At 72.4% G+C, this 56938-nt stretch carries 46 protein-coding genes (1 of these 46 cut by a window edge); 32 read left to right on the top strand and 14 right to left on the bottom strand.

Features of this window, described 5'->3' with window-relative positions; genetic code table 11:
• Window positions 1–212: 212 nt before the first annotated feature.
• From WMF33_RS49690 to WMF33_RS49680, 3 genes are all read left to right on the top strand, one after another.
• On the top strand, window positions 213–3698 hold the full coding sequence (locus WMF33_RS49690; RefSeq protein WP_437335128.1) for a hypothetical protein: 3486 nt from the start codon (window positions 213–215) through the stop codon (window positions 3696–3698).
• 154 nt (window positions 3699–3852) lie between these two features.
• Window positions 3853–4995, top strand: a complete 1143-nt coding sequence (locus WMF33_RS49685; protein ID WP_437335127.1) for an acyl-CoA dehydrogenase family protein — start codon at window positions 3853–3855, stop codon at window positions 4993–4995.
• A 243-nt stretch (window positions 4996–5238) separates the two neighbouring features.
• Window positions 5239–6429, top strand: coding sequence for a glycosyltransferase (locus WMF33_RS49680; protein ID WP_437335126.1), 1191 nt, complete (start codon window positions 5239–5241; stop codon window positions 6427–6429).
• Between the two features lie 24 nt (window positions 6430–6453).
• On the opposite strand, the gene chrA is transcribed toward WMF33_RS49680, so the two are convergent.
• From chrA to WMF33_RS49665, 3 genes are all read right to left on the bottom strand, one after another.
• Complete coding sequence (gene chrA, locus WMF33_RS49675; protein WP_437335125.1) at window positions 6454–7641, bottom strand: chromate efflux transporter; 1188 nt, start codon at window positions 7639–7641, stop codon at window positions 6454–6456.
• Window positions 7642–7765: 124 nt separating this feature from the next.
• Window positions 7766–9937 carry a VWA domain-containing protein gene (locus WMF33_RS49670; RefSeq protein WP_437335124.1) on the bottom strand — a complete coding sequence of 724 codons (2172 nt, stop codon included), beginning with the start codon at window positions 9935–9937 and terminating at the stop codon, window positions 7766–7768.
• 234 nt (window positions 9938–10171) lie between these two features.
• Window positions 10172–10366, bottom strand: a complete 195-nt coding sequence (locus WMF33_RS49665) for a DUF5522 domain-containing protein (RefSeq protein ID WP_080682678.1) — start codon at window positions 10364–10366, stop codon at window positions 10172–10174.
• Between the two features lie 140 nt (window positions 10367–10506).
• Between WMF33_RS49665 and WMF33_RS49660 the strand changes: the two genes are divergently transcribed.
• Window positions 10507–12453, top strand: coding sequence for a hypothetical protein (locus tag WMF33_RS49660; RefSeq protein ID WP_437335123.1), 1947 nt, complete (start codon window positions 10507–10509; stop codon window positions 12451–12453).
• Between the two features lie 58 nt (window positions 12454–12511).
• Here the strand turns inward: WMF33_RS49660 and efp are convergent, their stop codons facing one another.
• Window positions 12512–13075, bottom strand: a complete 564-nt coding sequence (gene efp / locus WMF33_RS49655; RefSeq protein ID WP_020742258.1) for an elongation factor P — start codon at window positions 13073–13075, stop codon at window positions 12512–12514.
• Window positions 13076–13260: 185 nt separating this feature from the next.
• On the opposite strand from efp, the gene WMF33_RS49650 reads away from it, so the two are divergent.
• Window positions 13261–14121, top strand: a complete 861-nt coding sequence (locus tag WMF33_RS49650) for a tetratricopeptide repeat protein (RefSeq protein WP_020742257.1) — start codon at window positions 13261–13263, stop codon at window positions 14119–14121.
• 57 nt (window positions 14122–14178) lie between these two features.
• Here the strand turns inward: WMF33_RS49650 and WMF33_RS49645 are convergent, their stop codons facing one another.
• Window positions 14179–15201 (bottom strand): hypothetical protein, encoded by a 1023-nt coding sequence (locus WMF33_RS49645; protein WP_437335122.1) that lies wholly within the window; start codon window positions 15199–15201, stop codon window positions 14179–14181.
• A 78-nt stretch (window positions 15202–15279) separates the two neighbouring features.
• Complete coding sequence (gene htpG, locus WMF33_RS49640; RefSeq protein ID WP_437335121.1) at window positions 15280–17277, bottom strand: molecular chaperone HtpG; 1998 nt, start codon at window positions 17275–17277, stop codon at window positions 15280–15282.
• A 417-nt stretch (window positions 17278–17694) separates the two neighbouring features.
• Here htpG and WMF33_RS49635 point away from each other — a divergent pair, with 417 nt between their 5' ends.
• From WMF33_RS49635 to WMF33_RS49615, 5 genes are all read left to right on the top strand, one after another.
• Complete coding sequence (locus WMF33_RS49635) at window positions 17695–18774, top strand: hypothetical protein (RefSeq protein ID WP_437335120.1); 1080 nt, start codon at window positions 17695–17697, stop codon at window positions 18772–18774.
• A 244-nt stretch (window positions 18775–19018) separates the two neighbouring features.
• Window positions 19019–19813 carry a hypothetical protein gene (locus WMF33_RS49630; protein ID WP_437335119.1) on the top strand — a complete coding sequence of 265 codons (795 nt, stop codon included), beginning with the start codon at window positions 19019–19021 and terminating at the stop codon, window positions 19811–19813.
• Between the two features lie 541 nt (window positions 19814–20354).
• The gene (locus WMF33_RS49625; protein WP_437335118.1) at window positions 20355–21809 is read left to right on the top strand and encodes a hypothetical protein; all 1455 of its coding nucleotides are present in this window, start codon (window positions 20355–20357) and stop codon (window positions 21807–21809) included.
• The gene (locus WMF33_RS49620; protein WP_437335117.1) at window positions 21806–24019 is read left to right on the top strand and encodes a hypothetical protein; all 2214 of its coding nucleotides are present in this window, start codon (window positions 21806–21808) and stop codon (window positions 24017–24019) included. Before WMF33_RS49625 ends, WMF33_RS49620 begins: the two co-directional genes overlap by 4 nt.
• Complete coding sequence (locus tag WMF33_RS49615) at window positions 24016–25065, top strand: hypothetical protein (protein ID WP_437335116.1); 1050 nt, start codon at window positions 24016–24018, stop codon at window positions 25063–25065. The genes WMF33_RS49620 and WMF33_RS49615 overlap by 4 nt, the downstream gene beginning before the upstream one ends.
• A gap of 246 nt (window positions 25066–25311) precedes the next feature.
• Here the strand turns inward: WMF33_RS49615 and WMF33_RS49610 are convergent, their stop codons facing one another.
• The gene (locus WMF33_RS49610; RefSeq protein ID WP_437335115.1) at window positions 25312–26313 is read right to left on the bottom strand and encodes an AraC family transcriptional regulator ligand-binding domain-containing protein; all 1002 of its coding nucleotides are present in this window, start codon (window positions 26311–26313) and stop codon (window positions 25312–25314) included.
• 126 nt (window positions 26314–26439) lie between these two features.
• Here WMF33_RS49610 and WMF33_RS49605 point away from each other — a divergent pair, with 126 nt between their 5' ends.
• Together WMF33_RS49605 and hisN are read left to right on the top strand one after the other, a co-directional pair.
• Complete coding sequence (locus WMF33_RS49605; RefSeq protein ID WP_437335114.1) at window positions 26440–27468, top strand: alpha/beta hydrolase; 1029 nt, start codon at window positions 26440–26442, stop codon at window positions 27466–27468.
• Window positions 27469–27564: 96 nt separating this feature from the next.
• Window positions 27565–28362 carry a histidinol-phosphatase gene (gene hisN / locus WMF33_RS49600; RefSeq protein WP_437335113.1) on the top strand — a complete coding sequence of 266 codons (798 nt, stop codon included), beginning with the start codon at window positions 27565–27567 and terminating at the stop codon, window positions 28360–28362.
• 63 nt (window positions 28363–28425) lie between these two features.
• Here hisN and WMF33_RS49595 read toward each other — a convergent pair whose 3' ends face one another.
• A complete protein-coding gene (locus tag WMF33_RS49595) occupies window positions 28426–29127 on the bottom strand; it encodes a TetR/AcrR family transcriptional regulator (protein WP_437335112.1) in 702 nt (233 codons plus the stop codon).
• Between the two features lie 115 nt (window positions 29128–29242).
• Here WMF33_RS49595 and WMF33_RS49590 point away from each other — a divergent pair, with 115 nt between their 5' ends.
• Entirely contained in the window at window positions 29243–29866 is a 624-nt protein-coding gene (locus WMF33_RS49590) for a hypothetical protein (RefSeq protein WP_437335111.1), read from the top strand.
• Between the two features lie 21 nt (window positions 29867–29887).
• Here the strand turns inward: WMF33_RS49590 and WMF33_RS49585 are convergent, their stop codons facing one another.
• The 6 genes from WMF33_RS49585 to WMF33_RS49560 all read right to left on the bottom strand — a co-directional run bounded on the left by WMF33_RS49585 (window position 29888) and on the right by WMF33_RS49560 (window position 38588).
• Window positions 29888–31945 (bottom strand): type VI secretion system Vgr family protein, encoded by a 2058-nt coding sequence (locus WMF33_RS49585; RefSeq protein WP_437335110.1) that lies wholly within the window; start codon window positions 31943–31945, stop codon window positions 29888–29890.
• A gap of 4 nt (window positions 31946–31949) precedes the next feature.
• Window positions 31950–32879: a DUF4123 domain-containing protein gene (locus tag WMF33_RS49580; RefSeq protein WP_437335109.1), complete on the bottom strand. Its 930-nt coding sequence runs from the start codon at window positions 32877–32879 to the stop codon at window positions 31950–31952.
• A complete protein-coding gene (locus tag WMF33_RS49575) occupies window positions 32879–33268 on the bottom strand; it encodes a PAAR domain-containing protein (protein WP_437335108.1) in 390 nt (129 codons plus the stop codon). Before WMF33_RS49575 ends, WMF33_RS49580 begins: the two co-directional genes overlap by 1 nt.
• A 56-nt stretch (window positions 33269–33324) precedes the next feature.
• Complete coding sequence (locus WMF33_RS49570) at window positions 33325–35403, bottom strand: type VI secretion system Vgr family protein (protein ID WP_437335107.1); 2079 nt, start codon at window positions 35401–35403, stop codon at window positions 33325–33327.
• Window positions 35404–35536: 133 nt separating this feature from the next.
• Window positions 35537–36148: a hypothetical protein gene (locus WMF33_RS49565; protein WP_437335106.1), complete on the bottom strand. Its 612-nt coding sequence runs from the start codon at window positions 36146–36148 to the stop codon at window positions 35537–35539.
• 37 nt (window positions 36149–36185) lie between these two features.
• Window positions 36186–38588 carry a DUF2169 family type VI secretion system accessory protein gene (locus WMF33_RS49560; protein ID WP_437335105.1) on the bottom strand — a complete coding sequence of 801 codons (2403 nt, stop codon included), beginning with the start codon at window positions 38586–38588 and terminating at the stop codon, window positions 36186–36188.
• 147 nt (window positions 38589–38735) lie between these two features.
• Between WMF33_RS49560 and WMF33_RS49555 the strand changes: the two genes are divergently transcribed.
• The 19 genes from WMF33_RS49555 to WMF33_RS49465 form a co-directional block, all read left to right on the top strand.
• Window positions 38736–39116 carry a (2Fe-2S) ferredoxin domain-containing protein gene (locus tag WMF33_RS49555; protein WP_437317088.1) on the top strand — a complete coding sequence of 127 codons (381 nt, stop codon included), beginning with the start codon at window positions 38736–38738 and terminating at the stop codon, window positions 39114–39116.
• Window positions 39116–39559, top strand: coding sequence for a hypothetical protein (locus WMF33_RS49550; RefSeq protein WP_020742227.1), 444 nt, complete (start codon window positions 39116–39118; stop codon window positions 39557–39559). Before WMF33_RS49555 ends, WMF33_RS49550 begins: the two co-directional genes overlap by 1 nt.
• A gap of 2 nt (window positions 39560–39561) precedes the next feature.
• The gene (locus WMF33_RS49545) at window positions 39562–40119 is read left to right on the top strand and encodes an isochorismatase family protein (RefSeq protein WP_437335104.1); all 558 of its coding nucleotides are present in this window, start codon (window positions 39562–39564) and stop codon (window positions 40117–40119) included.
• A gap of 127 nt (window positions 40120–40246) precedes the next feature.
• The gene (locus WMF33_RS49540) at window positions 40247–41659 is read left to right on the top strand and encodes a sigma-54-dependent transcriptional regulator (RefSeq protein WP_129580924.1); all 1413 of its coding nucleotides are present in this window, start codon (window positions 40247–40249) and stop codon (window positions 41657–41659) included.
• Window positions 41660–41867: 208 nt separating this feature from the next.
• Entirely contained in the window at window positions 41868–42842 is a 975-nt protein-coding gene (gene gspC, locus WMF33_RS49535) for a type II secretion system protein GspC (RefSeq protein WP_437335103.1), read from the top strand.
• A 96-nt stretch (window positions 42843–42938) separates the two neighbouring features.
• Window positions 42939–43184 (top strand): hypothetical protein, encoded by a 246-nt coding sequence (locus WMF33_RS49530; RefSeq protein WP_061625808.1) that lies wholly within the window; start codon window positions 42939–42941, stop codon window positions 43182–43184.
• A gap of 469 nt (window positions 43185–43653) precedes the next feature.
• Window positions 43654–45876 (top strand): type II secretion system secretin GspD, encoded by a 2223-nt coding sequence (gene gspD / locus WMF33_RS49525; protein WP_437335102.1) that lies wholly within the window; start codon window positions 43654–43656, stop codon window positions 45874–45876.
• Entirely contained in the window at window positions 45873–47651 is a 1779-nt protein-coding gene (gene gspE / locus WMF33_RS49520) for a type II secretion system ATPase GspE (RefSeq protein ID WP_437335101.1), read from the top strand. The genes gspD and gspE overlap by 4 nt, the downstream gene beginning before the upstream one ends.
• Before the next feature lie 8 nt (window positions 47652–47659).
• Window positions 47660–48886: a type II secretion system inner membrane protein GspF gene (gene gspF / locus WMF33_RS49515; protein ID WP_020742220.1), complete on the top strand. Its 1227-nt coding sequence runs from the start codon at window positions 47660–47662 to the stop codon at window positions 48884–48886.
• Between the two features lie 8 nt (window positions 48887–48894).
• Window positions 48895–49308, top strand: coding sequence for a type II secretion system protein GspG (locus WMF33_RS49510; RefSeq protein WP_061622493.1), 414 nt, complete (start codon window positions 48895–48897; stop codon window positions 49306–49308).
• Window positions 49309–49313: 5 nt separating this feature from the next.
• The gene (locus WMF33_RS49505; RefSeq protein WP_437335100.1) at window positions 49314–49760 is read left to right on the top strand and encodes a prepilin-type N-terminal cleavage/methylation domain-containing protein; all 447 of its coding nucleotides are present in this window, start codon (window positions 49314–49316) and stop codon (window positions 49758–49760) included.
• A gap of 22 nt (window positions 49761–49782) precedes the next feature.
• Complete coding sequence (locus WMF33_RS49500) at window positions 49783–50484, top strand: pilus assembly FimT family protein (protein ID WP_437335099.1); 702 nt, start codon at window positions 49783–49785, stop codon at window positions 50482–50484.
• On the top strand, window positions 50484–51161 hold the full coding sequence (locus tag WMF33_RS49495) for a type IV pilus modification PilV family protein (protein ID WP_437335098.1): 678 nt from the start codon (window positions 50484–50486) through the stop codon (window positions 51159–51161). The genes WMF33_RS49500 and WMF33_RS49495 overlap by 1 nt, the downstream gene beginning before the upstream one ends.
• On the top strand, window positions 51158–51877 hold the full coding sequence (locus WMF33_RS49490) for a type II secretion system protein GspJ (protein ID WP_437335097.1): 720 nt from the start codon (window positions 51158–51160) through the stop codon (window positions 51875–51877). The genes WMF33_RS49495 and WMF33_RS49490 overlap by 4 nt, the downstream gene beginning before the upstream one ends.
• 3 nt (window positions 51878–51880) lie before the next feature.
• The gene (locus WMF33_RS49485) at window positions 51881–53377 is read left to right on the top strand and encodes a general secretion pathway protein GspK (RefSeq protein WP_437335096.1); all 1497 of its coding nucleotides are present in this window, start codon (window positions 51881–51883) and stop codon (window positions 53375–53377) included.
• A gap of 27 nt (window positions 53378–53404) precedes the next feature.
• Window positions 53405–54919 carry a type IV pilus biogenesis protein PilM gene (pilM, locus tag WMF33_RS49480; protein ID WP_437335095.1) on the top strand — a complete coding sequence of 505 codons (1515 nt, stop codon included), beginning with the start codon at window positions 53405–53407 and terminating at the stop codon, window positions 54917–54919.
• Window positions 54916–55518 carry a type II secretion system protein GspM gene (gspM, locus tag WMF33_RS49475; protein WP_437335094.1) on the top strand — a complete coding sequence of 201 codons (603 nt, stop codon included), beginning with the start codon at window positions 54916–54918 and terminating at the stop codon, window positions 55516–55518. Before pilM ends, gspM begins: the two co-directional genes overlap by 4 nt.
• Window positions 55515–56813, top strand: coding sequence for a type II secretion system protein GspN (gene gspN, locus WMF33_RS49470; RefSeq protein WP_437335093.1), 1299 nt, complete (start codon window positions 55515–55517; stop codon window positions 56811–56813). The genes gspM and gspN overlap by 4 nt, the downstream gene beginning before the upstream one ends.
• 92 nt (window positions 56814–56905) lie before the next feature.
• Window positions 56906–56938: the beginning of an STAS domain-containing protein gene (locus WMF33_RS49465; protein WP_437335092.1), read on the top strand. Its footprint extends 1812 nt past the window's final position; the window shows 33 of its 1845 coding nt (coding positions 1–33); the start codon lies at window positions 56906–56908; the stop codon falls past the right edge of the window.

Genomic DNA, 56938 nt, shown 5'->3' with positions numbered 1-56938 from the left:
CGCCCTGCCGGGCTGCAGCCGCCGTGCCCGCGGGCGCGCGCCCCGCGACGATCGCGGCCCGTACAGAGCGGCACCGCGGTGCACGCTCCGGCGTGCGCGCAGCCCACGGCGCGCGGCGCGTGCGCCCTGGCGACGATCGCCGGCCCATCTGCGCTAGGCTCGGCCGCCGCCCCCTCCCGGCCGCGCCGCGAGCGGGGCCGAGCGCGCGAAGCATGCGACGTCCCCGATCGCCCCTCTCCCTCCTCGCTGCCCTGCTCGTGCCGTTCGCCTGCGGCGCGGGCGCTTGCTCCGGCCGCCCGATGACGGCGGCGCCCGCGCCCGCCGGCACGGCGGCGCGCGCCCCCGCCCGCGGGCCGGCCGCCGCCCCGGCGCCGCTGGCCGACGCCGCGGAGGCGGCCGACGCCGCGGCGCAACCCGGGCGCACCCCGCTCGGCGCGCCGCAGCTCGAGCCGCTCGCGTTCACCGTCGAGCCGTCGCTCGACGGCCGCTCGGTGGTGTTCCTCTCCAAGACGTCGTCGGACCGGTTCGGCTGGGTCAGGCGGCTCGACGCCGCGACCGGCGAGCTCGGGCCGCCGCTCCTGCTCGTCGACGAGGACCTCGCCGGCGCCCTCTCCTCGCCCAGCGGGAGCACGACGCTGCTCACCTCGCAGGACGGCGAGATCTGCGCGACGGCGTTCCTCCCCGGCGAGGCCTCGGCCGCGTCCCGCGCGTGCGCGAGGGGCCGCGCGCACGCGGCGGCGGCCGTGGGCGAGCGCATCGCGCTGCTCGAGCTCGAGATCGCCGATCCCGCGAAGCGCGACGTGGCCGCGAAGGCGCAGCGCGCGGCGCGCGAGCGCGCCGCCGCGGCGAAGCCCGCCCGCAAGGCGCCCGCCCGCAAGGCGCCCGCGGCGAGGCGGCCCGACAAGGCGTCCGGCGGCCGCGGCGCCCCGGCCGACAAGAAGAAGCGCGGCGCGGATCGCGGGCGCGAAGGCCGCCCGAGGAAGGCCCCGCGCGCGGCGCCCCAGCCGAAGCGGCCGGATCCGCTGCCCGAGGTCGAGGTGCGGATCCGCTGGTTCTCGCCGGCCGAGGGGATCGCGACCGCGTCGTCCCCCACCGGGCTGCGGTTCCGGCCGCCCCTCGACGGCATGGGGCTCATCGACGCCGCCGGGAGGCCCGGCGCGATCGACCTCCTCTATTACGCGGCGAGCGCGAAGAAGACGAGCACGTCATGGCTCGGGAGCGCGCAGATCGCCTTCGCGTCGCTCGGCGAGGACGGCAAGCTCGACGCGAGCCGGCGCGCGGTCGTGGCCGAGGGGGATCTCGACTACGGCGCGCTGCGCGGCCACCTGGATCCGCGCCTCGCGACGGCGAGCGCGGGCGCGGTGGCCGTCGACGTCACCGGCCGCAACGGGGCCTGCCAGGCGACGCGCGTCGCGCCCTCGCTCCAGCGGCTCCCGGCCGGCGCCGCTCCCAGGGCGGTCTGCGCCGTGGATCCGGCGCGCCTCGCGGACCCGACGCCGCTCGCGCCGGCCGAGATCGGCGCGCTCGAGCGCATCGCCGCGAGCGGCGCCCGCCGCGCCGCGGGGCAGCCGGCGTACGATCCGGGGCTCGCCGTGTGGGCGGGGGATCGCGCCTACTTCCAGACGGTCGCCGGCGAGCTCTTCTCGGCCTCGCGCGCCGACGGGCAGCCGCGCCGCGAGCCGGACCCGTTCCCGGCGCGGCGCGCGCGCCTCGCGTGGGGCGCGTTCGCGGCGGACGGCGAGGGGCTCGCCTTCGCCGCGGGGCAGCTCCACCGGCTCGACGCGCGCGGCCTGATCTCCGCGTCGGCCGCGCCAGCGGGCCTCGGCGCCGCGCCGCCCGGGGGCGCGCCGGGCGCGCCGATCGACGAGCCGGAGCGCCCCGCCGACCGGCGGCGCGCCGCGCGCATCGGGGCGTCCTGGTGGCTCGCGAGGACCGACGTGGTGCGGCTCGCGCCCGAGCCGCTCGTGGTGCCCGCGCTGCGGGGGCGCGCCCACGAGGGCGGCGCGGCGCTCGTCGGCGGCAGCGAGCGGGGGCTCTTCCTCGAGGTGCTCGGCGATCGGCTCCAGATCACCGGGGTCGACGCCTCGGGCGCGCTCACCGCGCCGGGCGCGCAGGCCGCGCTCACGCCGGCGCCGCCCAACGCGGCCGCGGCGGCGCCCGCCGTGGCGATCGCGTCGCCGGTGCGCGCGGGCTTCGACGCGTGCGAGCGCCGGGGCGGCGGGGCCCTCGTCGCCGGCGTGAGCGCCGGCGATCCGCGCAAGGTCGTGGCGCTCTCGATCGACGCGCTCGGCCGGCCCGGCCCCGCGCGCGAGACGTCGCTGCCGCTCGCCGAGGGCGACCTCACGGTGCGGCTCGTCGCCCTGCCCGAGGGAGGCGCGCTGCTCAGCGACGCGGCCCGGAGCCACGTGGTCTGGCTGGACGACGACGGCGCGGAGCTCGCGTCGCAGCCGTGGCCCACGGACGACACCGGCGCGCTCTGCGTCGACGGCCAGCCGGCGCGGCGCGCGGTCCCGGCGCCCTCGCCGGGAACCTTCGTGACCGTCCCGGAGCTCGCGGCCCCCGGCGCCTGCGTGGTGGGCGACGTCGTCTGGGCGGCCGACGGCAGCCTGCGGTGGTTCGGGAGCGCGGCGCGCGGGCTCGACGCGCAGGCCGAGGCGGGCGTCGCGCGCCCCGCGCTGCCGGCGACCGCGGTCGCGGCGGCGCGCCCGGCCGCGGGGGCGAAGGCGGAGGCGCCCGCCCCCGCGCTGCCGGCCGCGCCCGCGTGCCCCTCGGACATGGTCGCGATCGCGGGCGGCCGCTTCTGCATCGATCGCTTCGAGGGGATGCTCGTCGACGGCGCCACCGGGCAGGCGCTCTCGCCCGACTACCCGTCGACCCCGAACCTCCTCGAGATCACGCTCGCCGAGTGGTCGACCGGCCGGCGGCGGATCGGCGACGTCCACGCCCGCGCCTTCCCGCTGCCGCTGCTCCCTGGCTGGCAGCGCGGTCGGGCGACCGCCGCGCTGGCCCGCTCCAGGTTCGGGGTGCGGCCGAGCGGCTACGTGACCGGGCTCGTCGCCGAGAGCGCCTGCGCGGCCGCGGGCAAGCGGCTCTGCTCGGTCGACGAGTTCGTCACGGCGTGCCGCGGTGAGGACGACACCCTGTACCCGTACGGCGACACGTTCGAGGAGGGCGCGTGCAATGTCTTCCGGCCGGCGCACCCCGCCGCCCTGCTCCACGGCAACGCGTCGATGGGCCACCTGGATCCCCGGCTCAACCGCGTGCGCAGCGCCCGAGAGCCCCTGCTCCGCGAGACGGGCGGGAGCCCCCGGTGCCGGAGCCGCTGGGGCAGCGACGCGGTCTACGACCTCGTGGGCAACCTCGATGAGTGGGTGAACGAGCCGGGCGGCGCCTTCGCCGGCGGCTTCTACGCGCGCTCGACCCGGGCGGGCTGCGAGGCGCTCATCACGGCCCACCCGAGGAGCTACCTCGATTACTCGACCGGCGTCCGCTGCTGCCAGGACGGCCCCGCGGCGGCGGCGACAGAGACGGAGTCGCCCGAGGCGGCGCCCGCCGGCTCAGCGGTGGGGCCGAGCGGGCATCTGCCGGAGCATCCCGGTGACCGCGAAAGCGGCGGAGATCACGAGGAGCACGTTGAGCCAGCCGTCCTCGGGCAGCACGCCGAGCACGCCGAGCAGCCACATCAGCAGCGACACTAGCACCACGCTCCAGAGCACCACGTCGGTCCAGCGTTTCATACACGGCCCTTTCGAGACGGTCCGCCCGAGGACGAAGCGAATCGCGTGCCACGCCGTCGCGGTCGCGCGCTCCCGCGTGCTACGTTCGGCGGTGATGAGCGCGTCATCCTCCGCCATGGAAAGCGACCTGGAAAACCCGACGGAAGAGCACCGAATGCTGCGGCAGATGGTGCGGGATTTCGCCCGTGAGGTCGTCGAGCCGCAGGCCGACGAGCACGACCGGAGCGCCAGCCTCAACGTCCCCCTGATGCAGCGGCTGGGCGAGCTCGGCCTGCTCGGCGTGACCGTGCCCTCCGAGTACGGGGGCGCGGGCATGGACGCGGTCGCCGCCGTGATCGTCCACCACGAGCTCGCGAAGAGCGATCCCGGGTTCACGCTCGCGTATCTCGCCCACGCGATGCTGTTCGTGAACAACTTCTTCCACGCCGGGAGCGACGAGCAGCGCGCGCGGTACCTGCCGAAGGTGCTCTCCGGCGAGTGGATCGGCGCGATGGGCATGACCGAGCCCACGAGCGGGACAGACGTGCTCGGCATGAAGACGTTCGCCCGGCGCGACGGGGATCGGTACATCCTGAAGGGGCGCAAGGCGCTCATCACGAACGCCCCCGAGGCCCAGATCTTCCTGGTCTATGCGACCATCGAGGGCAGGATCACGACCTTCGTGGTGGAGCGCGGGTTCCCCGGGTTCTCGACCGACGAGAAGACGCCGAAGATGGGGATGCGCGCCAGCACGATGAGCGAGCTCATCTTCGACGACTGCGTCGTGCCCGCCCGGAACGTCCTCGGCCAGGAGGGCGGCGGGATCCGCAACATGATGAGGAACCTGGAGCTCGAGCGCCTCACCCTGGCTGCCATGAGCCTCGGAATCGCGGATCGCTGTCTGGACATCATGATCCAGTACGCCGGAGAGCGGAGGAGCTTCGGCAAGCCCATCGCCGAGCACGGGCAGATCCAGCGCTACATCGCGGAGAGCTACGCCAAGACCGAGGCGGCGCGCGCCCTCATCTACTCGGTGGCGCGCAGCGTCAGCCCCGACCGGAGAAACCGCCTCGGGACGGACGCGGCGAAGCTCTTCGCAGCGCCGGTGGGCAAGGAGGTGGCCGACAACGCCATGCAGGTGCTCGGCGGCTGGGGGTACTGCACCGAGTACAAGGTGGAGCGGTTCTTCCGGGACGCCAAGCTGCTCGAGATCGGCGGCGGCACGCTCGAGTCCCATCAAAAGAACATCACGCGAGAGCTGATCGGCCGCATCACCTGACGTCGCACGTCACACGTCGCACGCCGCGCGGCCCCGCTCGCCCGGCGCCGGCGCGCGTGCGTCGGAGGCGGATCCCCGGGCGAAGGGCGATGTCGCCGGTGGCGGTCGGGGCGTATCGTGCCGAGTCGCCGTCGGGCGGCGCGGGGGCGATGAGCTCCTGTCACGCCCTGGTCGCGAAAAGGCAGCGCTGGGTTTGCGGTCCGGCCATCGAGACGCCACGCGCCTCGTTCAGCATCGTCATCCATGGATTGGGGAGCACTGGCGACGGTCGCGCCGACGGCGCTGTCATCTACCATCTATGCGACGCTCCAGGCCTCGTTCCTCTTGAGGATCGCCCGGCACCGCCTCGAAGCGGCGCGCGGCGCGCCGCGGCCGCTCGCGGCGACCCCGGTCGTCAGCATCCTCAAGCCTGTCGCGGGCGTCGATGACGAGCTCGCCAGCAACCTCGACTCCTTCGCCCGCCTCGATTACCCCTGTTACGAGCTCGTCTTCGGCGTCGCCTCGCGCGAGGACCCGGCGGTGCCGGTGATCCAGGCCTTCATCGAGGCGCACCCCGAGGTGAAGGCGCGGCTCTGCGTGACGGACCCGGGCGAGGCGTTGAACCCGAAGGTGGCGCAGCTCCTCGAGCTCACGCGCAGGGCGGAGGGCAGCGTCCTCGTCATCTCGGACGCGAACGTGCGTGTTCGCCCGGACTACCTCCGCGCGCTCCTGTCGCGCTTGATGCGGCCCGGCGTGGGGCTCGTCTCGAGCCTCGTCGCGGGCACGGGGGAGCGCACGCTCGGCGCGGTGGTCGAGAACGCGCAGCTCGGGGCGTTCATCGCGCCCGGGATCGTCGCCGCCGCGGAGCTCGCGGGGCGGTCGATCAGCGTGGGCAAGTCGATGGCGATGCGGCGGGCCGATCTCGAGCGGGTCGGCGGGTTCGAGAGCGTGGCCAGCGTGCTGGCGGAGGACGACGTGCTCGGGCAGCGCTTCAGCGCGCGCGGGTTCGTGGTCGATCTCTGCCTGGATCCGATCGAGAACCGCAACACCAGCTGCTCGCTGATGCGCACGCTGGATCGGCACACCCGCTGGGCGAAGATGCGGCGCGCGCTCGTCCCGCGCTGCTTCGCGGTGGAGCCGTTCAACGCGCCGCTGCTCATCGCCTGGCTGACATTGCTGCTCAGCCCGACGCGCCTCGCCCTGGAGGTCTGGCTGTTCGCCTGGGCGCTGCAGAGCCTTGGGACGTTCCTGGCCCTGAGGGCGCTGCGGCCGGCGCGCTCCAACCTGGCGCTGGTCCTGGCGGAGCCGCTGCGGACGCTGTGCTGGTTCTTCTGCTGGCTGAACGCCTATTCCAACCGGCGGGTCGCCTGGCGGGGGAACGCGTTCTACATCGGGGCCGGGTCGGAGCTGGTGGCCGCAGAGGAGCCGGCTTCGATGCGATCGCCGGCCCGGTGAGGCGCGGAAGACACGCCAACCGCTCTAGAGGTGCACGGACAGAACGCCGATGGCGGCGCCGGCCACGATGAGCCATAGCGAGCTCACGCGGTACCGGACGAGGAGGAGCGCCGCGGCGAGGGCCAGGGCGCCGGTGAGCCAGTCGACCACGGCGGCGCGGGCGAGGCGGTAGGAGACGACCGCCATCAGCGCGAGCGACGCCGCGTTCACGCCGTCCAGGAAGGCCGAGGCCACGGCGGAGCGGCGGACGCGGGGGATCAGCGGGCCGCTCAGCGCGACGAAGAAGAACGCCGGGAGGAAGATGCCCAGCGTGGCGACCAGGGCGCCCGGGCCACCGCCCAGGAAATACCCGATGAACGTCGCCGTCGTGAAGACGGGGCCGGGCGTCACCTGGCCGACCGCCACCGCGTCGAGCAGCTGCGCCTCGGTCATCCAGCCGTATCGCTCGACGAGATCCGCGCGAAGAAACGCGAGGAGCACATAGCCGCTCCCGAAGAGGACCGAACCCACCTTGAGAAAGAACAGGAACAGCGGCAGGAGCCCGAACGGCACCCCCGCGGCCGCGGCCGTCGCGGCGCCGCCGGCGAGCGGGACGACGAGGCCCGCCACGCCGGGCGACGAGCCCCGAGGGCGCCCGGCCGCGAGCCGGAACGCCACCGCGAGCGCGCCGGCGCCGGCCAGGAGCGCGAGCTCGTGGACGCCGAGCAGGCTCGCGCCCGCGCAGAGCGCCGCGAGGCCCGCCGAGAGCTTCGAGCGCAGGCCGGCGCGGCCGAGACCCCAGAGCGCCTGGACCACCACCGCGATGATCACCGGCTTCACCCCGTAGAGGAGCGCCGACATCTCCGGCACGGCGCCGAACCGGACATACCCCCACGCAAAGCCGAGCGTGATGAGCGCCGCCGGAACGATGAAGCACGCCCCGGCCACGAGCAGCCCCGCCCACCCGGCCCGGCGGTGCCCGATGTGGATCGCGAGCTCGGTCGAGCTGGGTCCCGGGATCAGGTTCGTCGCACCGTAGAGATCGAGGAAGTCCTCGCGCGTCATCCAGCCGCGCCGGCGGACCACCTCGTCCTCCATCATCGCGACGTGGGCCGCAGGGCCGCCGAACGCCGTGGCGCCCAGCCGGAAGAAGAGCCGCGCGAGCTCCCAGAGCGCCGCGCCCCGGGCCTCGCCGGGCGCCGGGGCCCCCCCGCTGACCGAGCTTTCGCCCATGACCGTGCGGCCGTGTGTACCAGAAGCGGGCCCCGGAAGGGCTACCAAAGGCCTCGAGGGGCCGCCGCCAGGGCAGCCCCCCTCCGCGGCTCCGGGCGCCCGCCGGCGGGCGCCCGCTCGCCCTTCATTCGATGGGGAGCTCCGGGATCTCCGGCGGGACGAGGAAGAAGATCTTGCGGGTGCTCAGCGTGGTCACGCCGTCGCCGGTGACGACGATGTTCGCCGTGAAGACCTGCGGCTCCGTCGTCGGGGGCACCGAGACGTTGATCTTCGGGAGCACGTCGAAGCAGACCGTCGGCCCCGGGAACACGTTGGCGAACGTGTCCGCGACGCTGTCGCGGTTCTTGTCCACGACCCTGAGGCCGGAGGTGCAGGGCTCCGGCGCCAGGTTGTTCGCGATGATCCTGTCGATGAACGCGCTCACGGCGTCGACCGTGTCGGTCTCGTCGTCCTCCGCCGCCGCCGAGATGTCGAGCGTGACGTAGGTCGTGAGCACCTTGATCGCCTGCACGACGGCCAGGTTCAGGCCGGTGCCGCTGCTGGAGGTCTGGAACACGAGCGGGCACTTGCCGTTCGCCGCCGCCACGCCCCTGCCGTTCTCGCCGGTGCAGCACTGGCCGACCGCGCAGCTCGGCGGGCGCATGCCCTCAGGCCCCCACGCCGTCGGCGGAACCACCGAGCCCGTCGCCAGCGCGCCGGCCGTCAGATCGGCCTTCGCCTCGCTCCCGTCGGACGTCGCCACCATGCCGATGAGGCGGCCGCCCAAGCCGGTCACCGCGCTCAGCGCCTGCTGGTAGTTCGGGGACTCGATCCTCGAGTAGCCGTACCCCGGAATCGTCCCGTTGTGGCTCGGCACGTCGGTGATCATCACCACGATGGGCAGCGAGCCGGTGCGGAAGCCCACGCCGCCGATCGTGCCGACCGACTCGCCCGGCGGGATCTCGCCCGGCGGCGCGGTCGCCGCGTCGAACGCCGGCACGCTCGAGCGTCCCTCGTCCGTGCCCCGCCCGCTGGCGATCTGGAAGAGCGCCTCCCAGCCGCTCTCCGGCTCGTCGTTGCCGCCCGAGGCCGAGAGCTCGTCCACCGCTTCCTGCACCGACTCCCGCCCCTCCGGCGTGAGCACGCTCATCACCCGGTGCTCCAGGTAGAACGGCTGGTCGGCGGAGCCGCCGTACGGGTCGGTCGGGAAGTCCTTGTAGTGGGTCACCCCGATACCGATGCTCGGGATCTCCTCGGCGAGCACATCGATCATGTCCTGGAGCGCGCCCTGCAGGTTCCTGATGGAGCCGCTCATCGATCCCGTGGTGTCCATCGCGAACACCACGTCGGCCTGCGAGATGTTGGTCGAGAAGTCGAGCGTGTCCTGCGCCGGGCTCGGATCGTCCCGGTACGGCACGATGAACACGAAGTCCCCGTTGGCCTGCGGGTTGTCCAGGTCGTCGTTCGGGTTCGTGCCGGCGGACACCTCGATGAGGTCGCTCACGCCGTCCTCGTCCGTGTCCTCGCTCGCGGTGCTGGACTCGAGCGGATCGAGCACGCCGTCGCAGTTGACGTCCTCGAGCTTGTCGAGCAGCCCGTCGTTGTCGCTGTCCAGATCGAGGAAATCGCCCGCGCCGTCGTTGTCGCTGTCGATGGGCGGCTTCGTGATCTCGCCCTCGCCCCGCTCGGCCGCGTCGGGCCGGCAGTCGCCGTCCGAGTCGAGATCGCGGAACGCCGGGATCCTGTCGCTGTCGGCGTCGATCTCTCGCTCGAACCGATCGAGGATGCCGTCGTTGTCGGAGTCGGTGTCGCGGAAATCAGGCCACCTGTCGCCGTCGGTGTTCACCGGGTCGAGCGGGTCCGGCCCCAGCTCGTCCCTGTCGAAGAGGCCGTCGGCGTCGTCGTCGACGTCGGCGTAATCGGCCGTGCCGTCGTCGTCGCGGTCGCCGTCGCCCTCCTCTTCGTCGGGGATCCCGTTGCCGTCGGAGTCCTCGTCGCGGAAATCCGGCACGCCGTCGCCGTCGCTGTCGGGAAGCGCGGTTTGCCCCGTGGGGATGGCGCCCTCGAGCTTATCGGGCAGCCCGTCGCCGTCGGAGTCGGCGTCCTCGAAATCGGGCACGCCGTCGCTGTCCGTGTCGATCTCCTCGTCGCGCCCCTCGTCCGCGTCGCTGATGCCGTCCTTATCCGTGTCCTCGATCGCCGGCACCTCATCGACCGGCGGCTGCGGCTGCGGGGCTTTGTCGTTCGACGCCGCGGTGCATCCGACCGGCACGGAGAGCAAAAGGCAGTAGAGCAGAGGACGAAAACTACGACGCATAGAGACTCCTGCGCGAGTGGGTGCGAAAGCCTAGACGCTCCGCACAACCCGGACAACCGGCATTCCATCGCGCCATCGCGCGCGCGTGCTCCCGACCCCATCGACAGCCCAGGGGACTGCGGCGCACTGGCCACCGCGATCGGCGGCACAGCAGCGGCCGCCCGTCGCCTCATGCGCCGACAACGGAACGCCGCGGGCTCCTTCGCTGCCTTCCGCCGCGGGCGCTCGATCGCTTCAGGGAAGTTTCAGGCGAGGTACCGTGATGGTTACCGACTCCGCCGGCGCGCTCTCACGGTAAGGGCAATGACGACATTTCGAGTTGCAGCAGTATCCCCGCTTCAGGTGATACTCCGCTGTGAAAACCACCCGGCCGCCCTCGAGGTAATAGTCTTCGCCTTCGATGGCCTTAGGAGGTTTCGGCCCGCGCATCTGCCCTCGATCAAGCTACTCCGAAACGCGTACCGGCGCCATCCGCCCCCGGGGCGCGGCGGGGCCGCGACGCCCGGCCGCCGCCCGTGCTACGCCTGCCCCGCCCGCCGCGCGCCGGTGCTCGGGCGGGTCCGCTCGCGATGCCCGATCGATCCTGCCCGAAGCTCCTCCGCGCCCTGCTCCCGCTCCTCGCCGCGACCGGCTGCGACGGCTGCCCGAGCTCCAAGCCCTACACCCCCTACACGCTCGGCTCGGCGGCGCCCTCCGGCTCCCCGCCCCCGCTGAGCGCCGTCGCCCCCGCCGCGCCGGACGCGGGCCCCGACGCCGACGCTCCGGACGCCGCCGCGCCCCGGTTCGCGGCCGTGCCGAGCGTCCCGGCGCCCGAAGGCGGCAAGCGGTGGCCCCTCGACGGCGGCGCCGTGGCCGCCGCGCCGACCGGGCGCACCTTCGAGACCGGCCTCCTGCTCGACCTCGACGGCGACGGCGCGCGCGATCTCGTCGCCTGGGCGCGGGCGCCCGACGGCCTGCGCGGCGAGCTCCTGCTCGCGCCCGCCGCGCGGCCGCAGGCGCCGCGCACGCTCGCCGCCCTCCCCGGCGATCTCGCCGCGCAGGGGTGCACGCCGCGCGTGGGCCTCAGCCAGATCGGCCCCGCGACGCTCGCCCTCGATTTCGCGCCGCAGTGCCCCGATCAGCAGCGCGCCGCCGGCGCGGGCGCCACGCGCTGGATCGCCGTGATCCGCCTCCCCGGCCCCGCCGCGGGTGCGGGCGCGGCGCCGGAGCTCGCCCTGGAGCTCCGCCTCCGCACGCCGCCGCCCGACGAGGCGCTCTCCGCCTCCCTCGAGGTCGCCGACCGCGACGCCGACGGCCGCGACGACCTCGTCGTCTCCGTCGGCCTCGCCGGCGCGCTGCGCCCGTTCCCGGCGCCGGCGGGCGCCGCCGCCGCCGGCCTCGGCGCCCCACTGGTCTTCCTCGATCGCCCCGCGGGCCTGTCGCGCGACGCGGCCCAGCCCGGCGAGGCGCTGCGCGCGCTCGCCGCCGCCCTGCTCCGCGACGCGCGCGGCAAGGCCACCGCGCCGGCCGTGGCCGCCTCCGCCCAGCGGCTGCGCCGGCTCCACGCCGCCCTCTGCGCCGACGCCGCGGGCGGCGGCGGCGCGGTCGCCGGCCGCGACGCCACGCGCGCCGGCGAGGCCCTCGTCTGGACGGGCGCGGGCCCGGTGCGGTGCGGCGAGCCGGGGCTCGCGGCGGCGATCGATCACGCCGAGGCGGTCGCGGCGTCGACGCGCGGGGCGCCGCTCGCGGCCGTCGCGGCGCTCGACCGCGGCGGCGCCGAGGCGCGCGGCAAGGACGAGGGCAAGCTGCTCGCGAAGCTCGCGCCGCCGGCCACCGCGACCGCCGTGTACCGCACCGCCGCGGCCCCCCAGCCGACCCGGCCCGGCGCCTTCGGCCCGCTCGCGTTCGAGGCGAGCGGCGCCCTGCTCGTCCGCACCGCGCAGGGCGTCGTCCGCGTCGACCCCGCGGCGTCGACCGAGGCCGTGACGGACATCCCCCCCTGGCCCGCCGCCGTCCACGCCGGGCCCGCGGAGCTCGTCGCCGTCGAGCGGCGCTGCGACGCGCCCACGCTGCTCGCGCTCTTCCGCAGCTCGCCCGAGGCCGTCGGCGAGATGGAGGTCCCGCTCCCGCTGCTCCGCGGCCAGGGGCCCCGCGCACGGCCGGGCGCGGCCCCGCCCGAGCGCTGCGCCGGGACCGAGCGGCTGCCGTTCTCTCCGCTCGCCGCGTCCGAGGGCGGCTTCGACATCGCCCTCGGCGCCGCGCTCGTCTCGATCGACCTGCGCGCCGCGGCGCCGACCGCGTCCGCGCTGTCGTTCCCGCTCGCCACGCCCGCCCCGCGGGGCGCGGCGCGGTCGCCGGACGGCGCGACGCTCGCGGTCCCCGCCGCCGGCGGGCTGCTCGTGGCGACCGCCGGCGGCGCCGCGCGCCTCTGGTCGGGCGGCGACCTCGCGCAGGCGACGGCGTGCGCGCCGGCCAACGGGGGGGCGCGCGTCGCGTGCGTCGTCGGCGCGGCGGCGGTGATCTTCGAGGCGAGGTGACCCCCGCGGCCGAGGCCGGGGGTCACCCCCGCGGCCGAGGCCCGGGGTCAACCGGGGCTCAGCCCTTGTTGACGCGCTCCAGGTACTTGCCGTCGGTCGTGTCGATCTTGATCCACTCGCCCTCCTTCACGAAGAGCGGGACGTTGACGGTCGCGCCGGTCGACACCGTGGCGGGCTTCGTGGCGCCGCTCGCCGTGTCGCCCTTCACGCCCGGCTCGCTGCTCACGATCTGGAGCACCACGTGCGGGGGCATGCTGACGCCGATCGGCTGCCCGTTGAACAGGGTCACGTCGATCGACATCCCGTCGCTCAGCCACTGGGAATCGTCGCCGATCTTCTCGCCGGGGACCGTGAGCTGCTCGCCGGTCGCCGGGTCCATGAACACGTAGTCCGTGCCCTCGGGATAAATGTACTGGAGGCTGCGCTCTTCCACGTCCGCGGGCTCCAGCTTCTCGCCGGATTTGTACGTGCGCTCGAGCACCGCGCCGGTCGCCATGTTCCGGATCTTGACGCGGGTGAAGGCCTGCCCCTTTCCCGGCTTGACGAACTGGAAGTCGATGACCGAGTAGGGCTGGCCGTCGACCATCATCTTGAGGCCTTTTCGGATGTCGCTTGTGTCCATGGGCAGAGCTTCCTGGTAGCGTAAGGGCGGCCTGTCGGCGAGGCCGGGGATCCGCGTCAGCGTCCCCCTTGCGCGGCCCGCGAGTCCGCGTTAGCGGCCTCCCGGGCGCGGTTCGGGGGCCCGCGTCGCGGCCCCCTTAGCACGAGCGCGGCCTCCTGCACAGGGCGCGGTTTCAGGACTTGAAAATGCACGACTTCGACGACGAGCTCCGGGAGATCAAGCGTGAGATCGTGGAATCCCGTGGGCTCATCATCAAGACGAACAACCTCACGAACGCCCTCGCCGCGGACCTGAAGAGCATCTCCAAGCGCCAGATGGCGTACGAGCGGCGCGCCTTCTGGAACAGCGCGAGCGCGAACCTCCTCTTCGTGATCGTGGTCATCGGCGTCGTCAAGCTCGCCTGGGACGCGCGCGTCGACGCCGTCCAGGCCGAGACGAAGGGCGCCCGGGACCGCATCGCGAAGCACGAGGCGGATCTCAAGGAGATGCAGCAGCGGAGCGACGCGCGGGCCAAGGCCGAGAGCGACGCCGCGGCGTTCTACGAGCTCATCCGTGCCGAGCGGCGGCAGGAGGTGATCGAGGGGTTCGAGGCGCTGCGCAAGGCGCCGCTCACCCGCGCCGAGCTCGCCTTCTTCACCGACTCGGTCGACAAGGCGCGCTCGGAGCTGTCGATCAAATCGTACCAGACGGGCCTCGATCACATGCGGACGGGCCGCTGGCACGAGGCCGCGGTCGCCTTCGAGGACGCGATCCGCCAGAAGGAGACGGCGTCGCACACCCCGTCGGCCCGCCTCAACCTGGCGCGCGCCTACCGCAGGCTGAACCGCCAGCGCGACGCGATCCCGCTGCTCATGACGCTCTCCGAGGCGTCGCCCGACCGCGAGGTCATGGACGACGCGACCTTCCTCCTCGCCGAGTGCCTCCTCGACATCCAGGCCTGGAACGACGCGAAGACGACGCTGCGGTCGTTCATCCGCCGCTTCCCGGACAGCGCCTACATCAACGACGCGCGCCTCGCGCTGGCCGACGTCTCGCTCCGGCACTGACGCGCGCCGCCGCGCGTTGCCGCGCGGCAACGCGCGGCGCAGCGTGGGCCGCTCGCCTCAGGACGGGGGGCGCACGTCGATCTTCCGCGGCTCGTCCTTGTCCTCGAACCAGCTGGATCGGAGCGAGCGGCGGAGGCCCGACGCGAACAGGCAGTCGCGGAACGCGTTCTGCTGGAAGGTCACCGCGCTGTGCGCGAGCGGGGCCTCAATGAAGATCGCGCGGCCGTCCACGAGCTGCTTGCGCGTGAGCTCGCCCGGGCGGCGCTCGTGGAGGCAGGCGACGCCCTTCGCCTCGAGGGCGCGCTCGAGCTCGAGGTTGAGCCGCCGCGGGTCGCCCGCGACGAAGTGGCTGATGAGCTTGTGCCGGTCCCGCCCCGACCTGTCCTTCCGCTCGAGCACCCAGTCGCGGAACGCGTCGACCTCCCCGTAGAGGGCGTCGAACAGGTACACCTCGCTCACCTCGCAGCCGCCGTGGCGGAGGCACGCGGCCGCGACGCGGTAGCCGCCCGAGTGCGCCGACAGGCAGAGCCTCCCGAGCTTCGCCTTCCGCGGGGCGGCGCGGTCGCCGAGCGCCCGCCGCGCCGCGGGGCCCGCGAGCACCGCCGCGAGCTCGCCGCACAGCCGCCGGAGCCCGCCCTGCTGCCCCAGCTGGCCCGGGGGCGACTCGGCGGCGTTCACCGCGCCCTGCGGCACGACGAGCACCGCGTTCTGCTTGCTCTCGTGGAGCTGCTCGCGGAGCTTGTGCGCCGCGATGGCCCGCTCCGCGGTCGTGACGTGACCGTGGAAGTGGATCACGAGGTCGAGCTCGCCGCTCTCCGGCGCGCGGTAATGGTCCGGCACGAAGACCAGCACCGTCGCGTCCCGGTACGGGGCGCCGGCGCAGGGGAACGGCGCGTGCGACAGCTCGAGCTTCAGCGTCACGCCGATGTCCGAGTCGTCGACGCGCCTGACCTTCGAGGCGCCCCCGGCGAGCGCCGGCGCCGGCCGGAAGAGCCCCGGCGCGGCGACGGCGCCGCCCGCGGCGCCGAGCGCATGGAGAAAGGTCCGACGGCTGAGCGGGGGTGCTGCGAAGCGGGACATCCTGGCGACCTCGTCCGATGCCGCCTCCGCGCGTATCCCAGCCGCCCGATCCGGGCCAAGAAACCGCCGCGCGGCCGATCAGGCCTGGTTGCTGACCGCGGCGGAGCTGACTTGCGCGAGCAGGTCCTGGATGCGCCGGACGAGCTGCGCCGGCTCCTGCACCACGCCCTCGACGAGGAGGGCCTGGTCGAGGAGGAGCTCGGACCACTGCTTCACCCGCTCCGAGCCGGGCTCGCGCCCCGCGAGGATGTTGAGGTTCTTCACCACCGGGTGGCTCGGGTTGAGCTCCAGGATCCGCTTCGACTCCTCGGTGCTCTGGTCGATGAGCTTCATGATCCGCTCGAGGTTCGCCCCTGGGTCGCCCTCGGCCGCGACGAGGCAGCTCGCGCTGTCGGTGAGGCGGCGCGAGACGCGCACGTCCTTCACCCGGTCGCCGAGCGCCGCCTTGACCGCCGCCACGGCGGCGTCCACGGCCTCCTCCGGCTGGTCCTTCTTCTCCGGCTCGCTGCCGAGGTCGACGTCGCCGTGCGTCACGCTCTTGAGGCGGCGCTTGTCGAACTCGTTCAGCGCCTTCACCAGCCACTCGTCGACCGGATCCACGAGGAACAGCACGTCGTAGCCGCGCTTGCGGAACGCCTCGAGGTGCGGGCTCTGCTCCACCGCGCGGCGGCCGAGGCCGGTCACGTAATAGATCTCCTTCTGCTGCTCCGGCATCTTCTCCACGTAGTCGCGGAGCGAGATGAGCTTGCCCGCCTCCGTGTTCATCGACTCGAAGCGGCAGAGCTCGGCGATCGCGTCCTTGTTCTTCCAGTCGTTCGTGACCCCTTCCTTGACGACCCGGCCGAACTCCCTCCAGAAGGTCGCGTAGCGCTCGGGATCCGACTCGGAGAGGTCCTTCAGCGACTTGAGCACCTGCTTGACGATCTGCTGCTCGATCTGCGAGAGCGTGCGGTTCTCCTGGAGCATCTCGCGCGAGACGTTCAGCGACAGATCCTCGGAGTCGACGACGCCGCGCAGGAAGCGCAGGTACATCGGCGTGAGCTTGTCGCACTCCTCGACGATGAGGACCCGCTTCGCGTAGAGGCGCACCGCCCTGCGGTCCTTGTGGAACATGTCCGGCGGCGCCTTCTCGGGCACGTAGAGCAGGGCGTGGAACTGCACCGGCGCGTCGATCGACAGGTGCACCGTGAGCAGCGGCTTCTCCCCCTCGTAGCCGCCGGTCACGTGCCGGAAGAACTCCGCGTGCTGCTCCTCGGTGATCTGCGACTTCGGCAGCGTCCAGAGCGCGGCCGAGCGGTTCGCGACCTCGTCGTTCACCTTGATGGGGAAATGGACGAAATCGGAGTACTTGCGGATGATCTCCTTGATCCGCCACGCCTTCGTGTACTCGCGCGCGTCGTCCTTGAGGTGGAGGACGATCTTCGTGCCGGGGTGCTCGCGGTCGCCCGGCGCCACGGTGAAGGAGCCGGCGCCGGACGAGCGCCACAGGACGGGCTCGGCGCCGGGCAGCATCGAGCGGGTCTGCACGTCGACGCGCGAGGCGACCATGAACGCGGCGTAGAAGCCGACGCCGAACTGGCCGATGAGCTGGAGCTTGCCGCCGTCCTTCTGCTTCATCGCGGCCTCGGCGTTGGCCCTCAGGAACTCCAGCGACCCCGAGCGGGCGATGGTGCCGAGGTTCTGCACCACCTCGTCGCGGGTCATCCCGACGCCGTTGTCCTCGATGGTGAGGGTCCGGGCCGCGTCGTCGAGCGTGATGAGGATCGCGGGCTCGCCGACCTGCTCGGCGGCCCCTTCGCGCGTGAGGGCCAGGAAGCGGGCCTTGTCGAGGGCGTCCGACGCGTTCGAGATGAGCTCGCGCAGGAAGACCTCCTGGTTCGCGTAGAGCGAGTTGATGACCAGCGCGAGGACCTGCTGCACCTCGGCCTGGAAGGGGAGCTCGACGGCGCCGGCGGCCTTGGCCTCCTCGGACGTGGGCGACGCGGTCGACGCGGGCGGCTGGCCCGGCGCCGCGCCCGAGGGCTCGGCAGAGGGCGCGGCGCCGCTGGTTTCGGGGTTCTGGCTTTCCGTGTTCATCTCGGCGACCAAATGGATCCGATTTTCGAAAGGGCAATCCCCCGCCGCGCAGCAGAGCGACGCGCGGGCCGCGCCGCGGGGCGATCGCCGCGCTCGATGCGCCGCCCTCCCGCGGCGATGCGCGGCGCCAGGGTGGCTCACCCGCGGCGACGCGCGCTGCCAGGGTGGGGGCTCACGCGTTCACGGGTGCGTTCACGGGTCGACACCTGACCCGAGGTCGGACGCCGCGGGCCGGGTCCTCACGTTCAGGTCGCCGGGCCCGCGATCCCTGCATCCTCGCTCGGTTTTTCCGGAGGGTAAGGGTTTCGTCAGGAGGGCGGCGGCGCTAGATTCACCCGGGTTGCACCCTCGCCGTCGGGGAGATCCGTTGTGGTAGCACTTCTCCGTGCAGTAGTCCGTGTTCTCCCGGTAATCGGGGTGCTGGCGCTCGCGGGGTGCGGCGATCGGGGCAAGGCGGCGGGCAACGAGGACATGAAGCGTCCGCCCGCTCTGCTCCAGTTCGAGGGCTACGTCTACGTCCCGACCGACACGAGCGATTTCAAGATCCTCGAGCGCGTGCGGGCGCAGACGCGCTCGGTGTTCACCGGGCTGCGGCGGTCCCGGGTGATGGTGAGCCGGCGCGAGGTCCAGGGCGCGACCACGGACCGCTTCCTCAAGGAGGCCGTGACCGTCGTCGACGCCGCGGGGCAGCGCAACCTCGCGCTCCGCGTGCGCTACCGCTTCGTCGCCCGGCCGGAGGTCGCCAACGGCATCGACGATCGCAAGGAGCTCGCGCTCGCGGTCCTGCACCGGGAGGACGACGCCGTCGCGGAGCGCGTGCTCCGGGAGTGCACGGCGAACCAGGATGCGAGGAAGGGGGGCGCCAGCGCCGTCGGCCTCGACTTCGATCCGTCCCTCCCGGGCTGCAAGGCGGCGATCGACGCGGAGCAGGCGGCGATCGACGCCGCGCGCGCGAAGGTGCCCGAGCTCGCCGGGGCGCCCGCGTCGGTCAAGGACACCGTGGTCCCGGCCGAGGAGGTGCGGCGCGTGTACCTCCCGACCCGGGTGACGGTCGAGCTCCGCGCCCGCAGGCCCGGCGAGGTCGCGCCGCGCTACGCCCCGGTGGACCGCCCGGAGGATCCGGAGCAGGACGCGCGGGTCGCGACGGCGGAGCCTCGCGGCGGCGAGGGCTCGGAGGCGCTCGAGCCGGCGGCGGTGATCGTCGATCCGGATCTCGCGACGCGGCGGACGCCCGAGGAGCAGGCGCTGGCGGCCGAGGGCGCCCTGCTGCCGAAGCTGCCCGGGGCGGTCGGCACGAGCGTCGAGATGGGCGGGAGGCGGCTGCCCGAGGTCGTCGCTCCCGCGACGGCGCAGGCGCAGCAGCGCAAGGTGGAGCCCACGAACGAGCGCTTCGAGATCCCGCTCGAGACGCTGGCCGATCCGAAGTTCATTGTCGTGTGGCTGAGCCTCCTGATGGCGTATCCGATCCTCCGGGGCGATCCGCGGAAGCGGCGCTGACGCGGCGTCGCCGGGCGTGGAAGCGGCGCCGCCGGGCGTGAGAGCGGCGCTGCCGCGCGTGGAAGCGGCGCTGCCGCGCGTGGAAGCGGCGCTGCCGCGCGTGGAAGCGGCGCTGCCGCGCGTGGAAGCGGCGCTGCCGGCCCGCGGTGAACGTGCCGGCGTCTTGCGATGCGCTCGCGCATCGACGAGCCTGCCGGGCCATGTTGCGGCCGTTGCGGCCGCGTTCCCTGAGAAGGAGGGGTGCATGGCGTCGAAATTGGTGACCGACAGGGACAAGTCCAGCCGCGCCGTGGCCGCGTCGGCCGAGACGCACGCCGACGAGATCGCGAAGGGGATGGCGGCGGAGCTCGCGCCCTGCCTGAGGTCCGGCGAGAAGATGCCCGACGTGGCGTTGCTCGTGCGCCTCGTCGCGCGCCGGCTCGCCGCGGACACGGCCGCGCTCGTGGCGGCCGACGACGCGCACGAGCGCGAGCTCGCCGACGACGCCGCGCCCCGCGAGGCGCGCGACGAGGCGGCCGCCCGGCTGCGCTCGGTGCTCGTCGACGGGCGCGCCGCCGTCGACGCGGCGTTCGGGCCGGCGGGCCTGCGCAAGCTGCGGCTGGACGGGGCCGTTCCCGAGGACCCCTCCGTGCTCGTCACGACCGGCGAGCGGGTCGTGGGCGCCCTGCGGGACGCGGAGATCAAGCTCCCGAAGCCGAGGCGCGCGTCGATGAAGCTCGATCGCGCCGCGCTCGCCGACGAGATCGCGGCCGAGCTGCCGGCGCTGAAGAAGGCGCTCGCGAAGGTCGCGACCGAGGAGCGCGAGAAGGAGGCGACGCTGCGCGCGAAGCAGAATGCCATGCGCAAGAGCGACAAGAGCTTCGGCCAGGGCGCCGCGCTGCTCGCCGCGAGCTTCACGTTCGCCGGCCTCGAGGATCTCGCCGCCAAGGTGCGCCCGTCAGGCCGCAGGCCCGGCCGTACCGCGGCCGAGGAGGACGAAGCGCTGCCCGTCGAGGAGCCCGGCTCGCCCGAATCTCCGCTGCCGCTCGACGGCGGCTGACCGGCCGGCCGCGCCCGAGAGCGGCCCCCACTCCCCCAATCGCGCTGCCACGGCCGGGAAACGCGATGATCCCGCGGCGAGCCGCGCTCCGAGCCGTTCCCCTCGGCCGTCGCCGCGGGCGAAGCCCTTCCGAAGCGCTCGGCAGCTCCGGCGCGGCCGGACCTCGCCTTTCCGGCGGCTCCGGCGGCGTCTCGCCCTGGGCTCGTCGCCCGCGGAGCGGCTCCGGCGGCGTCTCGCCCTGCGCTCGTCGCCCGCGGAGCGGCTCCGGCGTCGAGCGCCACACCCGGTACGTCTCCTGCGCTCCAGTGGACGGCGGCCCTGGTGTCATCGAGGATTCCCGTCGGACCCACCAGGACCGCTCCCGCGAGGCGACGGCCTTCCCGTCCAGCGATGGCCCGCGTGTCGAGGGCGGACGGATGGCGCTCGGGGCGGGCGACTCGGCCGAGCAATGTCCTACCGACTTGGTGTGGACGCTTGCTTCTGCTGGCGCGAGCGGGCGAGCGTGCGCGGCGAGAAAGATCGCGGGGTGGAGGCAATGAGGATGAAAAGGAACACGAGGCGGGAGGCGATCCTCGTGGCGGCCGTAGCTGCCCTGGCGCTCGGCGCGACGGCGTGCGGGTGCTTGTGGGAGCGCGAGGAACACGCGCCCGGCCGGTTCTGCGCGCAATCGAACACCAGCGTCGTCGAGCACTGCGTGGACGCGGGCGAGGGCCCGGGCAGCGCGTGGAGCGAGGCCGAGGAGGACGGCGAGCTGCCGATCCAGATGTGGGCGGTCGAGCCGAGCGGCGCGATGCTCGACGATCTCGCCGCGAACGCGGCGGCGCTCCGGGCCTGGTTCGATCAGATCGATCGGGCGGTGGCCTATGTGCGCGACGAGGAGAAGAACGCCGAGTCGCTCCGGGCGACCCTGCACGGCAGGCTCCTCGGGCTGCTCTTGAAGTCCAGGCAGCGCCAGGAGGCGATCTTGGAGGAGGAGCCGGTCCGCGCGGCCGACAACTTCCGGCAGGCGATGACCGACAAGGCGAGCGCCGAGGAGGAGCCGCTCGTGGCCGCGCTCGCGGCCGACAAGCAGGCGATGGCGGTCGTGCAGGCGATCTTCGAGCAGGCCCGGAGCGACGCCGCGCCGCTGCAATCCCGGTACGCGGGCGTCGCGGCGCGGTTCGCCGCGTACCGCGCGACCGAGGCGGCGGAGACGGCGGCGTACGCGGCGCTCTCGGAGCGGGCGTCGCGGTCGGACCTCGACGGCCTCGACGGCGCGGAGGAGGCGGTGCTCGCGGCGGCGCGCGAGGCGAGCCGGGCGCCGAACGAGCTCGCGTCCGCGGTGATGACGCTGTCGGCGGAGCTCCAGGCGCTCGCGGTCTGGTTCGAGGAGGCGATCGCGCCGCACAAGGAGGTACTCGCGACCCGCGGCGCGGTCGTGCCGGACATGGCCTCGGGGGCGCTGCGCTCGCTGAGCGCCATGCTGGGCTACGCGCAGCGGCGCGTCGCCCGGAGCGACGCGACGGCGACGGCGCTGATCGGCGGCATCGCGCTGCGCCGGCAGGCGCTCGGTGTGCTGGAGGGGGACGAAGGGGCACGCGAGGCGATGGCGCGGTCGCGGATCGAGAGGGCCTCGGAGGTGTTCCGCGAGGGAGCGCGCGCGCGGGTGGCGGCGCTGTCGGCGGCGCTGCCGATGAGCGAGAAGCTGGGGCTGCCGCTGCTCGCCGAGCGGTGCGGGGCGCTCTTGACGCTGGTGCAGATGCGGCCGCTCTGCGAGGCGGCGGGGGCGTCGTGGCGCGAGGCCGGGTGCGCGGCGCTCCGCGGGCGGCTCGACGCTGCGGAGGCGGAGCTCAGGACGGGCCTGCCGCGGAAGATCGCAGCGGGCCTCGCGGCGCTGCGGGAGAAGGGGATGGCCGCGGCGGCGCTCGACGCGGTGCAGGCGAGGCTCGACGCGGGCGACGTGAAGGGCGCGGCGATCGCGTATGACGCGGCGGTGCGCGGCGCGGAGGGGACATGAGAGGCTCGAAGGACGTCGCGCGGCGCGGCTTCTGTGCCGCGGTGTTCCAGAAGCTCATCGCGCTGATGACGGCGCTTTCGGTGCTGGCGCCGGCGCCGGCGTGGGCGCGCACCCGCACGCCGTATACCGTGCTCTGGAGGAGCTACGGTGATGCCAATTCGTGCGGTTCTACCGAGCTCGAGACCGAGGGCGATGCCATCTTCGAGGTGAACCAGACGCCGCTGCCCACCTACGGGGTGCCGGGCGCGCTGCAGATCGAAGCCGACGGCTCGCGGAGCAACACGCTCGAGGCGGAGTTCGACTCGGTGCTGCTCCTCATGGGCAGAAACGAGTTCCACTTCGGGGTCCACACCGTCAACGGCAACGACTGGTGTACCCACGCGCACGAGGTGGTGCACCTCGTCTCGGAGCCGCTCGGGCTGAACAAGCCGCTCTTCGACATCCGCCGCGAGGGGACCGGTTTCGAGGGCAGCACCGAGGTCGACCTGAGCCTTTCGGAGATCAACCCGGACCTCGCGCGCGACATCGCGGAGCTGGAGGTCAGGGTCGCCGGGCTGATGGCGGAGCTCCTCCGCAACGCCGCGAGGGTCGCGGACCTCCGGGCGCGGATGGACCTCTTGCGGCAGCTCGACACGGAGCTGCACGATCTGGTGAGCCGGCCGCTGGCCGAGATCTCGCGGACCGACCTCGAGGCGATCCTCGACCGATACAAGGACGTTGTCGACGCGGAGACGCGGGCGGCGATGGAGCAGCTCGTCGACGACCTGAAGAAGAGCGTCAGCGATCTCCAGGACGAGCTCGCGCGGCTGATGGACGAGTTCGGCGCGCAGGCCGATGAGGTGGCGGACCTGGCGACGCAGGACGCGCGCGCCGAGGGGTGGAACCCGGACGACCCGTGGAACTACGCGCTCGGGGAGAGCGAGGTGCCGTGGGTGGAGGTGCCGGACATCGCCGAGGTGGACGAGGCGTTCGAGGAGGGGAGGGACCCGTACGCGGCGTACGCGGACGCGGTGATCGCGGCGCTGGAGGCCGATGTGAGCGGCGGGGTCGTGGTCGCGCGGGCGGACTTCGTGGCGAACGTGCGGGCGTGGCGAGACAACAGCGCGGCGCTGGAGATCGCGCTGCGCGACCGGATGGGGGTGTCGCAGGCGGAGACGAACGCGTTCCTGAAGGCGCAGAACCGGATCACGGCGTTCGTGCGGCGGTTCATGGATGCGTCGGACTGGTTCGTGGACTCGCCGGTACCGGCGGACCTGCGGGCGCTGGTGGACACCGTGCTCAAGCCGAGGTTCGACGCGCTCGCCGACCAGATGAAGGACAGCCTGAACCAGTGGACCGGGGAGGCGCTCGATCTGGAGCAGACGCAGCTCTATCAGACGATCAGCGCGTTCGCGGGGGCGATGTCGACGGTCGGGGAAGGCGCCGAGGCGTACGCGGGGGTGATGCAGACGCTGGTGCACGCGACGACGCGCATCGGGGTGGCGTTCGTGCCGATGGTGGGGCCGGCGCTCGACCTGTGCGAGGCGGTGACGGGGAAGGCGTGGTGTCTGCCGTCGGGGCAGGAGCTCAGCGACGAGGAGCGGATCTTCTCGGGGGTGGGGTTCGGGCTCGGGGCGGTCGGGCCGATGTGGCGCGCGGTCAGTCGCGCCGGCGGGATGACGCCGGAAGCGATCCGGGTCGCCGAGGAGATCGCGCAGATGGGCGAGGAGCTTGCGACAGCTCTGCGCGCATCGCGGCGTACATCGTACAAGACGCTGCGCGGGGCGGTCACCACCAAGCTGATCGACGCCTTCGAGAGGAAGGCGGCCAAGCTCCTTCTGGACGATGGGCGGGCGCTGATCGGCGTTGGCGATGACGGAGTGCGCACGGTGCTGGGTATCCCGAGGAACGCTCCTGCCTACAGCGATGCCGCGAAGGCGCCCGATTTCGTGACGGTAACCAGAGGGAATAAGCTCGCAGTGAGCGAGGCGAAAAGTGGGACGCACGTCCAGGAAGCGATCAAGCAGTTGACGAACGGCCTGAAGGCGCTGAAAGAGAAGGGACTCGCCGGCGACGTCGCAAGAGTCGAGATAATCATCAAGAAGGGCGTGGCCTTCGACGATCACAACAAGATCATCAAGAACGGACATTTATTCGACAAGGCCACAGGCCAGACCGTTCAGATTTCCGGAGAGGGCTTCAAGCATTTTGTTAGGATCATCGAGATATGAGCGAGCCAAGCGGTCAGCGGGTTTTGAGGGAATCAACCCCTTCGTTCTTCGCGTGGTGTGACGAGTCGGACAGAATCGACGCATTTGCAGCGGCGCTATCGGCTCTCATTCACCCGCGGCGGAGCTGCGGTAGCCTGTCGATATTCTCGACATGGCGTGATGAGATTCCTGTCGATGAAGTCGCTGCGACGCTGCATGCCCAGTTCGGCACGGAAGCGTACGCTTGGGCGTCTTTCGGCGTGACGCTACGCTCCGGACGTGCGCTGGGCTTCAGCAGCCACTGCTGCGGCGACGGGCAGCTCCGCCGCGGCGCCTCAGGTCCTCTCGGCATGTCGCCATTCGACAAGGAGGAACTGCTCCCGCTTCACCTGCCCGTCGGATTGCTCGCCAGCGCGAGATCGATCGAGGTTGAGGCGGCCATGGCGTCACTCGTTGTCCAGGAGGACGTGGAGGATCTCCTGCTCCGCCTATGCGCGCCGGGCGCGAGCAGACGCGTAACGACCGGAGGATGTACGAAGCTCGGGCACTGGGGCGCCCCGATCGAAATCGGCGCGACCTACCACGCGACGGCCACGGAGGTCGTGCGTGATCTTGCTCTCTCGTGGGTGCACCTGCACGACGACGACAAGGTGGAACGCGCCGCAGGGTTGTCGATGGACGCGCTGCATGCGCGCGTCGACGCTGCTCCGCACGGGGCGCGCATCGCGATCAAAGGCGGCGCTGAGGTATCGCGGGAAGCGGTTCTGCAGGCCATTGATACTGCACCGGCAGTGCTTCTCGACGCGCTTGAGGCGTCGGCGCTCCCGGACGACGATTGGCGCGCCGTGGAGCCCTACGCCCGCGAGATCATGAAGATGATCGCAGAGGGCGCGCCCGTGCACGACGTGGACCTCACCACGCGCAAACACGTCCGGTTTCTCGAGCAACACGCCCCCTACCACGTCCGTCGCCTCCCGAGCGGCGGTGTGATGCTGGCGACGCACCCGTATCGCACGCTGTGGCCGCTCTGGGCCGACGCCCTCTTCTTGCTGGGCATCACGTCATGACGCACGTCGTGCACGTTCTGCCCTCTCCGGCTTTCGCATCCCGGCCGCAAGCTCCAGACGGCGCACCCCTCCCTGAGCGCGCGGAGCGCGCGATTTGGGAGGGGCGGACCGCGCGCAGGCGCGAAGCGCCGAGCACGGGCCGGGGGTGGGCAGCCTCTCTCGCAGAGCGCGCGGGAGGTGGAGCCCGCGAACGAGCGCTTCGAGATCCCGCTCGAGACGCTGGCCGATCCGAAGTTCCTGGGCCGCTCACGCCCCGCGCGCGCCCGCGCTCCAGCGCTTGCGGGCGCGCGCGAGGCTGCCCGGCTCGGCGAAGCCGACGAGCAGCGCCGCCTCCTTGGCGCTCGCCCCGCGGTCGATCAGGTCGACGGCGCGCGCGCGGCGCTCGCGGTCGACGAGATCGTGAAAGCTCGTGCCCTCGCGCCGCAGCCTTCGCTGCAGCGTGCGGGCGCTCATGTGGAGCCGCCGCGCCACGCTCTCGAGCCGCGGGGCGGCGACGTCGAGCTCGGCGCGCAGCATCGAGGCGATGCGGTCGGCGAGCGACGCAGAGGCGGGGAGCGCGGCGACGGCCGTGAGGGCGATCCGCTCGAGCGCGCGCCCCAGGAGCTCCGGCGGCGCCGCGACCGGGCGCCCGGCCACCTCCGCCGGCAGGGAGAGCGCGCTCTCGGCGCAGCCGTACGCCGGCGCGACGCCGAGCGCCGCGCACAGCGCGTCGTCGGGGCCGAGCCGGCCGTGCCGGAGCCGCGCGGCGTGGCCCTCCGCGGGCCTGCCGGTGAGCAGCCGCACCGCGTCGACGATCTCCACGAGCGCGCACTCGGCCAGCACCGCGCGCGCCAGGGCGCTCCGCCCGGGGTGCTCGAAGCGGACGGCGAGCCCGCCGCGGAGCGCGCTCAGGGCGAAGCGCTCGCCGTCGCCCCACACGCGCTGGTAGGCGACGGCGCGGGCGAGCCCGTCGCGGAACGAGGGCCCCGCGAGCAGCAGGAGCGCGGCGACGCCGTACGTCTCCTCGTCCCGCACGCGCGCCAGCGCGGCCCCGAGGCCCGCCGCCCCGACGCGCGAGGCCGCGGCCTCGATGGCCCGGTCGAGCGCGGCGTACGGGACGCGGCAGGCGGGACGCCGGAGCTCGCCCTCGGTGGCGCCGAGCACGTCGAGGAGCGGCGCCGTGTCGAGCGCGCGGTCCGCGAAGAACCGCACGAGGCGCAGGGCCATCGCGCCCGAGATGCCGGCGCCGCCGCCACCGCGCGGCTTCATGGGGCGACCGGGATGGCGCGTTCATGGGGCGACCGGGATGGCGCGCGAGGCCGCGCGATCTGGCGTGTCCGGCCGCCGCGCCCGGAGGGGGCGTGGGCTAGGTTCCTCGCCATGGTGCTGCGTCTCATGAAGATTTTCAGTCTCGCATTCGTGGAGACAGCCGTCGAGCGCGCCCGCCGCGGCCCCGCCCGGCCAACCTGGGGCTTCGGCTTCGAATGGGTGGTCCGCGCGCTCCGCCGCGACTTCATCGACATGCTCGACTGGCCGTATCCGAAGGTCCGGGCCGATCTGGACGCGCGCTTGTCTCCCGACAAGGCCGTCCGCCGCGTCGAGCGCACGGCCGACGTCCTGGGGGGCGTGCCCGCCGTGTGGTTCGTGCCGCCGGGCGCGATGGATGGAGGCGTCGTGCTCTACCTCCACGGGGGCTCGTACCTGTTCGGATCCACGAAGACCCACGCGGATCTCATGGCGCGGCTCGCGCTCTCGAGCGGCGCGCGCGTCGTGGGGATCGAGTACCGGCTGGCGCCGGAGCATCGGTATCCCGCCCAGCTCGAGGACGCGCTCGCCGCCTTCGGCGCGCTCGTCGAGCGGGGCCACGCGCCGGGCGAGATCGCGCTCGCCGGCGACTCCGCCGGCGGCAACCTCGCGCTCGTCGCCCAGCTCGCGCTGCGCGATCGCGGCGAGCAGGCGCGCTGCGCCGCGCTCATCTCCCCCTGGCTCGATCTCACCGCGAGCAGCGCCTCGACCCGCGAGAACGACCCCACCGACTACGGCACCCGGGACGGGCTCGCGCGCCAGGCGCGCGACTTCGCCGGCGCGATCCCGCTCGACGACCCCCGGCTGTCCCCCCTGCGCGCGCGCCTCGACGGCCTGGGCCCGCTGTTCGTCCAGGTCGGCGACGCCGAGCGCCTCCGGGACGAGGGCCTCGAGCTCGCGCGGCGCGCCCGCGAGGCGGGCGTCGACGTGACGCTCGACGTGCTGCGGGACATGCCGCACAACGGGCCGGTCCTGGCGGAGTATCACCCGGAGGGCGCCCGGGGCGCGGACGCCCTGGGGGCGTACCTGCGGGCGCGCCTGTTTGCCGGCGCCGTCGAGCCGCACCCGGGGGCGCCGCGCCGCCGCCCGGGCGAGGCGGCGACCGCGCGGCGGGCCTGAGCCGCGCTCCGCGCCCGTTGCGGTGCGCACGCGCAGCGCGTACTGGATCGGGCCCTCGGGGCGCGCTCCGCGGGGACCTCGAGGAGGACGGAGACGATGACGCCTTCCCAAGACCTTGTCGATCTGGCCGAGCGGCTGGCGGACGCGAGCGGCGCGGTGATCCGGCGGTATTTCCGCAAGGGCATCGAGGCCGACGACAAGGCCGACGCGAGCCCGGTCACGATCGCGGACCGCGAGGCCGAGGCGGCGATCCGGGAGCTGCTCGCGGCGCGCGCGCCGGGCCACGGGATCGTGGGGGAGGAGCTCGGCCGCGAGAACGAGGGGGCGGAGCACGTGTGGGTGCTCGATCCCATCGACGGCACGAAGGCGTTCATCACGGGCAAACCGCTCTTCGGCACGCTCATCGCCCTGCTGCACCGGGGGAGGCCGGTGCTCGGCGTCATCGACCAGCCCGTCCTCGGCGATCGCTGGGTCGGCGCCCTGGGCCGGCCGACGCTCTGGAACGGCAGCCCGGCGCGCGTCCGCGCCTGCGCGGGGCTCTCGCTGGCGCGCCTCTCCACCACGGGCCCGCAGTACTTCCCGCCGGCGGCGGCGCGCGCCTTCGGCGCGGTCGCGTCGCGGGCCAAGCTCCTGAGCTACGGCGGCGACTGCTACCAGTACGGCCTCGTGGCGAGCGGCAGCATCGACGTGGTCGTCGAGCACGGGCTCAAGCTCCACGATTTCGCGGCGCTCGTCCCCGTGATCGCGGGCGCCGGCGGGCTCATGACGGACTGGGAGGGTCGCCCGCTCGACGCCGCCAGCGCCGGCGACGTGGTGGCCGCCGGCGATCCGCGCGCCCACGCCGAGGTGCTCGCCGCGCTCCGCGCCGGCCTCGCCGAGCGCGAGGCGCGCTGACGCCGGCGCGCCTCGGGGACGGCCGGCGAGGGCGGGGCCGGGGAGGCGCGCCCGGCGCAGGCGTCACGCCCGGAGCCCACGGTACTGGAGGGCGAGGGAGTTTTTCAGCACCGGATCGAGCGCCGCGCCGAGCGTGGCGAAGCCGCTGAGCCAGGACAGGAGCGCCGCGAAGTAGAGGGCGAAGATGTTGTGCGCCGCGGCGAGCGGGTCGATGTCGCCGTCGACCTCGCCGCGCGCCTGGGCGTCGCGCACGAGGCCCGCGATGCGGTGCAGGAACGCGAAGGTGAGGGCGTTCAGCCGCTCACCGTTCGGGCCCGACGCGCCGGGAAAGGCCTTCACAAACGCCTGCGACACGAGCGGCTGCTCGCCGTACATCGCGAACAGCTGCTGGAACACGTGGAGCAGCTGGGGGAGCAGGGGGTCTTTGCGCGGCAGCGTCTCGAACGCCGCGTCGACCGCGGCCGCGAGCCGGTCGTGCATCACCATCATGAGCAGGTCGGCCTTGTCGCGCGCGTGGACGAACACCGTCCCCGCCGCGACCTCGGCGCGCTCCGCCACCGCCTTGGTCGTCGTGCCGTCGTACCCGAGCTCGGTGAAGAGCGCCCACGCCGCGTCCCGGATGCGGCGGCGGGTGTCGAGCTTCTGCTGGGCGCGGCCGCCGCGCTCGGGCGCCGGGGCGTCCGGGGACGGCGGCGCGTCCGACGCCGCGGGCGACGCGGCTCCCTTCCGGCGCCTCGCCGCGCCTTGACGACTGACCCTGCTCATCGTTTGCTCACTGTGCTGCCGCGCGCCGTCGCGAGTCAAGCCGAGTGGACTTGACAGGGCGGGCTGGAAGTATGACCATGGTCATTGACCGTACTCACCAACGGAGGGTGGTGCCATGGCGCTGGTGCATTACGACGAGGGCCTCACGATGCGGGAGGCGCGGGCGATCTACTTCGAGGTGAACGGGTTCGGCGCGGACGGCGGGTACGGGGACGCGTGGGTCGACTTCAAGCTCGGCCCCCTGCCCGTGCCGTTCCCGAACACCCCGGCGCGCGTGCGCGCGGTGCGGTACCACGACCTGCACCACGTGCTCACGGGCTACGACACGAACACGATCGGCGAGTTCGAGATCTCGGCGTGGGAGCTCGGCGCCGGCTGCAAGGACTTCGTCGCGGCGTGGCAGCTCGACCTGGGCGGCCTCTTCGCCGGGCTGCTCTCGGCCCCGCGCCGGACGGTGCGCGCGTTCCTCCGCGGCCGCCGCAGCGAGAGCCTGTATGGACGGCCGTTCGAGGCGCTGCTCGATCGGACCGTCGGCGATCTCCGCCGGGAGATGCGCGCGGACGCGCCTTCGTCCGGGCCGACGGTGAGCGACGCGCTCTGGCTGGCGCTCGCGACCCTAGGGGGGCTCATGGTGGGCGTCGCGGGGCTCCCGCTCGTGCTGGTCGTGACGCCGATCGGGCTCGTGAGCCTGGCGCTGCGCCGGCACCGCGCGCGGCGCGCCGCGGGCGCCGAGGCCTGAGGGACAGATCGCGCTCTCCACTCACGGTTCGTCGGAGCCCACTCCCACCGGCTCCTCCGGGGCCTCCGGGTGCGCTCCCCCGCCCTTCCCGGGTGAGCCGCTCACGTTGATCTTCACGAGCGTCCCCGTGATCGTGACCCCCGCCGCGTCCAGCCGGATGAACCCGCCCGGTCCGCGGATCGTCACGTCGTCCGCGCCTTCACCCACGAAGTCCTCGCCGACGACGTGGATCTTCTTCGCCGCGCGCAGCGCATGGCGACCGCCGACGCGCTCCTGCTGACCTTGCTCGACGGTGCGCGACTGCGTTCCTCGAACCTCCTCCCGGTAGCTCGCGCGCACCTCCAGGTGGCAGCTCCCCTCGATCCGCTCCCGCCTGTCGCCCCCCGTCACGGCATCCACGTCCTTGCCCACCGCTCGCTTGACGTAACCGTCGATCCGCTCGGACTCATCGTTCTTGACGAGCTTCTGCCGGTCATGACCCACCGTGCCCTGCTCGTCGTTCTTGACCAGCCGCTTCCGGTCTTTCTGCGCCTGCTGCCAGACGAGCTCCTTGCCCTTCAGGTCCTCGAACATCACCTCGTTGAACCCGCCCGCTCCCGGCGAGGAGTCGCTCTTCCAGGTGCTCCGGGTGCGGTGCTCGGGCAGCGCGTACGGGGCGCTCTGGACCGCGTTGTAGGTGCGACCGATGACAACGGGCTGATCCGGGTCGCCCTGAAGGAACGTGACGAGGACCTCCTGCCCAACGCGCGGAAGCGCGAGCATCCCCCAGCCCGCGCCGCCCCATCCTTGATGCACGCGCATCCAGCAGGAGCTGTGCTGGTCCTTCTGCCCTTCTCGGTCCCACGCGAGCTGCACGCGGACGCGGCCGAACTCGTCCGTGTGGATCTCCTGGCCAGGCGGCCCGACGACCACGGCGCTCTGAAAGCCATGGACGACCGGCTTCGGAGCGCGCCGCGGCGGGCGATACGGCGAATCGGCAAACACCGCGTGACCCGAGAGCGTCCACTCGCCGTCAGGCGTGCCCTCGAACGAGCTCTCGACGACGAGGAGCTTGCGAGCCGGGGGCAGCTCGGGATGCGGATGGCTGTCGACCGAGAAGACGGCGCCCGGGACGATGTCGAAGGCGTTCGTCTCATAGGCGATGCCGTGGAGCCCGACGCGCTCGCCGTGGAGCTCGCGACGTGCGAGCTCGTCGGCAACTCCGGGGTCATGGCGGGCGAACCCTTGGTCGTCGGCGACCGGGCTGCCGGCTGGCTTGCCGGTCTCCACGAGAAACGCGCCGGGCCGGTACCGGTATTGCTCGTAGCGATCCTCGGCAGAGGCCGTGCGGGCGCTCGCCGCCAGCGGAAACATCGGACGTCGGAAATCGTGGTCCCGTACGCTCACGGCACCAGGACGCACTTCACGGCTGAGACGCACGCCAGTGACGAACTCCCGTCCCGCGCCCTCGCTCGCACCGCCAATATAGAGGATCGGGGACGCCGACCGCGGTGGGTTCGCCTCCAGGCGGTCGCTGAAGATCGGCGCGGCGGCGTGCCCCTCGTCATCCGCAAACGTGAAGGCGATCCCCGCTTCCTCGAGCAGGCGGCTCAGGAACAGGTAATCGGTCTCGGCGTACTGAACCTTGTATTCAAGCTTCGGATAGCGCCCGCGATCGATCCGCCACACAGCTCGAATACGCCACTCGCCGAGGAGGCGGTCGACGATGTCGGGGATGGAAAGGTGCTGGTAGATGCGCTGATTGCGCCGCTGCGTGAGCTGCCAGAGGGTCGGGACCAGGCGGAAGTGGTACGTGGAGACGTTCTGCTGGCCGGCCGCGGTCTTGACGGCGTGGACCTGCTCGGCGCGGCTCACAAGGCCGCTCCACGTGCGGCCGCCCGGCCGGTGCGCGAAGCCGTAGCCGGCGTCGGCGTGGAAGGTCCCCGGGCGGCCGACGATGCCCCCGAGGTCCAGGGCCGGATCCGGCGAGCGGGCCCAGACCGAGATCGAGAACGGCATCGAGATGGCCTCGTGGACCGCAAACCGATGCACGAACAGCGCGTCTTCTCGAGAAGCGAGGGTCAGCTTGAGGGCGGGCATCCGGTCATCCCTCGGACGGCGCGTCCGCCGTCCCCAACGCCCTGGCGGACCGCTTGGCCGTCGCGAGCTCGGCGTCGATGCTCGCGAGGCCGTGGTCGGGGACCTCGTAGAGGATGCGCTCATTGGCGCCGAGCATCTCCTCGATCTGCAGCGGCGTGCACGTGGGAGCGAAGACGTTCATCACGCCGGGATCGTAGAACCTGAAATAGACACGCTCGCCCGACGTCTCCAGCTCCACCATCAGGAACCGCCGGAAGTGCCGTCGGACCTCGCGAAACGGCTCTCGGCTCGTGCAGTAGATCCCCCAGCGCCTCCCCCAGCCCTCGAGCACAAGCCGCGACAGCAGCGTCGAGCTCACATCCATGGGGCCGGCCAGGTACGGCGCCACGTCCTCCAAAGGCTCGCCGGGAGTCCCCTCGTAGAGCGACTGGTGGCGCTCCACCGACTCTCGCAAGAGCTCCAGGATCCGGTCGTCACGGGCAGCGTCGAGGACCGCGTAGAGGGGAACGCGCGAGGACTCGTCACGCAGCCTCTCCAGCGCTCGCTCCGCGAGCCCCTGGCGCATCGCTCGACGGCGCCGCTCGTCCTCGTCGACCTCGTCGTCTTCCTCGTCCGGCGGCGGCGTCTGGGCCTCGAAATAGACCATGAAATCGGCTTCGCCTGCGCGGATCCAGGCCCCGTGCTCCACCTCGGCTTCGGCCACCGGCGCGCCGCCCAGCTGCGTGCCCGTCGCGCTCCGCAGGTCCCGGAGCGTGCAGCGCGCGCCGTCCCAGGCGAGCTCGAAGTGCACCGCCGAGAGCCTGGGGTCGTGCCGCACCGCGAGCTGCGCCATGTCCCCGCGCCCGACCCGCAGCGTACTGCCGGGGTCGATGGCGACCTTCGTGCCCGCGAGCTTCCCCCACCGGACCTCGACGATGCAGCGCGGCGCCGGCATCAGCGCTTCCCCCGGTTGCGGCGCGCCTCGCGCTCCTTGCGCTTGCGCTCGCAGTCCTCGCAGAACGGCTTGTCCGTCCGCAAGGTCTCCGCCTGAGGGTTCGATCCGATGAGCACCGTCGGACACCCCTTCACGATCACCCCGCCGTGCGACGTGGGATCCCCCATCCGCGCCGCATCCTTGTGGCCGATGATCACCGTGGGCTCGCCCGCCGAGATGCTGTCGATCGCAGGGACGCACTGGGCGCTGTCGCCGACGCGCGCGGCGGGCTGGAAGCCGATCAGGACGGTCCCCTCCCCGCTCAGGACCGGGCCGCCGACGTGCGGGACCGGTCCGGGCTCGACCATCGGGCACGTGTGCAGGTCGGTGATGCGTGCTGCCGGAGGCATCTCTCCTCTCCTCTCGTCTCGCGTCGAACGTTCGGTCGTGGACCATCCAGCGCCGATCACTGCCCTATCAGCGTCCGGCTCACGTCGTCCGTGACCGCCTCCGTCGCCTCGGCCGGCGCCTCGGGGCTCGCGCCCTTGCCGCTGCCGGGCGAGCCGCCGCTGTTGATGCGCACGACGTTGCCCCGGATGGTGATGCCGCTCGCGTCGATGCGAATGAACCCGCCCGGGCCCTTGAGCGTCAGGTCCTTCGCCGCCTCGATGACCAGCGCCGTACCGGCCGCGACGTGGATCTCCTCGGCCGCCGCGAGGGCGTGGCTCTTGCCCACGACCTCATGGCGATCTCCGCCCACGATCAGCGAGTGCGACCCGTCGATCTTCTGGTTGCGCTTCCCCCAGACGCGAAGGTGGCTGTTGCCCTCCACGCGCTCGCGCTTCTCCTGCTTGATGACGATATCTTGATCCTTGCCGACATAGACCTTCAGGTTGCCGAGCGTGCGCGCGTGCTCGTCGTTCTTCACGAGCAGCTGGCGATCGTGGCCGATGGTGATCGTCTCGTCGTTCTTGACGAGCCGGCGGCGGTTCTTCTCGGCCTGCTCCCAGACGAGCTCCTGCCCCTTCTGGTCCTCGAACATGATCTCGTTGAAGCCGCCGCCGCCCTGCGACGAGTCGCTCTTCCAGGTGCTCCTCGTCTTGTGATCCGGGAGCTTGTAAGGGACCTGCTGGGTGGCGTTGAAGACGCGCCCGACGACGATCGGCTGATCGGGATCCCCCTCGAGGAAGCCGACGAGGACCTCCTGGCCGACGCGGGGGATGACGATCATCCCGTAGCCCGTGCCGGCCCAGCCCTGGCTCACGCGGATCCAGCACGAGCTCGCGTCGTCGTGCTGCCCCTCGCGGTCCCAGGGGAACTGGACGCGGACCCGGCCGAACTCGTCGGTGTGTATCTCCTGCCCCGCGCGGCCCACGACCGTGGCGCACTGCGCGCCTTCGACGCGAGGCTTGGGGGTGCGGAGCGGAGGCAGGTAGGGGGCGTCCGTGAAGAGGGCGCGGCCCGACATCGACCACTCCTCGCCAGGGGTGCCGTCGATCGAGAGCTCGGTGACGAGCAGCCGCGTGCCGTCGGCGATCTCGGGGTGCGGATGGCCATCGACGCTGAAGACGACGCCGGGCCAGAGGTCGATCGTGTTCGTCTCGAAGGAGATCGCGCGGCGGTCGACGCGCTCGGCGCCGAGCGCCCGCTCGGCCAGCCGCGCGCCGAAGGCCTGCTCGTGACGCGTGGCCCCCTTGTCGTCCGCGGCCGGCGTGCCGCCGCCCCTGTCCGCGTGGATCAAGAAGGCGCCCGGCTGGTAATGGTATTGCTCGTACTTGTCCTCGGGCGCGGGCGCCTTCTGCGCCTCGCCGAGGAGGGGAAACGCCGGGCGGCGGAGATCATGGTCGCGGATCGTGTAAGCCCCCGGGCGGACCTCGTGCGAGAGCTGGACGTTGGCGACGAACTGCTGGTCGAGGGGTTGGCTCGGGTTGTCCGCGTAGGTCAGCGGCGCCCCCGCGCGCTGCGGGTTCTGGTGCAGGCGATCGCTCAGCGTCAGCCGAGAGCCCGCGCCCTCGTCGTCGGGGAAGGTGAACGCTATCCCGGCCTCCTCCCAGAGGCGGCACAGGAAGGCGTAGTCGCTCTCGCCGTACTGGACCCTGTACTCGAGCTTGGGATAGCGCCCCCGATCGATCTGCCAGACGGGCTGCAGGTTCCACTCCGCGAGCAGCCGGTCGGAGATGTCCGGGATCGTGAGGTGCTGGTAGATACGATAGTTGCGGCGCTGGGTGAGCAGCCAGAGATCCGGGACGATGCGCACGTGGTAGCTCGAGATGGCCGCCTGACCGTTGGTCGGCTGTACCGCGTGGACCTGCTCGACATAGCTGCAGATGCCCGTCCAGAGGCGGGTACCTGCGCCAGCATGAGACATGCCGCCGATGACGCGAAAGCGCGCCGGCCTGCCGATGATCGCCTCCAGGTCGATGGCGGGGCTCTCGGATCCTGCGAGGACCGAGACGGTGAACAGGCTCGATACCGCCTCCTGCACCGAGAACCGGCGCACGGAAAGCGGGCCCTCGCCACACGCAAAGGTCACCTCGAGACGCATCGACGGGCTCTCCTTCGTTCAGCCGGCGAGGACCTCCCTCACCCTGTGCCAGGCTCACCGGTCGGGGTCGAAGGGTATGCGATCCGCCGCCGCCATCGGAACAAGAAAACGGGCGTGCTCGACGGCAGCGCGCTCAGCTCCTGGGCAGCCGCAAGAGCTCCGCGGCCGCCGTCCTGAAGATGCGTTCGCAGGCCCCCCACGCGAGCTCCAGCCTCGCGCGGACAGCCTGGACAGCCGCCTCCACCCTCGTCCGCTCGCGCGCGTTTCCCTGGACCTGCTCGAGCAACCTCTGGAGCGCGCCAGGGTCCTCCGCCGCGCGTGTCATATGGAAGAACGCCCTCCGGACGCGCGTGATGTCGGGCGTGAGGTCACCCTCGTTGAGATAGGATCGCGTGCGCGCGATCTTCGTGAACAGGCGGACCACGGCGCCCTGGAACTCCTGCGCGTACATCGAGTAGGCGTCGTTGTTGGCGTCTCCGCCGAGATAGGTCGCCGTCTGGAGCGATTCTCGCAGATCCCTCAGGGCCGCATCCTCGAGGAACGCCGTCAGGAGGCTCGATGTCAGCGGCATGCGTTTGCGCATCCAGTCGTCCCGCGCCGCTCTGCTGTGGATGAGGGTGACGAGCGGAGCCGAGCCAGCCGAGCCGCTGGCGAGCTTCTCGCGCGCATAGGCGGTGAACCCGGCCTCGAACGCGCCGTTCATCTTGGCGACGATGTTGTTGAAGACGTGATCCCCCTTCGACATGCCGGCCTCCCCATCGCTGCGGCCGCGCGCCCGCCCGTCACGCGCGCGGCGCCGCCATCAACCTCCCGAGCGCCGTCACCTTCAGGGCCGCCGGGTGCGTCTCGTACTGATCCTCCTGCAGCTCGAGCGTCGCGATCAGCCTCGCCCTGAACCGCGCCTGCATCGGCAGCCGCTTCGCCAGATCCTCGGGCAGGTACGCCGGCACGTGCTTCGACGAGCCGCCCACCTGCAGCAGCGCGCGCAGGTGCACCGCCCCGAACACCGCGCGCCGCTGGTAGCATCGCCGCTCGAGGAGCACCCGCTCCGCCTGCTCCCCGAGGTACCCCTGCGGCACCGAGCGCTTCACCCGCGCGAAGGCGTCCTCGATCCGCTGGGTGAGCCCCTCGGCCACCGCCGGCGGGCAGAGCAGGTGCGGCATGCTCAGGAAGCCCTTCGCCTCCTCGACCGCGGCGCTCAGCGCCTCGTCCCCGGCCGCGAACGCGGCCGCCGTCGTCATCGTCGCCTTCAGCCGCTCGAGCTCGTCGAGCGGGAAGTGCAGCTCGCCGGCGAGCAAGGCCAGCGGCGGCACGAACTTCCCGTCCTCGCGGACCGCCCGCTCGAGCGCCCTGCTCAGCTCCGCCTCGTCCGCCGCCTCCCCGCGCGCGAGCACCTCGAAGACCTCGCGCCGATCCTCGACCGCCATCGGATCCCTGACGATCGCCGGATCGTCGGCCTCCGCGTCGAGCGGCCGCGCCTCGAGCTCGCGGAGGACCCGCTGAAACGCGGGCTTTCGCCGTATCCGCGGCACCTCGTCGGGGTCGTACCAGATGAACTGCAGCGCCGGGGCGCCCTCGAGGCGCGGCGTCGCCGCAGGCGCCGGGCGCGCGGCCGGCGCTGGCTCGGCCCGGACGACCTCGGGGGTCGCCACGTGGGCGGCGAGCTGCCCCACCGTCATGGGCGGCGGCTGACCCGCGCGCGGCTCGACCGACCACGGGTTGCTCTCGCGAGCCGGAGGGATCGCCTCCATCGGCGCTGGCGCCACGACCCTCGGCGGCGGAGGCGGCGGCGACGGAGCGAAGAAGGCGTCCGGATCGTCGCTGCCCGTGCGCGTCCGGAGGGAGGGAGGCGGCGGCGCGGGCTGAGCCCCCGCCCCCCAGGACGGCGACGACTGGCCGAGCGACGGCGCGGAGCCCGGCGGCGCGGGCACGGCAGGCGGCGCCGCGCCGCCCCACCCGGACGAGGACTGCGCCAGCGGCCGCGGCGCGCTCTGCGCTGGAGGGCCGCCCGCGAAGCCGGACGCCTGACCCGACGGCGCGAACGGGAGCGCCATCTCCGCCGGCGGGACCACCCCCGGAGCCATCGTCCCCGCGAAGGCCTCGGCCTCGGCCTCGTCCTCGGCCGACGGCGCCGGCGGGACCGCCGTCTCCGCGACGTCGAGCCCCCGCGGCTGCGACGCCATCGACGCGCGCCCCACCGCGCCACCGGGCCAACCGGCCCCGGCCTGCGCGAGCTCGACAAGCACCCTCCCCCGCTCCTGCGGGTGCTCGATCGGGACCTGCGCGCGCCACGTCAGCGCGCACACCGATCGATCCGCGTCGATCCACAGCGTATCGCAGCGCAAGGTGAGCGGCTGCGCCGCGCCGCTCGCGCGCTCGAGCACCGCGCGCGGCCGGACGCCGGGCAGGCTCGCGACGAGGCGCGGGTGCTCCGGGTGGAGGTTCTCGAGCGCGATCTGCGCGTCGTCGCGCAGCTCCTTGATCTGCTGATCTTGCGGCGCGTGATTGAAGCACGAGAAGTCGATGTCTTCCGGGAGCGGCTGCTTGTACCAGTCCCTCAGCAGCCCCGGCGCCCCCTTGCGGCCCATCTTCTCGCGCCTCGACGGCCACGCCGGCGAAAGCGGTCCGAAGCCGATCGGCGCAATGAAATCAGACCGGGATGTGACGTTCACCCCGGGCGGCTGGAGGTTCGGGAGCATGAGCCGCCCTTGCGCGTCGTGCGTCCCAGGGCGCAACCCGACAGGGTTGAACGTGTCCGGCCCGCCCGCCGCGCGCTCGTACACCAACGGCATCCGAGAGAATCGTTGTCCTTCTTGGAGCGTGCCGTCGTGGCCAAAGGCCCGATCGCAGAACACCGCGATCGACTTGTCCACCTCGCCCACGCTGAGCCGGGCGATCAGCGAGCGCACGGGCTCCCCCCTCGGCGCGAACGCGTGCCCGACCAGCGCGACGTCTGCCCAGGGCTTCACGGGGACGAGATCGCAGGCGGCGCGGAGGCTCCGGCGGGCGTCGTTGTGCCAGTGCTGGTCGTCCTCGTGCGGCGGCTCCTGCTCTCTCGCGAGCGCCGCCTCGCCTGGTCGCAGCACGAACGTCGCTTTGCAGACGACGGTCAGCATCCAGGTCGCGGGGCGTGGCTGCCAGACGACCGAAGCGACCGGCAGCGGGCAGCTGGAGACGACATCCATGGCGGCGTTCGCCATCCTACACCCCGGCGAGGTCACCTCGTGCAACGGGCTCGCGGCCGAGCTCGCGAACGCCCCTCCCCCGCCCGCCCCCCGCGCCCCTCCGCCCCCAGCTTGACCTGGCGCCCGCCACGCACGAGGATCCGCCCCGTGCCCCAGCGAAAGCGCTACCTCTTCGTCTGCGTCAACCGCCGCCCGGACGGGGTCCCCAAGGGCTCCTGCGCCCAGCGCGGCGCCGAGGGGATCCACGCGCAGCTCAAGGCGGCCCTCGCCGAGCGCGGCCTCGCCAAGACCGAGGCGCGCGCCTGCACCGCGAGCTGCATCGACGTCTGCTGGGCCGGCCCCGTCATCGCCGTGGAGCCGGACGGCTACTTCTACGGGCGCGTGACCCCCGCGGACATCCCCGAGATCGTCGACGCCCTCGCCGAGGGCCGCCGCGTCGAGCGGCTCGTGCTCCCGCCCGAGGACTTCACCGAGGCCACGGCCGGCCCGCCGCTGCCGGCGCCGCCCCGCCGCCCGCCGGAGGCGTGATGCGCGGCTTCGAGTTCTGCGAGACCATGGCCGGGAGCTTCCACCTGGTCGAGTCCCCCGCCGACGAGCGGCCCATGTCGTTCACCATCCGCGCGCGCTCGCGCGGCCTCCTCGCCTTCCTGCGCAAGCCCGAGGTCGAGATCGAGGGCGAGATCGACGCCGAGGGGTTCGCCGACCACCGCTACCTCTCCGGGCGCCTCGGCCTCGACCTCGCGCGCACCGGCACCCTCCCCTACTCCTTCGAGTTCACCGCGAACGACGGCCGCCGCTGCGCGTTCGCCGGCCGCAAGACCGTGCGCCCGAGCGATCTGCTGGCGTCGATGACCGTCCTGCCCGGCGTGCTCGTCGGCGAGGGCGGCGCCGTGATCGGCGAGGCGCTCCTCCGCTTCGACCTGCGGAGCGACCTGCTCCGGTTCCTCAAGAGCTTCCGGACCACGAGGTAGCCATGCGAAGGCTCGAGCCCAGCGCGAGCGCGGTCATCGTCGTCGACGTCCAGGAGAAGCTCGCGGCCGCGATGCCGGCGCCCCAGATGGCCGCGCTGACCCGCGCGGCCACCCTGCTGATCGAGGCGGCGCGGCGGCTCGGCGCGCACGTCCTCGCGACCGAGCAGTACCCCGCGGGGCTCGGGCGCACCGTCGCGCCCCTCGCCGAGAAGCTCGCCCAGGCGGGCGCGCCGGTCATCCCCAAGATGGAGTTCTCCGCCTGCGACGCGCTCGAGTTCGAGCGCGCCTTCGGCGAGCGCGCGCCCCGCACCGCCATCGTCGTCGGCATGGAGGCGCACGTCTGCGTCTTCCAGACCGTCCGCGAGCTCGCCGCGCGCGGCGTCGCGGTCCACGTGCCGCTCGACGGCGTCGCCTCGCGCCGCGACGACCACCGGCTCGCCGGCCTCGACCTCTGCCGCGCCGCAGGCGCCACCATCACCACCGCCGAGACCGTCGTCTTCGACTGGCTCAAGGTCGCCGGGACGGACGACTTCAAGCACCTGTCGAAGCTCATCCGCTGAGATCGCCGCGATCTCCGCGGGCCGCGCGGCGCCCCGGTCGCCGTGTCAGTTTGTCAGCCGCCGGCTCGGACTTCGTCAGACCCGTGCTCTTCTGGACATGCCGCTGACGTTCGTGACACAGTGACGCATGGCTGACGATCTGGCACAAGTCGGAGCCCCCCCGAGCGCGCCGCCGCCCGCCGGCGCCGCGCCGCCGCCCGGCGCGCCGACGGTCCTCGTGGTCGACGACGAGCCGTCGAACGTCGCCTCGATCGAGAAGATCTTCCAGCGCGACGGCATGCGCGTCATCACGGCGGACAGCGCGAAGGCGGCGCTCGAGATCGTGCGCAGCCGCCGCGTCGAGGTGGTGCTCACCGACCTGATGATGCCGGGGGTCAGCGGGCTCGAGCTGCTCCGCGCGCTCAAGCAGCTCGCGCCCGACACCGAGGTCGTGATGATGACCGCGTACGGGACCGTCGAGACCGCGGTCCAGGCCATGCGCGAGGGCGCCTACGACTTCGTGGAGAAGCCGCTCAAGCGGATGACGATCATCAAGAGCGTCCGCAAGGCCGCCGAGCGCCAGTCGCTCGTCGCCGAGAACCGGTCGCTGCGGCAGGAGATCAAGCTGCTCACGAAGCGCGAGATCGTCGGCTCGAGCCCGACGCTCCGCCGCGTGCTCGACATCGCGACCCAGGCGGCGCCCTCGAGCGCCACGGTGCTCGTGCTCGGCGAGAGCGGCACCGGCAAGGAGCTGCTCGCGCGCTTCATCCACGAGCGCAGCGCGCGCTCGCGCGGGCCGTTCGTCGCGGTCAACTGCGCGGCCATCCCGGAGACCATCCTCGAGGCCGAGCTGTTCGGCCACGAGCGCGGGGCGTTCACCGGCGCCCTCGCGAAGCGCGACGGCCGCTTCGCCAAGGCGGCCGGCGGCACGCTGTTCCTCGACGAGATCGGCGAGCTCTCGCCGGCCGTGCAGGTGAAGCTCCTCCGCGTGCTGCAGGAGGGCGAGTACGAGCCCGTCGGCGGCGACACGGTCCGCGCCGACGTGCGCCTCGTCGCGGCCACCAACAAGGACCTCCGCGCCGAGGTCGCCGCGGGGCGCTTCCGCGAGGACCTGTTCTACCGGCTCAACGTGATCGCGATCACCGCGCCGCCGCTCCGGACCCGGCGCGAGGACATCCCGCTCCTCGTCGACCACTTCCTCGGCGTCTACTGCACGAAGAACAACCGCCCCCGCCTGGAGGCGCCGCGCGACGTGCTGGCGCGCCTGACCGACTACACCTGGCCGGGCAACGTCCGCGAGCTCGAGAACGTGATCGAGCGGGCCGTGGTGCTCTGCCGCGGCGACCAGCTCTCGGTCGACGACCTGCCCGACTTCATCCGCGAGGCCGCCCCCGCCGAGCCGAGCTCGCTCACCTTCTCGGTCGGCACCCCCCTCGACGAGGTCGAGCGCAGGCTCATCCGCGAGACGCTCCGCCACGCGCGCGGGGACAAATCCGTGGCCGCGCAGCTGCTCGGCATCTCGACCCGCACGATCTACCGAAAGCTCGGCGAGCTGGAGTGATCGCGCGCGCGCCGTCCGGCGGACGAGGCGCGCCCCGGCGCGCCGGCACCCCCGGCGAAAATCCATTTGTCACTTTGGCAAAGGAGGCCGCCCCGCGCGCCTCGGGTGCGTCACCTTGGCGGGGCAGCTTCCGTATTTCCGAGAAAAGGCGGGGGAACGGCCAGCGATTGACCCCTGGCACGAAACTCGCTTAGAGGAGCACGGGCGCATGGGCATCGACGCGATCCTGAAGCGGTATTTCCCCTGGGTGCTGGGCGCGCTGATCGCGCTCGCCGCCTATTTCCAGGCGTCGGGCATGGGTCAGCTCGTGGCCTCGAGCGTCGCGATCGACGCGCCGCCGGCGCCGGTGGCCGCGCCGCCGCGCCCCGGGTCGTTCGGGTCGACCGCGAGCACGGACCACGCGACGCACGCCGGGCCGATCCTCTCGCGCAACCCGTTCGACTCGGTGACGGGGCCGCTCGACGGCAAGCCGGTCGAGATCCCGAGCGTGCAGCAGGAGATGAGCAACAAGGATCCGTACGAGGATCCGTCGTGCGACGGCGCCCGCGTGCTGCTCATCACGCAGGCCGACGATCCCGCGTGGTCGTTCGCGGCGATGGCCGGCTCGGACGGCAAGGCGATCTTGCGGCGGCAGGGGGATGAGATCAGCGGGCAGACCGTTTACTACGTGGGGTGGGACCGGGTCTGGCTGACGTCCGGCAGCTCGCGGTGCCAGGCCATCGTGGGCGGCAGCAAGGCCGTCGCGCGCGCCTCCGCGGCGCCGACGCCCGTGACGCCCGCGCCGACGAGCACGTCGAAGTCGACCGCCCGCGGCGGCAAGAAGGTCCCGCCCGAGATCGCCTCGAAGATCCAGCGGGTGAGCGAGACGGAGTTCAACGTGGAGCGCAGCGCCGTCGACCAGATCCTCGAGAACCAGGGCGAGCTGATGCGCTCCGCGCGCATCGTCCCGGAAAAGGAAGGCGACAAGGTGGTCGGCATCCGTCTCTTCGGGATTCGACCGGACTCGCTGCTCGGGACGCTCGGCCTGGAGAACGGAGACCGGCTGTCCAGCATCAACGGGTTTGAGATGAGCGATCCGCAGAAGGCCCTCGAGGCCTATGCGCGGCTCCGGACGGCGGACCGGCTCACGGTGAGCGTCAACCGCAAGGGCAAGCCGATGAACCTCGACTACAACATCAAGTGAGCGCTGCGGACTGAATTCAAGGGATGAAAGCAGGGTAGTGGCATGGCGCGATGGATAGGTAGACTGGACGAGGGGAGCCTGCTGCGGCGAACGCTGATGTACGTCGGCACGTTCGTCCTCGGCTCACTCACGTTCGTCGGGGTCATGAGCCTGCTCCTCGTGTCGGTCGCCAAGACCGTCCTGCCGCCCCACGGCGCCGAAGGCGCCGCGGACGCGGCGGACGAGGCCGAAGGCGAGGCCGCCACCGGGGCGAGCAAGACCGCCCTGGGCAGGACATCCCGCTCGAAGCGGCCGCGGCCCCCCTCGCCGGCCGAGCGCGAGAGCGCGCCGAGCGCCGACTGAGCGGCGCCGCCTCCCCCACCCCAAAACCAACGCAGAGAATATCGAGTCGACTGATGGTGATGACGACCCTCGAGCGATCCTGCTGCCTCCGGAGGAGGCTCCTCGCCGCGCCGGTGGCGGCGCTCGTGTTCGCCGCGGCGGCCCCGCCGGCCGCAGCGCAGCCCGCGAACCGCAACGCCCCCGTGCTGCGCACCCCGGGCCAGGGCGCGCCGGCGCCCGGTCGCCCCGGGGTCCCCTCGGGACGCCGGCCGCCGGGGGCGCAGCCGCGCCGGGCGCGGGCGCGCCCGGGGCAGGCGCGCCGGGCGCGCCCGGGGCAGGCGCGCCGGGGGCGCCGGGCGCAGCGCCGGGCGACACCGGCGACGACCCGCTCGCCGCGGTCAAGCAGGGGGTCCAGGAGATCGAGTTCAAGCCGAAGCCCGGCGGCTACAAGGTCAGCTTCAACCTCGACGAGGCCGACCTGCCCGAGCTGGTGAAGGCGATCAGCAACATCACCGGGCGGCGGTTCATCTACGGCGGCAAGCTCCGGCAGATCAAGGCCACGGTGTACGCGCCGGAGAAGGTGACGGTCGCCGAGGCGTACAGCGCGTTCCTGTCGATCCTCGCGTCGAACGACCTCACCGTCATCCCCCACGGCCGCTTCCTCAAGATCGTGGAGACGCCCGGCGCGGTGTCGGAGACGACCCCCGTGTTCGGGACGGCCGCGCCCGTGCCCGCGGAGGACCGGTTCGTCACCCGCATGTACCGGCTGTCCCATATCGACGCCAACGAGGCGGGCGGCGTCCTGACCAAGTTCAAGTCGAAGGACGGCGACGTCACCGTCTACCCGCCCGGCAACCTGCTCATCATCACGGACACGGGCACGAACATCCAGCGCATGCTCCGGATCGTCGAGGAGATCGACGTCGGCGGCGCCGGCGATCAGCTGTGGGTGCAGCCGGTTCACTACGGCTCCGCCGCGGAGGTCGCGACGAAGCTGAACGAGATCGTCGACCCCAGGGCGGGCGGCGGCGGGGGCAGGCCCGGCAGGGGCGGCGCCCCCGGCGCCGGCGGCACCGGCGCGCGCATCATCGCGGACGACAGGACCAACTCGCTCATCATCACCGCCAGCGAGCCGGACTACCTGCGCGTCCTCGGCATCCTGAAGCGCCTCGACGTGCCGCAGACGGGCGAGGGGCAGGTCCACGTGCTCTCGCTCCAGCACGCCGGCTGCAAGGAGCTGTCCGCGACGCTGAACCAGGTCCTCGGCGGGAGCGCCGGCGGCGGCGGCGGCGCGGCCGTGGGCGGCAGGGGCGCGGCGCGCAACGCCCCCCCGGTGCCCGGCTCGACCGACGACATCTTCGAGGGGCAGGTCAAGGTCACCTGCGACGAGGCGAGCAACAAGCTCCTCATCACCTCGTCGCCCCACGATTACGCCCAGCTGCGCACCGTGATCGACCAGCTCGACGAGCCCCGGCGGCAGGTGTTCATCGAGGCCGTGATCATGGACGTGGACGTCAAGCGCTCGCTCAATTTCGGCATCGGCTACCACGCCGGCGCGCCGTTCGACGCCGCCAACGGCCAGGGCATCATCTACGGCGGGAACAACGTCGTGCCCTCGGTCGGCGGACTGCCGACCGAGCTCGGCGCGCTCGCGCTGGGCGTCCGCGGCGCCGAGATCCCGGGCTCGAGCAACATCTTCGGGACGGGCCTGTCGATCCCCGCGTTCGGCATCGTCCTCCACGCGCTGGCGCAGGACGGCGACTCCAACATCCTCGCGACGCCGCACATCCTCGCGACCGACAACGTGGCGGCCGAGATCTCGATCGGCCAGAACATCCCGCTCCAGACCAACGTGGGCGGCGGCGGGCTCAACCAGCTCGCGAGCCTGGCGGGCGGCGCGGCGGGGGCCGCGGGCGCGCTCGGCGGCCTCGGGGGCCTCGGCGGCCTGCTCGGCGGCCTCGGCGGCCAGGCCGCGCGCCAGGACGTCGGCACGAAGATCAAGGTCATCCCCCACGTCAACGACTCGGACCAGGTGCGGCTGGAGCTCACGGAGGAGATCTCGGACGCCGGCGCGCCGCTCGGGGCGCTCGGCGCGATCCCCATCAACAAGCGCACCGCGAGCACGACCCTCGTGGTCCGGGATCAGCAGACCGTGGTGATCGGCGGCCTCGTGCGCGACTCGATGCAGACCCGGGAGACCAAGATCCCGGTGCTCGGCGACATCCCGGTGCTCGGGTTCCTGTTCCGGCAGCGGGTCAAGGAGGTGGCGAAGACGAACCTCCTGCTCGTCCTGACGCCGTACGTCATCCGCGACCAGGAGGACCTCCGGGCGATCTTCGAGCGCAAGATGCAGGAGCGGCAGGAGTTCATCGACCGCTACTTCGTCTTCAGCGACAGCGCCGCCTGGGAGCCGCCGCGCGACTTCAGCCGGGCGAACGGGCTCGTCGAGGACATCCGGCAGTCGATCCTGACCGAGGAGGAGCGGGCGCGCCTCGAGGAGGAGGCGCGGCCGAGGAGGCCGCAGGATCACACGCCGGTCGAGCCGGTCGGGCTGCCGACGTTCGGCGGCAAGGCCGGCGCGGCCGCAGGGCCGATGGCCCCTGGTATGGTCGAGATGGACGGCGACATGCCCCCGCCGCCGAACGGAGCGCCGCCGCCGCCGCGCCCCGTGCGACGCCCGCCCGGCGGACGGCAGATGGAGCGCGTCGAATGAGCATGCAGCAGCAGCAGTACCTCGGCGAGATCCTGGTGCGGCGGGGCGTCGTCTCCGCGGAGCGGCTCGTGCCGCTCTTCGACACGGTCCGCGAGCGCGGTCAGCCGCTCGCGGACCTGCTCGTCTCGTCCAACATCGCCGACGAGGCGAGCATCGCGAGGGCGCTCGCGGAGGAGTGCGAGGTCGGCCTCCTCCCGCGCATCGACATCGACGCGGTGCCGCTCGAGCTCGCGAGCCGGGTGCCGATCACGTACGCCAAGCAGCACAAGATCCTGCCGCTCTCCGAGCACGACGGGGTCGTCTACTGCGCGGTCGCCGACCCCCTCGACACGACCGCGATCGACGACGTGCGGGCGCTGTTCGGCAAGCCGGTCGAGATCGCGGTCGCCACGAGCGACGCGGTGCTGAACGCGATCAACCGCATCTGGGAGCGCAAGGAGGACGGCGGCACGAAGCTCGAGGGCGACCAGGCGCTCGAGGAGGACAACCTCGTCGACATCATCGACTCGGACGACGACGCCCCGATCATCGCCTGGGTGAACGGCCTCTTCGCGCAGGCGGTCCGCGAGCGGGCGAGCGACATCCACATCGAGCCCGAGGAGCGCGACGTCGTCGTCCGCTACCGGATCGACGGCGAGCTCTACGTCGCGAAGCGCGCCTCGAAGCAGTTCATGGCGCCGATCATCGCCCGCGTGAAGATCATGGCGTCGCTCAACATCGCCGAGAAGCGGCTCCCCCAGGACGGCCGCATCACCCTGAAGATCGCGGGCAAGAGCGTCGACATCCGCGTCTCGACGGTGCCGACGAGCCGCGGCTTCGAGCGGATCGTGATGCGCATCCTGCACAAGGCGTCGGTCCTGCTCGGGCTCGACGACCTCGGCTTCGCCCCGCGCGAGTACGCCCTCATGGACGGGCTCATCCAGCGGCCGGACGGCATCATCCTCGTCACCGGCCCGACCGGCAGCGGCAAGACGACGACGCTCTACGCCTGCCTCAACCGGATCAACGAGCCGAGCCGGAACATCCTCACCGCCGAGGACCCGGTCGAGTACGAGATCGGCGGCATCCATCAGATCCACGTCCACCCCGGGATCGGGCTCACCTTCGCCTCGGCGCTCCGCGCCTTCCTCCGCCAGGATCCGGACGTCATCATGGTCGGCGAGATCCGCGACAAGGAGACGGCCGAGATCGCCATCCACGCGTCGCTGACCGGCCACCTCGTGCTCTCGACCATCCACACGAACGACGCGGCCGGCGCCGTGACGCGCCTCGTCGAGATGGAGATCGAGCCGTTCCTCGTGCGGAGCAGCGTGATCGGCATCCTCGCCCAGCGCCTCGTGCGCCTGCTCTGCTCGGCGTGCAAGATCCCCTACCGCCCGTCGGACTACGAGCTCCAGCAGCTCGGCCTCGACCAGGACCGGCTCGCCTGGAAGGCGCGCCGGAAGCTGTCGAACCGCTACAGCGTGCACGGGCAGAAATACGACTACATCGGGCAGGACATCGACCGGGCCGTGTTCTACAAACCGGGCGGCTGCGACGCCTGCAACCAGAAGGGCTTCGTCGGCCGGCGGGGCATCTACGAGCTGATGGTCATCGACGACGCGGTGGGCCCGCTCATCCTGAAGAGCGCGGACGCGCAGACCATCAAGCGGGTCGCCATCTCGCAGGGGATGGATACGCTCCGCGACGACGGGGCACGAAAGGTGCTCCTGGGCATCACCACCGTCGAGGAGGTCCTCGCGGCGACGCAGGAAGACGTCATCGTCGACGAGTAGGGAAGGCCGTGGCGGTATTCGAATACAAAGGCATCCTCGTCGGCACCGGCAAGCCGGTCAAAGGGGTCCGCGACGCGGAGAACGCGAAGGCCCTGCGGGCCGCCCTGCGCAAGGACGGCATCATGCTCACCGGCGCGACCGAGGAGCAGGCCGCGAAGGCGAAGGCGAAGCGCGATCTCAAGCTCTTCGCGTTCGCGGGCCGCCCCTCGACGTCCGAGGTCGCCATGATGACCCGCCAGCTCGCGACGCTCATCGGCGCCGGCATCCCGCTGTTCGAGTCGCTCAACGCGCTCATCGAGCAGGTCGAGAAGGAGTCGCTGAAGCGGACCCTCACGCAGGTGCGCGAGCAGGTGCGCGAGGGCACGAGCTTCGCGAAGGCGCTGGAGGGGCACCCCACGGTCTTCCCGCCGCTCTACGTCAGCATGGTGCGCGCCGGCGAGGCGTCCGGCACGCTCGAGGGCGTGCTGCTCCGCCTGACCGTCTTCATGGAAAACCAGGCGAAGCTCGTGGGCAAGGTGACCGCGGCCCTCGCCTACCCGGCGCTCATGGCGATCATCGGCATCGGGCTCATCTCGGTCCTCATGATCGCGGTCGTGCCGAACGTGAAGGACATCTTCTCGTCGATGGACCAGACGCTGCCCTGGTACACCTCGGCGCTCATCGGCACCTCGGAGTTCGCCGCGAGCTACTGGTGGCTCGTGATCGTCCTGCTGGTCGGCGCGGTGTACGGGTTCCGCCGCTGGCTGCGCACGCCGAAGGGGCGCCTCCGCTGGGACACGTTCGTGCTGGGCGCGCCGATCTTCGGCAAGCTCATCCAGATGCTCTCCATCGCGCGCTTCGCGCGGACCCTCGCGACCCTGCTCTCGTCGGGCGTCGCGCTCCTCAGCGCCATGGACATCGTGCGCAGCGTGCTCGGCAACGCCGCCCTGGAGAAGGTCATCGCCGACGCGATCGGGTCGATCCGCGAGGGCCAGAGCATCGCCGATCCGCTGAAGCGCAGCGGCCGGTTCCCGCCCATCGTCATCCACATGATCGCCATCGGCGAGCGGAGCGGGCAGCTCGAGGCGATGCTCGAGAACGTCGCCAACGCGTACGACTCCGAGGTCGAGACCCGCGTCCAGGTGCTCACGAGCCTGCTCGAGCCGCTCATGATCGTCATCATGGGCGGCACGGTCGCGTTCATCGCGATATCCATCCTCATGCCGCTCATGCAGATGTCGAACTTCGTCGGGTAGGGGGCTCCATGGGGCGCAGGAGGCAGCGAGAGAGCACGATCTTCTTCCCGTGGGAGCGCGGCGGCGGGCTCTTCCGCAGGAGCGGCATGGCGCGCGTGCGGCCGTTTGCGGCCGGCCTCGGGATGGCGGTCCTGCTCCTGCTGCTCGGCGCGCGCGAGCGGCGGCTCGTGGGAATTCGATCGACGCGCGCCACGTTGTCCGTCGTCCACGGGGCCATCACGCTGTACCGCGCCGACCACGAGCGGCGGTGCCCGGCTTCGCTGGAAGAGCTGAAGCGCGAGGGATACCTCGCGATCGATCCGGTCGACGCCTGGGGGAGGCCGCTCCGGCTCACCTGCCCTGGCAGGAGGGACCCGGAGGGATACGATCTGATGAGCGACGGTCCGGACGGCGAAATCGGCGGGCTTGACAGGGTGGAGTGAGGGACATGGAGACGAACAGGGCGAACAGGGCGAAGACGATTCGAAGGTTGGGCCGGGGACTCTCGCGGGGCGTGACCCTGGTCGAGGTCCTGATCGTGGTGACGATCATGGCGATCATCGCCGGCGGCGCCACGCTCGTGCTGTGGCCGAAGCTCGAGGCCGCGAAGGTCAGGAGCGCCTACACCGGCGCGTCGGTCATCAAGACCGCGGCGGATCAGTACCAGAACCTCGGCGGGGGCGGCGAGGGCTGCCCGACCCTGCAAGCGCTGGTGAGCGCGAAGCAGATCGACGCCAACAAGACGGACGACCCCTGGGGCCAGCCGTACCGGATCAAGTGCGAGGAGAGCGAGATCCGCGTCTACTCGCTCGGCAAGGACAAGAAAGAAGGCTCCCCGGACGACATCCGGGACAACATGAGGCAGTCCGAGATCAACAAGATCGCGGAGATGTGACGCCGACGCGGAGGGAGCGCCCATGACACGCCGCCTGCGCACGAGGGGAGTCACGCTGGTCGAGGTGCTGATCGCCGTCACGGTGATCGCGCTCATCAGCGGCTCGGTGGTCCTCGGCATGGGCGCGGTCACGAGCGCCCGGCTGAAGCGGAGCGCGGCGCTGCTCGCGGGCGCCGTGCGGGTCGCCTACGCCCACGCCAACGCGAAGTCCAAGCCGATGCGGCTCGTCTTCGACTTCGAGGAGCGGATGATCGTGCTCGAGGAGTCCACGGGCGAGCTCGTCGTCGAGAGGAACGACCGGACCGGCGGCGCCGCCGCGGCGACCGAGGCCGAGAAGGCGGCGGTGGCGGAGGCCGAGGCGATCCTGAAGGGGCCGCGCGCGCCGCGCCCGTCGTTCCAGCCGGCGAAGGCGTTCGGCTTCGACCCGTCGAGCGAGAAGCCCGGCAAGGAGCTCTCGAGCGGCGTCCGCTTCCTCCAGGTGGAGACCGGGCACCAGGACGAGGCCGCGACCGAGGGGCGCGCCTACCTCTACTTCTGGCCCGGCGGCCAGACCGAGCGGGCGGCCATCCAGCTCTCGCTCGGCGGCGAGGAGACCGAGGACTCCGTGATGACGGTGCTCGTCTCGCCGCTCACCGGCAAGACCGAGATCCGGCGGGGCAAGGTGAGCATGCCGCGGCCGCGCGACGACGCCGAGGAGTCGGAGCGCGAGGACACGGGGTTCTGATGCGCGCCCGCGGCTTCACCCTGCTCGAGATCATGGTGGCGGTGGCCATCCTCGGCCTCGGGCTCACCGCGATCCTCTCCGCCCAGGCCGGCGCCTTCTCGGCGGCGGCGCACGCGCGGAACATCAGCCTCGCGAACGGGCTCGCGCGCTGCAAGATGACCGAGATCGAGGAGCGGCTCGCCCGGGACGGCCTGCCGATGCTCGACGAGGCCGACAACGGGCCGTGCTGCGAGGGCGACGAGTCGACCTCCATCAAGTGCTCCTGGCGCATCGAGAAGCCGGAGATGCCCGAGCCCAAGTACGGCGATCTCGATCTCGACACGAACCTCGAGGGGCTCGGCCAGCTCACCAAGCCGGCCGAGTCGAGCGGCTCCGCCGCCCCGAGCGGCAGCCTCGACGACCTCGCGCAGTCGCTGGTCGGCGCGCCCGGCGGCGCGGGGGGCGGCGAGCCCGCCGGCGGGATCGCGGGGCTCCTGCAGCCGTTCATCGACATGCTCGCGCCGACGCTCCAGCCGATCTTCGAGGCGAGCGCGCGGCGGGTGACGGTCCGGCTGACGTGGCAGCAAGGGTCGCAGGAGCACGCGCTCGAGCTCGTGCAGTGGGTCACGGTGCCGCAGATGGGCCAGCCCGAGGACACCGGCGCGGGCGGCGGCACGGGCCAGGGAGGCGGGCAATGACCGCGACGGCGCGGACGGCGAGCTCGCTCCGCAGGCGCCGCCGGCGCGCGGGCGGGGTGACCCTGCTCGAGGTCCTCGTCTCGGTCGCCATCCTGGCGATCATCGGGACGCTCATCTACGGCGCGTTCGACGGCATGAGCCGGTCGCGCGCGGGCATCTCGCGCATCAGCGACCGCTACCACCAGGGCCGCGGGGCGATCGCCCGCATCTCGCGCGAGCTCCAGGCGGCCTTTCTGTCCCGGCACCAGCCGGCCGACAAGAACATCGCGGTGCGGCTCACGGCCTTCACCGGAGAGGACTCGTCGCCCGCGGATCGCGTCGACTTCACCGCGTTCGCGCACCGGAGGCTGCTCAGGAACGCGCACGAGTCGGACCAGTGCGAGATCGGCTATTTCGGCTCGCGCGACCCGGAGCGCGACAAGCTCGATCTCGTGCGCCGAGAGGCGAAGTTCATCGATCTCGAGCCGACGAGGGGCGGCGTCGTCAACGTGCTCGCCGAGGACATCGAGAGCTTCAATGTCCGGTACCTCGACCCCGTCACCGGGGAGTGGGTCGACTCGTGGGACTCGACGCAACCGGCGGCGCAGTTCGAGCGGCTCCCGTCGCAGGTGTGGGTGACGCTGGTCCTGAACGGCGGGCCGGGCGGGGAGCCCATCAAGTTCGAGACGAAGGTGCCCATCGCCATGCAGGTCCCCATCGCCTTCGGGGCCAACTGAGCCATGAGCCACCCGGAGAGCCCCCACGCCGAGGAGCGCGCCGCCCCCACCCCGCCGGGCGGGCGCGCGCGCCGCCGCCTCCGGAGGCGGCGCGACCGGCGGGGCGTGGCGCTGGTCATGGTGCTCGGCGCGATCACGGTGCTCACCGTGTTCCTGACCGAGCTCCAGGAGGAGACCTCCACCGAGCTCTCGGCGGCGCTCGCCGATCGCGACGCGCTCCGGGCCGAGTACTACGCGCGGAGCGCCGTGAACCTGTCGCGGATGCTCATCGCCTCCGAGCCCAGCGTCAGCCAGACGATCGGGCCGATGCTCGCGATCATCGGCCTCAAGGGGAATTTCCAGGTGCCGGTCTGGAAGTTCACCGACATGTTCCTCGGCCCGTTCAACGCGCAGCTCACCGAGCCGGGCGCGGCGCCGCCCGACGAGGCCGCGGCCAGCGCGGCGGCGGGCAAGAACCTCGGGCTCACCGGCGGCGGCCGCTTCGAGCTCAAGATCGTCGACGAGGACTCGAAGATCAACATCAACCGCGCCGCCGACGACGTGGGCGGCATCGCGGATCAGATCGCCGTGGGGGCGCAGCTCATCAGCCTGATGAGCCCCCCGCAGTACAACGCGCTCTTCGAGGAGCGCGACGGCGACGGCCAGTTCTCGGATCGCGCGACCATCTGCAGCGCGCTCGTCGACTGGGCCGACCCCGGCGACCAGACGTTCGTCTGCGACACGTCGACGAACGCCCCGAGCTCCACCGGCGCCGAGGACAGCTTCTACCAGACGGTCGGCCTCCCCTACGTGCGCAAGAACGCCCCCTTCGACTCGTTCGAGGAGCTGCGGCTGATCCGGGGCATGGGCGACGACTTCTGGGCGACGTTCGTCGATCCGGACCCGAACAACCCGGACAAGCGGGTGCTGACCGTCTGGGGCAACCGGAAGCAGAAGGTGAACGTGACGTCGGCGAACGCGCAGATGCTCCTCACGCTCACCTGCAGCGCCGACTTCGTGGACGTCGCGGCGACGCCGCTCTGCACCGACGTGAACCAGCAGACGGCGTTCCTGACCGTGGCGTCGCTCGTGCAGAGCATGACCGGGGGCATCCTCTTCCCCACCCCCAAGGATTTCGTCGACGCCATGACCCAGAAGGCCGGCAATACGCTCGGGGCGATGCTCGGCCAGCAGCTCAAGGCGATGGGCGTCGAGGCGGTGAAGTTCAAGCCGAACGCCACGAAGGCCCTCGGCAACAGGAGCAACTTCCTGAGCATCTATGCCGACGGCGTCGTCCCGGGGAACAAGCGTGAGACGCGCGTGCGCATCCACGCGGTGATCGATCTCACCGGGGCGACGAAGATCACCGATACCGATCCGAACAAGGATCCCGCTGGCGGTGGGGGCAACCCCAACCCGCGGAACGGCGGCTCGACCGGCGCCCCCCCGACGCCGGAATCGTACGAACAACAGGTACGGTCGAACCCCGCCGGGACGATCATCTACTATCGCATCGAATAGGACACCCCTCCGGGAAGAAGCGCGGAAATGCACAGGCTGCTCGGGATAGATGCTGGGAAATCCGTGGTGCGGACGGCGCTCATCCGCACCTCGTACAGGAAGGTCTTCGTCGAGGCGCTCGGCGAGGCGCCCATCACGGACGCGGTCTCCGAGGCCGAGGCGATCCGCGCCGCGGTGGGGCTCCTCCGCCCCGACGCCGCCGCGATCGCGATCTCCGGGGAGAAGTCGTTCTACCGCCGCCTCGACCTGCCCGCGGCCGCGCAGAAGGAGGTCGAGAACGTCCTCGGCTTCGAGCTCGAGGCCACGGTGCCGTTCGAGATGGAGGACGCGGTCTTCGACTACCGCCTGCTCAAGCGGCCGCCCAGCGTCGAGACGCTGCCGGTCTTCGCCGCCATCGCGCGCGCCGACGACGTGCGCGAGCGCATCGCCGTCGTGAAGGAGGCGCTCGGCTTCGAGCCGGAGCGCGTCGCGCTCGGCGCGGTGGCGCTCGCCAACCTCGAGGCCGTCATGCCGGAGCTCGCCTCGCCGTCGCCCGCCGGCGCGAGCGTGCCGATCGCGCTGCTCGACCTCGACCACCTCACGTCCGAGATCGTGATCCTCTCCGCCGGGGAGCCGGTCTTCGCCCGGACGCTGTCGCGGGGGACGGCCGGGCTCCCCGGCACGGCGCCGGCGCTCGCGCGCGAGCTCCGCCAGACGCTCGCGGCGTGGCGCAACCTCGGCGGCGAGCCGCTCGCCGGGATGTACCTCGTCGGCGGCGGCGCGAGCGCGCAGGGCGCCGAGGTGTTCCTGTCCACCCAGCTCGGCCTCACGATCCTGCCGCTGCCGGCGCCTCGGGTCGAAGGGCTCACGCCGGAGCAGGCCGCGGCGCTGCCCCGCTTCGCCAAGGCGCTCGGGCTGGCGCTCGGGCTGACGCCGAAGACGAAGGGGTTCAACCTGAGGAAGGGCGCGCTCGAGGCCGAGCGCAGCTACCCGTTCCTGCGCGAGAAGATCCCGATCCTCGCCGGCCTCGGCACCGTCATCGCGCTGAGCTTCGGGTTCTCCATCGTCGCGGAGCTGCGCACCCTGAGCGCCGAGCGGGAGCTCCTGCTCGCCTCGCTCGCGACCGCCTCGCACGACGTGCTCGGCGAGGAGACGAGCGACCCGGTGAGGGCCCACGAGCTGCTCGACCAGGGCCCCGGCGCGGCCGACGAGGACCCGATGCCCCGCGTCGACGCCTTCGACGTCATGGTGCAGCTCTCGAAGGCCGTGCCGAAGGAGATCACCCACGACGTGCTCGAGCTCGACGTGAACCGCGGGCACGTGACCCTCCAGGGCGTCGTCCCGTCGGTGTCGGACGCGCAGATCATCGCGGATCACATGAAGGAACACCGCTGCTTCCGCGACGTGAAGGTCGGGCGGACGAGCCAGTTCACGGAGGGCAAGCACAAGTACGTCCTCGAGCTGGATCTCAAGTGCGAGGACAAGAAGAAGAAGAAGACCGGCGCCGACGCGGCGGACAGCGCCTCGGCGGGCGCGCCGGAGAAGCCAGAGGGATCGCGATGACGCTCCGCGAGCGACTCGACAAGCTGGAGCCGCGCGAGCGCCGGCTCCTCACCCTCCTCGTCGGATTCCTGGGGGTGCTCGTGTTCCTGGCCGTGCCGATCGGGCTCGCGAGCGTCGCCTCCGGCAGGCGCGCCGACAACCAGGAGATCCGCGACCTGCTCCAGCAGATCTACGAGGCCTCGGGGAAGGTCAGCGAGCGGAAGGCGCAGAAGGACGCGCTGCTCGCGCGCTACGCGCGGCCGGCGCCGGCCCTCGCCGGCTTCATCGAGGACGCGGCGAAGCAGCAGGGGCTCACCGCGGCCGAGTCGCAGGATCGCCCCGACGTCCCGCACGGCAAGAAGTACACCGAGCGGGTCACGGTGGTGAAGATGCACAGGATCGGGATGCTCGGCCTCGCCAAGATGCTCGAGCGCATCGAGACCTCGGGCCACCCGGTCGCGGTGACGAAGCTGAACATCAAGCCGCGCGCCGGCGAGCCGGACTCGTACGAGGTGGAGCTCGGCGTCTCCGCGTTCGACCGGAAGGGCGACCCCCAGCCGGCGAGCCCCGCGCCGTCCGCGTTGCCGGCCGCCGACGAGCAGGAGGAGCAAGAGCCATGAAGGCGCGGCTCGTCAAGATCGCGAAGTGGGCGGCCTACCCGCTCTTTTACCTCTTCTGCCTGGGCCTCTTCGGCTACCTCACGTTCCCGTACGACCGGCTCAAGGACCGGCTGATCGCCGAGTTCGATCGCGCGCAGCAGAAGCGGGGCTCCGGCCCGCCGCAGCGCCTCGAGATCGACGAGCTCGACGCGTACTGGTTCACGGGCGTGGAGATGAAGGGCGTGCGGCTCATCCTGCCGCCGAACGAGCCCGGCTCGGGCAGGCCGACCGGCGCCGCCGCCTTCACCTCCACCTCGGGCGACGCCGCCAAGGACAGCGCGCCGAAGCCGAGCGTCATCGAGATCGAGGAGGCGCACGCCCGGGTGAAGATCCTGCCCCTCCTGATCGGGCGGATGCGGGTCTCGTTCTGGGCGAGCGTGTTCGGCGGGGAGGTCGAGGGCGTGGTCCCGATGGGCAAGTCGGGCGGCGACGTGCACGTCGAGGTCGCGGACGTGGAGCTCGCGCAGGTGGGGCCGCTCGGGGACATCCTCGGCCTGCCGATCGCCGGCACGCTGAGCGCGAACCTCGATCTCAGCGCGCCCGACGGCAAGTTCAACAAGGCGAGCGGCGCGCTCGAGGTCTCGGCCAAGGAGGTCTCGGTCGGCGACGGCAAGACGAAGATCCAGGGGCTCATCGCGCTGCCCGAGGCCAAGCTGGGCGAGCTCGTCCTGTCGGCCGAGGCGAAGGACGGCGTCCTCAAGGTCACGAAGATGTCCGCGAACGGCCAGGACCTCGAGCTCGACGGCGACGGCAAGGTCACCATGCGCGAGCCGTGGAACAACTCCACGGCGGACCTCTACGTCCGCTTCAAGTTCACCGACGCCTACCGGTCGAAGAACGACCTCACCAAGTCGCTGCTCGGCGCGCCGGGGTCGAACGTGCCCGGGCTGATCGAGATGCAGCAGCCCAAGATGAAGCGGTCGAAGCGCTCGGACGGCTTCTACGGCTGGCACGTCCACGGCGTGCTGAAGCGGCCGCGGTTCGATCCGCACGCCGCCGACTCGCCCGCGGCGCGGGGCCGCGGCAAGGCCGACGCGCCGAGCTCGGCCGCGACCACGAGGAAGCCCGGCGGCGTCAACATGCCCCTCGGCCCCTCGGAGGCCCCGGCGCGGGACAGCGAGGAGCAGGGGAGCCCGCCGCCGGCGATGCCCCCGCCGATGCCGCCGCCGCCGTCCACCGAGGACGAGTCGCCCGAGCCGCGGGCGCGGCCGACGCCCGCTCCGCCGGCCGAGGGCGATCCGCCGCCGCCGGAATAGGGCCTGGACCTCACGCGCCAGGGGCGAGTAGGACCTGGACCTCACGCTCCAGGGACGGGTAGGACCTGGATTCACGCTCCGAGGACGAGGCCATGCGGGACCCCAGGTGGCAGCAGAACCGGCGC

The sequence above is a fragment of the Sorangium sp. So ce394 genome (assembly GCF_051474665.1).
Classification (GTDB): Bacteria; Myxococcota_A; Polyangia; order Polyangiales; family Polyangiaceae; genus Sorangium; species Sorangium cellulosum_D.
Note: the sequence above shows the minus strand (reverse complement) of the source record. Positions and strands in the feature narration are given on the sequence as shown.

What these genes read in the sequence shown, in the direction of transcription:
- WMF33_RS49645 (WP_437335122.1), bottom strand. Translation starts at nt 15,201, where the DNA reads ATGTCCCGCTTCGCAGCACCCCCGCTCAGCCGTCGGACCTTTCTCCAT.
- WMF33_RS49490 (WP_437335097.1), top strand. Translation starts at nt 51,158, where the DNA reads ATGACCGCGACGGCGCGGACGGCGAGCTCGCTCCGCAGGCGCCGCCGG.
- WMF33_RS49540 (WP_129580924.1), top strand. Translation starts at nt 40,247, where the DNA reads ATGGCTGACGATCTGGCACAAGTCGGAGCCCCCCCGAGCGCGCCGCCG.
- htpG (WP_437335121.1), bottom strand. Translation starts at nt 17,277, where the DNA reads ATGAACACGGAAAGCCAGAACCCCGAAACCAGCGGCGCCGCGCCCTCT.
- WMF33_RS49510 (WP_061622493.1), top strand. Translation starts at nt 48,895, where the DNA reads ATGGGGCGCAGGAGGCAGCGAGAGAGCACGATCTTCTTCCCGTGGGAG.
- WMF33_RS49605 (WP_437335114.1), top strand. Translation starts at nt 26,440, where the DNA reads ATGAAGATTTTCAGTCTCGCATTCGTGGAGACAGCCGTCGAGCGCGCC.
- WMF33_RS49665 (WP_080682678.1), bottom strand. Translation starts at nt 10,366, where the DNA reads ATGCGCGGGCCGAAACCTCCTAAGGCCATCGAAGGCGAAGACTATTAC.
- WMF33_RS49500 (WP_437335099.1), top strand. Translation starts at nt 49,783, where the DNA reads ATGACACGCCGCCTGCGCACGAGGGGAGTCACGCTGGTCGAGGTGCTG.
- WMF33_RS49660 (WP_437335123.1), top strand. Translation starts at nt 10,507, where the DNA reads ATGCCCGATCGATCCTGCCCGAAGCTCCTCCGCGCCCTGCTCCCGCTC.
- WMF33_RS49570 (WP_437335107.1), bottom strand. Translation starts at nt 35,403, where the DNA reads ATGCGTCTCGAGGTGACCTTTGCGTGTGGCGAGGGCCCGCTTTCCGTG.
- WMF33_RS49620 (WP_437335117.1), top strand. Translation starts at nt 21,806, where the DNA reads ATGAGAGGCTCGAAGGACGTCGCGCGGCGCGGCTTCTGTGCCGCGGTG.
- chrA (WP_437335125.1), bottom strand. Translation starts at nt 7,641, where the DNA reads ATGGGCGAAAGCTCGGTCAGCGGGGGGGCCCCGGCGCCCGGCGAGGCC.
- WMF33_RS49650 (WP_020742257.1), top strand. Translation starts at nt 13,261, where the DNA reads ATGCACGACTTCGACGACGAGCTCCGGGAGATCAAGCGTGAGATCGTG.
- WMF33_RS49615 (WP_437335116.1), top strand. Translation starts at nt 24,016, where the DNA reads ATGAGCGAGCCAAGCGGTCAGCGGGTTTTGAGGGAATCAACCCCTTCG.
- WMF33_RS49560 (WP_437335105.1), bottom strand. Translation starts at nt 38,588, where the DNA reads ATGGATGTCGTCTCCAGCTGCCCGCTGCCGGTCGCTTCGGTCGTCTGG.
- WMF33_RS49590 (WP_437335111.1), top strand. Translation starts at nt 29,243, where the DNA reads ATGGCGCTGGTGCATTACGACGAGGGCCTCACGATGCGGGAGGCGCGG.
- WMF33_RS49610 (WP_437335115.1), bottom strand. Translation starts at nt 26,313, where the DNA reads ATGAAGCCGCGCGGTGGCGGCGGCGCCGGCATCTCGGGCGCGATGGCC.
- WMF33_RS49680 (WP_437335126.1), top strand. Translation starts at nt 5,239, where the DNA reads ATGGATTGGGGAGCACTGGCGACGGTCGCGCCGACGGCGCTGTCATCT.
- WMF33_RS49485 (WP_437335096.1), top strand. Translation starts at nt 51,881, where the DNA reads ATGAGCCACCCGGAGAGCCCCCACGCCGAGGAGCGCGCCGCCCCCACC.
- gspE (WP_437335101.1), top strand. Translation starts at nt 45,873, where the DNA reads ATGAGCATGCAGCAGCAGCAGTACCTCGGCGAGATCCTGGTGCGGCGG.
- WMF33_RS49625 (WP_437335118.1), top strand. Translation starts at nt 20,355, where the DNA reads ATGAAAAGGAACACGAGGCGGGAGGCGATCCTCGTGGCGGCCGTAGCT.
- WMF33_RS49630 (WP_437335119.1), top strand. Translation starts at nt 19,019, where the DNA reads ATGGCGTCGAAATTGGTGACCGACAGGGACAAGTCCAGCCGCGCCGTG.
- WMF33_RS49690 (WP_437335128.1), top strand. Translation starts at nt 213, where the DNA reads ATGCGACGTCCCCGATCGCCCCTCTCCCTCCTCGCTGCCCTGCTCGTG.
- gspN (WP_437335093.1), top strand. Translation starts at nt 55,515, where the DNA reads ATGAAGGCGCGGCTCGTCAAGATCGCGAAGTGGGCGGCCTACCCGCTC.
- gspC (WP_437335103.1), top strand. Translation starts at nt 41,868, where the DNA reads ATGGGCATCGACGCGATCCTGAAGCGGTATTTCCCCTGGGTGCTGGGC.
- WMF33_RS49575 (WP_437335108.1), bottom strand. Translation starts at nt 33,268, where the DNA reads ATGCCTCCGGCAGCACGCATCACCGACCTGCACACGTGCCCGATGGTC.
- WMF33_RS49495 (WP_437335098.1), top strand. Translation starts at nt 50,484, where the DNA reads ATGCGCGCCCGCGGCTTCACCCTGCTCGAGATCATGGTGGCGGTGGCC.
- WMF33_RS49550 (WP_020742227.1), top strand. Translation starts at nt 39,116, where the DNA reads ATGCGCGGCTTCGAGTTCTGCGAGACCATGGCCGGGAGCTTCCACCTG.
- WMF33_RS49670 (WP_437335124.1), bottom strand. Translation starts at nt 9,937, where the DNA reads ATGCGTCGTAGTTTTCGTCCTCTGCTCTACTGCCTTTTGCTCTCCGTG.
- pilM (WP_437335095.1), top strand. Translation starts at nt 53,405, where the DNA reads ATGCACAGGCTGCTCGGGATAGATGCTGGGAAATCCGTGGTGCGGACG.
- WMF33_RS49565 (WP_437335106.1), bottom strand. Translation starts at nt 36,148, where the DNA reads ATGTCGAAGGGGGATCACGTCTTCAACAACATCGTCGCCAAGATGAAC.
- efp (WP_020742258.1), bottom strand. Translation starts at nt 13,075, where the DNA reads ATGGACACAAGCGACATCCGAAAAGGCCTCAAGATGATGGTCGACGGC.
- hisN (WP_437335113.1), top strand. Translation starts at nt 27,565, where the DNA reads ATGACGCCTTCCCAAGACCTTGTCGATCTGGCCGAGCGGCTGGCGGAC.
- WMF33_RS49595 (WP_437335112.1), bottom strand. Translation starts at nt 29,127, where the DNA reads ATGAGCAGGGTCAGTCGTCAAGGCGCGGCGAGGCGCCGGAAGGGAGCC.
- WMF33_RS49530 (WP_061625808.1), top strand. Translation starts at nt 42,939, where the DNA reads ATGTACGTCGGCACGTTCGTCCTCGGCTCACTCACGTTCGTCGGGGTC.
- WMF33_RS49545 (WP_437335104.1), top strand. Translation starts at nt 39,562, where the DNA reads ATGCGAAGGCTCGAGCCCAGCGCGAGCGCGGTCATCGTCGTCGACGTC.
- WMF33_RS49580 (WP_437335109.1), bottom strand. Translation starts at nt 32,879, where the DNA reads ATGCCGGCGCCGCGCTGCATCGTCGAGGTCCGGTGGGGGAAGCTCGCG.
- WMF33_RS49685 (WP_437335127.1), top strand. Translation starts at nt 3,853, where the DNA reads ATGGAAAGCGACCTGGAAAACCCGACGGAAGAGCACCGAATGCTGCGG.
- gspM (WP_437335094.1), top strand. Translation starts at nt 54,916, where the DNA reads ATGACGCTCCGCGAGCGACTCGACAAGCTGGAGCCGCGCGAGCGCCGG.
- WMF33_RS49505 (WP_437335100.1), top strand. Translation starts at nt 49,314, where the DNA reads ATGGAGACGAACAGGGCGAACAGGGCGAAGACGATTCGAAGGTTGGGC.
- WMF33_RS49585 (WP_437335110.1), bottom strand. Translation starts at nt 31,945, where the DNA reads ATGCCCGCCCTCAAGCTGACCCTCGCTTCTCGAGAAGACGCGCTGTTC.